Consider the following 57,671-nt stretch of genomic DNA (forward strand, 5'->3'; position numbering starts at 1 on the left):
ATCGACGGTGACGATTAAAAAATCGTATCTAGCGACACAAACGTTAGGAACGACTACGTTATCTTTTGAGTTTAGTGCAGGAGCTGCGCAATCCTTGGCGATCACCATTGCAGATACGACAGTAGCTCCTACAGCAGCACTGAAGGTACAGATGTATAACGGTACATTATCTGCTTCTGGAAATACACTGAATCCAAAGTTTAAACTGGTGAATACGAGTACAAGTGCAGTTACTCTCTCTGATGTGAAATTAAGATACTATTACACGATTGATGGGGAGAAGCCGCAAAGCTTCTTCTGCGATTGGTCACAGGTGGGAAGTGCGAATGTAACTGGAGCGTTTGTGAAGCTGCCAACCGCTAAAGCGGATGCGGATTATTATTTTGAGATCGGATTCACAAGTACAGCAGGTTCACTTGCTGCGGGTGGCAGCATCGATATCCAGGTGCGTGTGTCTAAAGAGGACTGGACGAATTACACGCAAACCGGAGATTATTCCTTCAATGCGGTGGATACCAATTATGTGGACTGGACCAAAGCACCCGTGTACGTCTCAGGTAATCTGATTTGGGGTAGTGAACCTAACTAAGAATCTTCACTAAGCATTACGTTGGAAAAGCCGTCCTAAAAGTAGAGATTTCTACTTTTGGGGCGGCTTCTTTTTTATAGAATAGGCCAAACCATGGCCAGGTGTAGGCTAGAGAATAATTAGGGAAAAACTCCCTGAAAATAGCCGTTATTCGCTATAAATGAGCAAAAATAGGGAATTCCTCCCTAAAAATCGAGGAGATTTCTTAATTTTCCACCAAATCAGCCAAATTACAGGGAGGTTTTCCCTAATTGTTAGTTGGATGATCGAAGATCTCAGAATTTCAGGGAGAAATTCCCTAATTATTCGATGCTTCACTTTGACATACGATTAGCTGTTTTTGTTGTTACAATGTTTGTCCACTGTCTACAGTAATGATCTGCCCGGTTATGGCTTCCTGTTCCAGAGTTGCGCAGACGAATTGAGCGATATCCTCAGTGGATGAAATACGCTGGAGCAGCAGATTAGGGGCTAATTGATGCATCTGTTCTTCTCGACCAGACCACCATCGAGTAGCAACAGCACCCGGTGCGACACAGTTCACTCTAATCGTTGGAGCTAGCGCATGAGCTAGAGATTTCGTAAGGCCATGAACAGCAGCTTTGGAGACGGCATAAGGAAGGGAGGAGCCTAATCCCGTGTTTCCGGCGATACTGCCGAGATTGACGATGGCTCCTGAGGCACTTTTATTCATATACGGTGCAACTGCTCTGGCGCAAAAAAACATTCCTTTCACATTTACAGCATATAGTTCATCCCAGACTTCCTCCGTTGCTTTTTCCAGATCACCCAGCGAAATATGTTTAGTAATACTGGCGTTATTCACCAGCAGATCAACCGTCCCAAAATGCTGAATAATCGAATGAACCATACTTCGCACTTCCTGATCCTTAGAAACATCGGCTTGTACTGCTATCGCTTGCCCACCTTGATTTATAATCGTATTCACGGTTTCATTAGCTTCTGCCTCGGATCTGGAATAGTTCACTGCAACAAAGGCTCCGCGTCGGGCTAATTCCAGACTTACAGCCATGCCAATTCCAGTACCACCACCAGTTACTAAGGTTACTTTATGGTTTAGATTCATCCTCATTCACTCCTTTGGTTGGCATATGTTGTTGATAGAGAGTATTCTATAATGATTATCGGATTTCGTATAATTGAATTAATTGAAGATTTGGTTCAATTTAATTGAACTAAGTAGTGGAGGGCTCAGGAATGGATCTAAAAACAATAAAAACCTTTCAAGCCATTGTGATTTCAGGAAGCTTTAACCGTGCAGCAGAGGCATTGAATTATGCTCAATCAACGGTCACGATGCAAATGCAGAGGCTTGAATCCGACTTAGGATGTCAATTGCTTGAGCGGGGAAAACAAATCAGCTTAACAGAAGCTGGTAGATTGTTTTATGAAGAGAGCTTACATATTGTTAAGGATATGGAGCGGCTACAGAGCCGTTTGGCCGATTTGAAGATAGGCGAGGCTGGCAGCGTCCGCATAGGGGTAACGGATCCGACGGCGAGCTATCGTTTGCCGCAGTTGTTAAGTAGTTTTATGACGCAGTTTCCGAAAGTGAGGGTCTCCGTGGAGATCGCGGGAACCGCTGCACTCAGTGAACTACTTTTGCGAGGCGAAATTGATATGGCTGTTTGTTCAGCGCCAGAGCTGGGGAAAGAGCTTTATTTTGAACCCTTATTTACGGAGGAATTTGTGTTACTTATGCCAGAAGAGCATCCGTTAGCTTCCAAAGAGAATATCACACCAGAGGATTTACGGGCTCATCGGTTACTTATAACGGCAGTGAACTGTCCTTATCGCAAAAAACTAGAAAATGTGCTGCAGGAATCAGGTGGAGCACCAGTAGATACTATGGAGATTGGAAGCATGACAGCTCTAAAATATTTTGTGGAAAGTGGTTTAGGTGTCGCTCTTGTCCCTGAGATTATGCTGAATCCAGCGCCTGCAGGAACGGTATTGCGGAAGCTGGAGGGAGAAATGATTGATATGACTTGCGGAATCCTATGCAAACTTTCGGATTATCCGTTCAAGCTAGCGAGCTCCAGATTGTATCATTTTTTAAAGCAGGAACTAATCTCAACAAGGATATTTTGAATTTTAAACGAATTGTTAAGAAATAGAAAAAATAGAGAGGGCGGTGTTTGATGTTTTTTAGGAGGGAATTCAGTTTCTGGCTTTCGATTATTAGTATCATCATCTGTCTGGGTGATTATTTGGGGATTGAGATTGCAAACATCATTCTTGTGCGACTTAATCCAATTATAGATACACTGATCTTTATGAAGCCCTTTGCATACTGGATGGTTGATGTTAATAATACGGAATGGGCTGCAAGCAGTATACTAATCAGCGTCAAATTCCCCACGTATGTAATTCATTTTGGGACGTTCCTAATTTTAGGACTTCTTATAGATTATCTTATACATATATTTAAACAGAGTGAAAAGCGAGCCTATTAGCCGAGATGAGGAAAGGTGAGATGAGATGAGCGGAGCAGAGGGAAAGCTTGAGTTAGAGAGGATTGTTTTTATTGGAAGGACCTTTGAAGAGTATTTGCAGATGTTCAAATTGCAAGAAGCGGATCTTGTAGGCCGGCGGATTTTAGATTGTCCTGCAGGTGCCTGCTCTTTTACAGCGATATCGAATCAGTTAGGGAGTGACGTGACTGCTGCGGATATCGCTTATTACTACTCGGCGGAAGAGCTTGGAGATAAAGGGGTTCAGGATATTGAGCATGCTATGTCTGAGTTGGATAAGGTACAGGGCAATTTTGTATGGGACTACTTCAAGTCTATAGAGGATTTAACACAAGCGAGAAGTAAGGCTTTAAACGATAACATCAAGGATCAGAGACAAACCCCGAAGCGATATGTTCCTGTGATTTTACCTAATCTGCCGTTCAATGATGAGGATTTTGATCTGACATTGTCCGCGCATTTCCTATTTACGTATAATGATCGGCTGGACTATGATTTTCATCTAAGGACTGTTAATGAACTTATGCGGGTGACTAGAGGAGAGCTTCGTATTTTCCCTTTAGTTGATTTGTCTTGCAAAAGATATGAGTATCTAGATCGCCTTATAGATGAGATGGTTCAACAAGGCTTTGCTGTGGCGGAGATGGAGGTTCCTTATGAATTTCAAAAAGGGGCAAATCAGATGCTAAGCATTAGAAGAATGAAGCCATAAGAAAGCAGATAGCTATAGTTTGTAAAATAAAAACGAGGGTCCCTAAGCTATTTTTATCGCTTTGGAGACACCCTCGTTTTGTTAAATATTGCTTTATAAAAAATTACGCTACTTTCTCTTTGCGTTCTGCTATATAACAAGCAATCCCAAGTACCAGACCGAGTCCTACCAGAACGGCACCGACCCATGGCAGCGAAGTAATCGCAAGATGAGAAATGACCCATCCACCGATGAAGGCACCCGTTGCATTCCCTAAATTCCCTGCGGAGTGGCTAGTCGTTGAAGCGAGTGCGGGAGCGGCCTGAGCCAGACTCATGATCCGTATTTGTAGTCCTGGCATAACCGCAAAGGACACCAAACCCCAGAAGAAGATTGTAATGACCGCAGCAATTGGACTGTGCATTGTAAAGGAAAAAATCGTAAGAATGACACTAACTGCAAAATAAAGTCCCACGATAGAAGGCATCAGCTTCCAATCCGCTAGCTTCCCACCAATGATATTTCCGATGGTTACACCACAGCCAAAGAGGACTAGAATCCATGTCACGCTATGCTCGGCAAATCCGGTCACCTGCTGAAGCAGGGGCGCAATATAAGTGAACACCGTGAACAAGCTGGCGTTACCAAGCGCACCGATCAGTAAGAATAGAAGCAATTTAGGATTAGCTAGCGCAGAAATTTGCTGGATTACACTAGCAGGTTTGTCTTGTTTAAGCTTTGGAATGAAAATAAGAATGCCGATTAGTGCAACGACTCCCATGACTGCTATCGCAGCAAATGAGGCGCGCCAGCCCATGCTTTGTCCAATAAATGTTCCTAAAGGAACGCCAACAATATTGGCTATCGTTAAACCCGCCATCATAATAGATACGGCTCCGGCCCTCCTATTGGGCTTGACCAGATTAGAAGCGATCACTGCGCCCACGCCAAAGAAAGTTCCGTGTGTTAAAGCTGTGATGATACGAGCTATCATAAGAACGGCATAGTTTGGAGCAAATACTGAGATTCCGTTACCTAGAATAAATAATACCATGAGCAGACATAACAGTTTCTTTTGCGGAATTCGTTGTGTAAGGATGGTTAGGATAGGAGCGCCGACGGCTACCCCAAGGGCATACATCGTAATGAGCTGGCCTGCCGTTGAAATACTAACCTGTAAATCCTTGGCTACATTTGGTAAAATACCCATGATGACAAATTCAGTCATTCCAATGGCAAAAGCGCCTACCGTAAGCGAAAGAATAGAGATGGGGAAAGGTTCTTTGCGTGTTTTTTCCACACGGGCTGGTTCCTTGTTGAGGCTTGGAATTGCGTTCATGGTGCCGATGTTCAACCTTTCTTCTGTCTGTAATGAAGCTCCACCCTTATTGAGATGATAGATCCGACATGTAGTACTGCTTTATATTATTTAGTTTTCTGAAATTATTTTCAAGAGAAATATTTATTTCAGATATTTTCATTTTAAGTAATCATAGAAGGGATGAATTATTCATGATGGATGAAGGTGTAGTTCAAGTGCTCGAATTACCGGAGATGAAGCTAATAGGCTTGAGTATTACTTCTTCTTTTGTAGGGGGCGAGACGGAAAGAGTAGAAGCGATGAAGCGAGAGCAGTATGTTCATGTAAAATCCCAAGGTGATTCCTATGAGGTTCTTCATAGTTATGTAAGGGAAAACGATTTGCAAAGTAATGATCGTGCACTGGCGATTGAAGTTTATCAGTTTGCTAATCCTACATGGCCTGATGAGGTTGATGTGTACATTCCATTGCGATGAGAAATAATTATAAGCAAGCAGCTTTAATGGCGCTCCAGCACTTTGACCTCGATTGGACACAGATTCGTTTCAACCAACGATCGGACACTTGCACTTTTGTAATAGAGACCAATAAAGAGGGGACTTTTTTGCTGCGTCTTCACTCGGGGAGATCTAAAGAGGAAATTAACTCCGAAATCGCTTGGCTGGAGCTTTTGACGAGCAAAATGGATGTCCCCCTGCCGAAAGGGGTTCATGATCGAACAGGTTCTGTTACGTTCAAAGTGGAGCAAGGTAATGGGGATGGTATATATGCATCGTTAATGCGCTGGGTTGAAGGTGAACATGCGAACGAAAGACTTACCGAAGAACAAATTTACAAAGAAGGCGTTTTATTAGCCGAGCTACATAAAGCGGCACAGGAGCTTGAGTTACCTCCAGGTTTTAATCGTCCCGTGTGGGATGAACATAGCTTTAGAAAAGCAATGCTCCGATTAAAGCTGCACTACCATAGTTTTCTTTCGGATGATGAGTTCGTTAGGTATCAGTCTGCGGCTGAGAAATTATACGGCTGGTTAAGCAAGCAGCACAAAAATAAGAACAGAAGGACATATGGGGTTATCCATGGTGATTTACATCAAGGGAACATCATATTTAAAGAGGGTGAACCTCGACCGATTGATTTCGGAAGATGTGGCTGGGGATATTATCTTTATGATGTGGCACATACCATTCTAGGGCTGTATCCTTTACAAAGAGAACTGGTCATTAGGGGTTACGAAAGTGTGGCCAAGCTTGATGGGGAGTGGTTTCAGACTTTAGAGAATTTTATGGTCATGGTTATGATCGAAAATTATTGCCATCACGCACCCGACCCTAGAGAAACCGAGGGACTGAAAGCAGAACAGCCTTATGCGCAAGCGATTCTAAGGAATTATCTTAGGGGAGCTCCCTTCCTTTTTAACACCATTGAGATTTAGCGTATAAAAATAGGGCCTCATTGGGGAATTTATTAAAAGTTCCCTAAGGAGGCTGTTTTGATGAAAAAAAACTGGATTGCTCCTCTTCTTATCGCAGTGATGTTCTTGCTGGGGCAACAACCTTGCTCCGCTAATGGGTTTGTTCAACCGCCAGCCGAGGCTCCGTCCAGATCTGATTCGGAACCGAAGCTTCCAGATCAGGATTCCCGCGAGCTCATGTATAAAGACACAATGATGCTCTTTCTTTTACCCTATATTGAGAAAAAAATGGCTGAGATTTATGCGCCACTTCTAACGATAACTCCGACTGTCTATCCTTATTTAGTGGACGTTACTGATATGAAGCGAGTGAATGGGTTTCGTCGGTTCGATTTCTTAATTACACTCAACATACACCCTACAGTGGGTCCACATCTTTCCGTCGGAGAGGATACTATGACTTTTAGAATCACTCCTGGTCCTAAGGTGAAGTTAGAATCATTCAAGCATTTGAGAGACCCGAGAAAGTCTGATCTTACACCAAATTACCAGAATATCTTGAGGTAGGGCGGTAATTAACTCTTACAATCACAATTTCGAACACTACCCAGCTAACCACACTCCGATCTATGGGGTGTTTTTTTGTGTCTAGAGCGGTGGTGGATTATTGCCATGTATGGTATTATGAAAATAGTAGTTATATTGATTTTAGTTACTAAATTCAAAGTGTGAGGTGTAAGGATTGAGTGATCATAAATTCGAAGACGAACACAGCGATGAAATTTTAAGTGAATTCAAATCTAAAATCACAAGCGATATCACAAGTAGCTCTAAGGATAAAGTTAAGGTAGGCGTAGCTACTAAAGACGGGCAGTTAGGGTTTCTTTTTACGAGGGGAGGTCTTCGGGAAGGGGCTGGAAGAAAAAGCACCGGTATAACTAAAAAGGTCTCTTTGACGCTTCCAGAAAACATCTGGCAGGAGATAGAGCAGGCTTGTGAGGAACAGAACGTATCTCGCTCCCAGGTATTTCGGAACATTATTGAGGCGCATTTTGCAAAGGAATCTAAGGAGAGTTAGGTGAAATCTTTGCTAATCCATGTGTCAAAAGATTCTCTCAGCACTGCACTACAAGCAGCCTTAAAAGCTATAACCGCGAATAGTTCCTCCCGTGCTCTTACCGGAATACATATTCAGGCGCAAGCGGAGGGTCTGACTTTAACAGCCAGCAATATAAGAATGACCATTGAATATAAGCTTCCTGTGAAGATGGATTCGATGATTGTACACAAATCAGGTGAGATCGTAGTGCCCGCACGTTATTTTTATGAGATCATCCGCAAGCTTGACCCTGGATTAATTAGCCTGGAAATCGCAGAGACATTGATTCTAAATATCCAATCGGGCAATACCCAGTTTCGTTTATGCGGGATGGACACTGCAGAATTTCCAAGAATCCATTACATGGATCATCCAAACATCCAAAAGATACGCATGAAGAACACACTTTTGAAGCGAATATTTAAACATGTGGTTTTTGCGGTTTCTTCGTTGGAAACTAGACCTGTACTCACAGGAGTTTCACTTCAAATAGATAATCACAATATTCGCGTAGTCGCCACTGATGGCATCCGCCTGGCTCAGCTTGTTGTGGAAAACGTAGAAGATTACGAAGCAAGTCCTTTAAATGTCATTATACCGGGCAGCACTCTTCAGGATCTTTTAAAAATGATAAACGATAATGAGGGCAGCAGCACCCAAATCGAGATAGGTCAGAAACAAATCAGATTTATTTCTGATGGCTTGAGGGTTCAGTCTGCGCTATTAGAGGGCACATATCCCTTTGTCGATCATTTAATTCCGCAGGTGTACCTCTCCGAAGTGATTGTTAATACAGAGCGTTTGTTGCTTGTCGTTGAACGTATTGCTATATTGGCTGGTGAAAGTGTAACGCTCGGTGTACTTCCCTCCGGTATACTTCATTTAATATCCTGGACCGCCGACGTAGGTGAGGCAAAAGAGGAGATTCCATTGGAGTATCTAGAAGGTGAATATTTTCGAGCAGCTTTTAACGGGAAATATTTCAGAGACATCCTTCGGGCGATTGATAGTGAGACGCTTATCATAAGGTTTGCTGGAAAAGAAAGACCACTGGTGATACAGCCTGTAGACATGACTTCATCCACACTTTTTTTAATTACACCAATGAGGACGCAGGATGGAGGATAGTCATATGAGCTTGCTAAGAAGAGTTCTTTTCGTTGAAAAATATTATATTAATTACTTGGAGGGATGATCTGTGAATCTGTTTCAGATGGGATCAAAGCCGCTTGGGACCGAAAGAATCACGACATTTTTAGAGGATAATTATGTGAGTATCGGATATCCCGGAATAGGGGATTTGGAGAACATCAGTAAAGTGGAGCTCCGCGATCGGATGATTCATACATACCGATACAGTGAGTTGGAGCTTACAGAACATTTACAAGCCATTCATCTGTTCGTACATACGATGCAGGATGGTGATTATGTGCTGGTGTGTGATGGAGATTGGGTACATCTAGGTGATCTTGGCGATTATTTTTACAATGAATTATTTGACGCGCCAGACCTCGGTACATGCCATCGACGTGGTGTAACTTGGCTGAAAAGTCTTCCTATAACCGATCTAAACGTAGAGGTAAAAGAATTTCTTAGCGATAGTGGGATAGTTAAACAGTATAAGGGGCCGATGCCTAGTGCTCGTGTGGATCTGTGGATTACAGGTTCTTCTGATTCAGAGCAAGCGGTGATTAATCGAGTGCATGTGGATGAAGAGACATTATCAATGGCGCTCGATATTTTGAAGGAAGCTCTTGTTAGTGAGAGCGCCGAACGACGGGAACGAGCAGCGATTGCAATTCTTCAGTATGCTAAGTAGTGGAGAAGAGGTTTAAGCTCCTCATCCTTAGTAAAAAAAGCGTTCCGTCCGAACTTCAATATCGGATGAAACGCTTTTGTTATATCTATCGATATCTTCCTGTAACCCTTAGATAAATTCAACGAATTCATTGACCGGCTTGCGATAGCCACGTGGTCTGATTTTATGTTTCTTGTCTTTGCCAATTGTAATCAGCATAACCGGTACCATATGATCGGGTAGATTTAAAGTGGATTGAATGGCTTCCGGATCAAAGCCGATCATCGGGCAGGTATCCCAGCCTTTATCTTTGGCAATCAGCATAAAGTGCATGGCAGACAGGGAGGCATTTCGTATCGCTTCATCTCTTTGAAAAGCATCCTTTCCTGCGTAAGTATTGTTAATCGTTTCAATCTCTGCATCATAATCCTCTGGACTCATCGCCCCTAAAGCTTTAAGTCCACCGTAGATTTCTGGAGCTTTCAAATAAGCTTGTTTATCTCCGAGTACTACAATTACCGCTGAGGCGGAATGTATTTTATATTGACCGTAAGCCGCCTTACGAATCTCCTCTTTTAAATTCTCATCAGAAACCACTTTGTAATTGGTATGTTGAAGATTATAAGCCGATGGTGCCAATCTAGCGTAAGAGAACATTTCCTCTAATTCATTCTGAGGGATCTTCACCCCTTCAACAAAATTCATAGCAGACCTGCGGGATTCAATTAAATCTGTAAAAGTGCTCATGAGTTATTCCTCCATATGTTATGTATTTGCTTGTTAATTATAAATAGGTGATATTTATAAATGAACTAACTATTAGTTACTAACTCAAAATAGCACAGTTAATTATATTCGTCAATGATTAAATTCACTTCATTTACATTCAGCTATCGAAGTACTTTGGAGTGTCGAAGAATAAATACTACGTTGTAAAATATTGGGATGTAAATTAGGATATTAGGATATGAAAAATTTAAATTGCTTTTATTAATGAAAGGGTGAGAATGTTGAACGATATTAGAGCGCAGTTGATAATAGACCTGCAAAGAATTGAAGAGAACGATTACGAGCTTAGAAGTGGGGAGCAATTAAGGGATTATGTGAAGTTGATGCTTGAGTATATAGGAGATCCACAGCCGGAACTACGTGATGACTTGATCTATTCCACCTTCTACAAATGGATTAACGAGAAACAATGGTTTAGTGATGCGGAGCTTCGTGAGCTGCTCCTGATTCTTCTTGATGAGCAGCATTTGTTCTATCACATTGGCAGTAAGGACGATCCGGCTGTGTTCACCAGAACATTTTCTGTACTGGTCGTTGCGCTTATTCTTCAGCGGCATAGGGAACAGGGGTTGTTAGATAGCGCTGCGTTTACAAATGTGAAGGAATCCTTAATTAGATATTATGAGGAAGAACAGGATTTACGAGGATTTACACCTGAAGCAGGCTGGGCACACGCTGCGGCCCATGGCGCAGATGCTTTGGATGAACTGGTACTGTGCTCAGAGAGTGATGCAACGATCCGGGAAGAGGTTCTGGCAGTCATCCAAAGGATGCTTTACAACGATCAGTACATATTTAGCGACGAAGAGGATGAACGGATCGCTACGATTGTAGCTACAATGATAGATCATCATTTACTTGCAGAGCTGTCTATAGTGGATTGGATCGGAAGTTTGGAGCAATGCGGAGGGTGGCCGCGAAGTCGTAACAAGTATGTGGCTCGTGTGAATACAAAGAATTTCCTTCGTTCACTTTATTTTAGGTTGCTTCCGAAGAAGAATCTGGATTTGGTATCCGTTATATTGAAGGCGGAAATGAATTTGAATGAATTTACTGAATAAGCATTTACTCAATAAGCATTTACTCAATCAAATGTGTATAAATGATATCAAGAATTTTAACTATCCCGTTTTAATGTAATAAAAATCACAAAACTTTAGAGAAATTCAAAAACTTTGTGACATTTATAACTTGATAAGTGCTATAATAGAAATATGGCGTCACAAGTTATTATTTTTTTATTACTACTAAGCAGCAAAGCTTATTTGCAGAGGAGATTCGGATATGTCAGAAACAATCACTCAAACAACCCCTGAACAAGAATCACCAAAATTAGCTGTCACTCAAGAACAAATGAATGTTCTGGAGCAGCTATTGAAACCTGAAGTTCAGGAATCGTTAACGGTTCTAGTGGAACAGTTGCCAAAATTAACAGAGCTTGCCGGCGTGCTCACAAAGTCATATGACTTTGTTCAAACTGTCGCTGCGGATGAAGTCTTGAAAAGTGATACGGTAAGTGCAATTAAAGAACTTGCTGAACCTGTGGTGCATTCGGCGAAGAATATGGCAGCTACAGTGATCGAAGCGCAAGATCGTGCGAATGAAAGCAAAGAAGTGATCGGTGTATTTGGTCTAATGAAGATGCTTAAAGATCCACAAGCACAGAAGCTTTTCCGTTTTGTAAATGCTTATCTTCAAGTCGCCGGCGAACGCAGTCAGCAGAAATAATATTTTTTATATCTCATTCGTAAGGACGGAGGAAACATCATGTCTAAACATATTGTCATTCTAGGAGCAGGTTATGGTGGTCTACTAAGCGCCTTAACTGTACGCAAGTACCTGAAGAAAGACGAAGCTAAAATTACAGTCGTTAACCAATATCCTACACATCAAATTATTACAGAATTACATCGTCTTGCAGCGGGTAGTGTTGCAGAGGGTGCTGTTGCTATGCCACTGGCTAAGCTTTTTGCCGGCAAAGATATCGACCTGAAAATCGCAAAGGTTAACTCTTTTTCTGTTGAGAACAAACAAATTACACTATCTGATGGTGTGACATTGTCCTATGATGCTCTAGTTGTGGGTCTTGGAAGCACTACGGCTTATTTCGGCATTCCAGGTCTTGAGCAATACAGTATGGTATTGAAATCGGCAGCGGATGCTAACAGAATTCATCGTCATATTGATGAGCGTATCCGTGAATATGCGAAGTCTAAGAATCCAGCAGATGCAAGCATCCTAATCGGCGGCGGTGGCTTAACAGGTGTTGAACTTGTTGGTGAAATCGCTGATGTGTTGCCAACACTCACTAAGAAATATGGCGTAGATCCTAAAGAAATTAAACTGATGCTCGTTGAAGCAGGTCCTAAGATTCTTCCAGTATTGCCAGATGCACTGATCGAACGTGCAGTGGCTAGCTTAGAAAAACGTGGTGTTCAATTCTTGACAGGTCTACCTGTTACGAATGTAGCGGATAATGTCATTGACTTGAAAGATGGTCAAAAAATTGTTGCTAACACCTTCGTATGGACTGGCGGCGTACAAGGAAATCCACTGATTGGTGAATCCGGTCTTGAAGTGAACCGTGGTCGTGCAACGGTAAATGAATTCTTGCAATCCACATCTCACAAGGATGTATTCGTTGCTGGCGACAGCGCTGTTGTCTTTGCCGAAGATGGTCGTCCATATCCACCAACTGCACAAATCGCTTGGCAAATGGGTGAATTGATCGGGTACAATCTTTATGCATACTTGAAGGATAAATCATTTGAATCCTTTAGTCCGATCAACTCAGGTACGCTTGCCAGCTTGGGTCGTAAAGACGGTGTAGCCATCGTTGGTGCTAGCTCAACACCGCTAAAAGGCTTGCCTGCAACCTTGATGAAGGAAGCAAGTAATATTCGTTACTTGTCTCACATTAAAGGATTGTTTAGCTTAGCTTATTAATTGTATTATTGGAAAACCTGCTCTAAATAGAGCAGGTTTTTTTGTTGATCTCTAGTGGTTTCTACCATGAATTGTTAATGATTGTCCTGGTACGTAGTAATCATTTTTGATATACTATATTGGCTAATATTAACAGTGGAAATAGGGGAGGATTACGTGATGTTATTCCGACAAAACGATGTCATTCTGTTTCAAGGCGACAGTATAACGGATTGGGGTCGCAATTATGAAGATGCGTCATCGCTTGGTGTAGGCTATGCATTGATGATCGCCGCTCGTCTGGGGCATTTATATCCTGAGAAGAATCTTACGTTTTATAATCGTGGAATTAGCGGAAACCGTGCAGTAGATTTGCAGGAACGCTGGGAGAAGGATTGCCTGAATCTGAAGCCGACTTGGGTATCCTTATATATTGGGATTAACGACACTTGGCGCCGCTTTGATTCTGGTCAGGAAACAACGCCTGAACAATTTGAAGCTGCCTATCGTGACCTGATCGAACGCACGCAGCATTCGCTGGCTGCTAAATTAGTCTTAATCGAGCCATTCGTGTTGCCTGTCCCAGAAGATCGTAAAACCTGGCGCCAGGATCTGGACCCTAAAATTCACATTGTTCGTGAACTGGCACGTGAATATGGTGCATTGCTTGTTCCGCTGGATGGCCTGTTTGCTGCGGCATCCGTGAAAGCAGAACCTACTTATTGGGCTCCGGATGGAGTACATCCATCACCTGCGGGTCATGCGCTTATTGCAGAGGCTTGGCTTAAGACGGTAGGCGCAATTCAAGCTTAATCGTCTGATCGTATCACTACATATTTACTTGATTCTATAAGACTAGAACCACTCATTAAAGGAGCAGGTTATAGTCTTTTTTTTAAAAATATAAGAATTTATATGTTCCATGTTATAAATTATCCTTATATTTCTCGCTTAAACACTTGTCGCCCCTATAGGGATGCGAAAGCGTTTATGCTTGTAACGGTTCGGAAAGCCGATTTCTTTATATTTATGGACGCTGTTATAATTGGATTATGTTTCTTTTCTTGGAGGCGGTCCGCATTAGGCATTTACTGTGTGTTGTATCATTGATAGTGGTTACGTTGTTAAGTGGATGTAAGAATGATGTGGGATTCATCAATGCCAGGTGGATCACCGGAGTGTCATTAACCTCAGTAACAACCAGTGATCAGAATCAAGCTGACCAATCAGAATATTCTGAGACCCTGATGCTGAAGGACTCCACTCTGATTAAGACACTTGCGGAAGCTATGAACAAGAGCAATAAATTGTTGGGAGAGCTGGATTGGGCTCCTGAATTTAAAATGAAGCTTGTTTACGGTGATGGCTACTCGAAGGAGTATTACATAGCAATAGGTGATGAACCCGGCTATAGAGGAGTATTTACTACAGCCGAGAATGGTGGTCAGGGCTACTCTATTCCGGTGAAGAATTCGGACCGATTAAGGAAACTCATTTTTGGGGCAGCAGATAAGGCGAACATTGAACAGACGGAGTCGTTGGAGTCTTCGGTCAAGGTTAAAGGGCCAGTAACAATATCACATAATGACCTCTCTTCGGTCACTACTAGAGCCGAATTCTTGGATCTGCAGCTTTTAGATGGAACCTACAGTGAGAATTGGACAACACCAGGTCCGTTGATGGGAAGGAATTGGAGTGGCCGATTTGGGCTTGCGCTTATCGATGATCAAGGAAGAACTTTGTATCGTTTTCCGCTCAGCGAACATTTTGAGGACCCCTTAATATTTAATGATTTTTTTCAAATTCAATTTGAGGATTATAATGGCGACGGCGATCCGGATTTTACGATTGGTCAGTACGGATCCAGTAACGGTTACTTCTATAAGCTGTTTACGCTTAGGGAAAATAACAGTATAGAGGAATTAGAGACCAAACCAGACTCTGATTTGTTTATCAGCACTTCTAAGGGGTATTCGATAAAGCTTGATAAAGTGGATGATCATAGCTTCAAGAGAAGTTATTACGATAATGTAGCGGGTAAACAGATGGAAGATATTTTTCAGTGGAATGGAAGTGCATTTCAGAAGTTAGACAAGTGATTCATACCAGAAGTGAGAGGAATGTGTGATAGATGACGAGTGATACCATACAAGATTTAGAAGGGCTAAAAGCCATAGGGAAAGTAGTAGGACATACCATCGCCGAGATGAAAAAGAAAGTAACTCCAGGTATGACAACAGCGGAGCTTGATAGCATTGGAGCTAAAATTCTAGCGGAATTCGGAGCATCTTCAGCCCCGATGAAAACGTATAATTTTCCAGGCAGCACCTGCATCAGTGTGAATGAAGAGGTTGCACATGGGATTCCTGGTCCTAGAGTGATTAATGCTGGTGATTTGATCAATATAGATGTATCTGCTGAGCTAAATGGATATTATGGGGATGCCGGAGTTTCGTTTCAATTACCACCTTATAATGATGACATTCTTCGTCTATGCCAGAGTGCAGAGGAAACTATGATGAGTGTGATCAATCATCTGAGAGCAGGGATGAAGGTCAATGAGATTGGCAGAATGATGGAACTCGAAGCTCGGAAACGCGGCTATAGAGTGGTACGTAATCTGTGCAGCCACGGGATTGGCAAATCACTCCATGAGAAGCCATTTGAAATCTTACCTTTCTACAATCCAAGAGTGACTACAGTGTTAAAAGAGGGACAGGTGATTACGGTTGAGCCCTTCCTTTCTACTGGAGCAGATTACGTGGAGCAGCAGTCGGATGGGTGGACACTGAGTGTCGTAGACAATGGCCGGGTAGCACAGTTTGAACATACGATTATTGTGACTAAAGGTGAGCCTATTATCCTAACCAATCCATAAAGAGGAGAGTGCGAAATTGAAAATCGCCTTTATACTTTTTGACGGGATTACGTTCTTAGATTTTGCGGGGTTCTATGATGTGATTTATCGATTGGGGCAATTTGAAATCGGCAAAAATTTGTCTTGGGATATATGTGCAGCGTCGGAGGAAGTGACGGATGAGTTAGGTTTCACAGTTAAAGCTGGAAAAGTGCTGCCAGTGCTTTCGGAGTATGACATGGTATTTGTACCTGGAGGAATGGGGACACGTAAACTCCAGTATGATGAAGCTTTTGTATCGTGGATTGCAGGTGCTCACAATGTTCCTTATAAGGTATCCGTCTGCACAGGCTCACTGCTGCTTGGGGCTGCGGGGCTGCTAAAAGGAAAAAAAGCTACTACCCATCCATCTGCCTATGAATTACTAAAACCTTACTGTGAAGAAGTTTTAGAGACCCGTATTGTGCATGATGGTAATGTGATTACAGGTGGTGGAGTTTCCACTTCCATTGATCTGGGGTTATATCTGATTTCACACTTGGCTGGAGAAGCAGCAAAGAATTCGGTAAAAAAGCAGATTGATTATCCTTACGAGATGCAGGGGATTGTTCGAATCTGAAGTTAAATACCGGAGGGATCAGAGATGGCTGGACAAAAAATGATGGTTATGCTGTTTCAGCAATGGGTAAGCGATACAGAACAGTGGGTACAACTTAGAGATTTGCTGATGAAGGAGAGCAATCTTCCCGGGCCGCGAGTGAATTTGGAGCTCTCTGGAAATTTTTCCGAATATTTCGCTCATCCTAAACTAACAGAAACAGACTGGGAGTTTCTTAATTCATGGGCTAATCTTACAGAGGCAGAAGCTGGGGTGAATGATCCCCGTGAGTTTCTGCCGTTTTGTGCGGTTAGAGCGCTGGGTGCTTATTACAGCTACGCTAAAGAAGATCAGCAAATTATGATTCAGAGCATCATTAAGACAGCTATGAACGACTCCAGGTGGAGGATGCGTGAAGCGTCTGCTATGGCGCTGCAAAGTATAGGGGAGGATGATTTTGCCCTTGTCAGGCAGCTGATCGACATGTGGGAGGAGGGTGCGAATGGGTTTGAACAACGAGCTTTTGTAGCAGCGTTAGCTCATCCTCCTCTTTTAAAAAAGAAAGAGAATACGCTTTATTGTCTTCAGTTGGCTACTCGAATCATCGAGAGTATGGGGAGTGGGGAAGTGCAATATGAGAAAGCTGAGCATTTTCGTGTATTATCTAAGGGACTTGAATACAGCTTAAGTGTATTTGTGGCGAGTGAACCTGAAGCGGGTTTTGCCATGCTGGAGAAATTCGCTAAGAGCCCTGATCACCGGATTATTAAGATTGTGAAGAGTAATCTTGGTAAGTCGCGTTTGAGTAAAAAGTATGCTCTACAAGTTGCTGAGATCCTCAAGAGTTTGACAATACAGGAGAGAACATGAGGATCGGCTCTCCATTGGAATTATGAAGTGTAGTTTTACATACATTTAACATGCCACATATGCTTAAGTGATATAACTGAAGGAACTAGGTGAAAAGGTGGCTGTTAGATGAAACTAAGTAAAGAGGAAAAATCATGGATTTTATATGACTGTGGAAATTCGGCTTATTCGATGGCAGTTACAACGGCTTTACTGCCCATTGTTTTTGGGATGTTTTCGAATGTTAACAGCAGTATGGATTTGGGGTATTTTAATTCCATAGCGAGTATTCTGGTGGCTATCCTTAGTCCGATTTTAGGGACGATGGCAGATTATAAGGATAAGAAAAAACGCTTCTTCATATTTTTCTCATTGATCGGCGTAATAGCTACTGCTTCGCTGGCTTTCGTTGCACCTGCGAGTGGGCAGTGGCAGTTATTGATTGTTTTTTATATTTTGTCAGTCATAGGTTTTGCCGGGGCCAATATTTTTTATGACTCTTTTCTGGTGGATGTAACCACGGATGAAAGGATGGATAAGGTATCCTCAAAAGGGTTTGCTTTTGGATATATCGCCAGCGTCATTCCATTCGGTATTAGCCTACTGCTGATTCTGTTTATGGGAATGGATAAATCGATTGGCTATCAGATTGGATTTATAATCACCGCCCTTTGGTGGGGACTGCTGACCATGCCTATGATCAAGGATGTGCAGCAAAGATATTACATAGAACCTGAACCAAAACCGATCATTAATAGCTTTAAAAGACTAGGAGACACGTTTAAAAATGTCAGACAGCATAAAGTAGTATTTGTATTCTTGATCGCCTACTTTCTCTATATTGATGGAGTAGATACCATTATTAAAATGGTAGTACCCTATGCGACATCGGTTCTGGGTGCGGATGCTTTTGATACCTTTACTCTACTGGGAATCTTATTAGTGATCCAGATTATCGCATTTCCATGTGCTATCCTGTACGGTAATCTCGCTAAAAAATACTCCGCTAGAACGATGATCATTGTGGGGATTTTTACATATATCATTTCCTGTATCGCGGCTTACTTTATTACTTCAGTGTGGCATATATTTATTTTGGGAGCGCTAATTGGTTCTGCCCAGGGAGGGATTCAAGCGCTCAGCAGATCTTATTATGCTAAGATTATTCCTAAGGAAAAATCCAATGAATTCTTTGGGTTTTACAATATCTTTGGCAAGTTTGCGGCGATTGTTGGTCCTGCTGTAATGTCTTTAACAACTACCCTGACAGGCAACGCTAAATTTAGTATTTTAGCGATTATTCCACTATTCATTATTGGATTCTTCGTATTTATAACTTTACCTAAAGAGCAGCTTGAACAAGATGAACCGAAGGGACTTATCCTATGAAGTCAAGCGTAGAACAAACGGCAATGGCCAAATATCTGATTGTCATCTCTTACGATGCCTTTTCAGAAGATCAATGGGAAATGGCCAGCCGTCTTCCAAACTTATCGAAATTGATAAAGAGCGGAGCACATAGTAATCAATTAAAAAGTGTATATCCTACGCTCACTTATGTGGTGCACACTACGATAGCAACCGGTGTATATCCAGATAAGCATGGTATCCATCATAACAATCCGTTTCAGCCGTTTGTGAAGGAAAAGGAGCAAAGCTGGTTCTGGTTTAGAAATGCGATAAAGGTGCCTACGATTTATGATGCTGCGCGCGAGCATAACTTGAGTACCTCTGGAATCCTCTGGCCGGTATCAGGGAAATCCTCCATCCAATACAATATCCCTGAAATCAGAGCCATCAATAACGAAAACCAGGCACTGAAGGTGTTGAAAAGCGGGAGCCCCTTATATTGTATCGAAATGGAGCTGAAATACGGCCGGCTTCGAAAAGGGATTGAGCAGCCCTATCTGGATGACTTCACGACAAAGTGTGCGATAGAAACGATTAAGCGCAAAAAGCCAAATCTTCTTATGATGCATTTGATTGATCTGGATGACGCCAAGCATGTCTACGGCACTGACAGCGATGAAGTGATGCAGGTAATCACACGTATGGATAAACGGTTAGGTGATATTATGCAAGCAGTGGATGATGCCGGAATAAAGGAGGATACGATTTTTTTGGTATTGGGTGACCATGGCCAGTTCAATGTTAGGTATAAAGTGCATCTGAACAACCTTTTGCAGGAAAAAGGGTTGATCTATGAAGATAACGGCGAAATGAAGTGGAGGGCTTACTTTCAGTGTGGGGGCGGAGCCGCTTATCTGCATATTAAAGAAGGTGATGAAGAAGCTGAACAATTAGCGTTAGCTGTTATTCAGGAATATATGAATGATGACGCTTCAGGTATAGAGGAAATGTATACTAGAGAGCAGCTGAATCAACTTCATGTGGGCCCATCTGCTAAATATATGCTTGAAGCTAGGAGAGGCTATTGTTTTGATGAGAGCATGGACGAACCTACGATTGTTGATTTGAACAAACAAGGGATTAAATATGCTACGCATGGCTACTCTCCCAATAAAGAGGATTATAGATGCAACTTGGTGATCTCAGGGAATAAGGTGAAAAGTGATTTTCCTATAGGGGATCTGGAAATGGTAGATATAGCTCCTACGATGGCAAAGATTTTAGGGATTGATTTTAAGCCTTGTGACGGAAGAGTTTTAGATGAAATTTTCTTGGTATAGATTGAATATATATAAAGTCGGAATATTTACTTGAGCCATATCCATCTACAATGGAATTAAATTGAATTTAGAGGTGGATTGGATATGGATGCTGGTATTAGACAAAAAATTTTAAATAAAAACGACAGACTTATTCATATGGTTATTGAACGTGCTAAGAGTGATTTTCCTGATGACATTGCAATCATTGGGCTTACAGGTTCTTTCAGTACCGGAGATTTTCATGAAAAAAGCGATCTTGATCTAATCATAATTAATAACACGGCCCAAGGCTGGGGGATATCTTCATGTTTTATTTTGGAGGATGTTGGCTACGACATATACTGTACGCCATGGGAAACAAGGATAGAAGAACAAGCGAATCTTGAGAGTCCGATGATTTCGTGTCTAATAGATCTAGAGCTGTTATATTGTGCGAAACCTGAATATCTGGAAAAGCTAAATTTATATAGACAAAGAGCACTCGATGCTTTGGCAAAGCCTATAGGGAGTGAATGTATTAGTAGAGCGAAAAAGAGTATAGACATAGCAAAGCAAGAATATACAAATACATTACTTTTTGAAGATATCGGAGCAGTGAGATATGCTTCAAGCGAAGTTGTATACAACTTGGTGAATGCGCTAACACATTTGAACAATACCTATTTTAAAAGGGGACTTAAGAGGTATCCGGAGGAAATAGCTACGTATCGGTATATTCCTGATGATTTTGAAAATAGATATTTAGCTGTGATTGATGCGAAGACAATCGTTGAAATCAGAAGTGCATCCTATAGATTTTTAGAAAGCGTTAATAATTTATATAATAAAATCTATAAGACTTTTGTGATTCAGCCTATTCCAACCTATGATAATCTTGGTGGCAGCTATGAGGAATTATGGTGTAACAGCCGTAATAAGGTTATAGCCAGTGTGGAATCAAATGATAAATCTTATGCTTATTATGCAGCCATGGGCACACAAAATTTTCTTGATGAAATGACAGAATCAAGGGGAACAAAAAAGTTTGATCTTATGCAGTATTTTGATTCAGATCATCTGCATTTATTTAAAGAGCAGTTCCTGCAGGTCATGGATGAGTATTTGGAAGAATACAATAAGGTAGGAAGGAAAGTTGAGCGATACGATAATTTTGAGGAATTATATAACGAATATATGAAGGTATGATAGATAAGAATACCAGATTACCAGATTACGAATTTTCGTAGTCTGGTTTTTCATTTTTTATGGAACGATAAAATTATTTTAAGTCATCTGGGTAAAATAATCGATAGTATACTAGCGGCGACTGATTTGCAAAAGTGGTGACATTTATTATAGACTATTTTTTATCGGCTTTTGTCCAGTGGATGTTATTCACTTGCAGTGATATAAAAAACTAATTTGAAGCGGGGAAATGGAATGCATGGTATAAGACAGCATCAAAAATCAAATAAACTGAAGATATTTTCAAAAGTCATATTAATTATTATAGGGGCACTTATTACTTCATATGGTCTGGAGTCCGTATTAATCCCTAACAATGTTTCAGATGGTGGTGTGACAGGCCTAAGTATCGTGGGCTCACAGCTGTTTGGATTACCGTTAGGGCTGCTAATTGTTATAATTAACATCCCTTTTGTTTGGCTGGGATATAAGCAAATTGGTAAAAGCTTTGCTATTTATTCCATTATTGGTATTGCTTCACTAGCTATTGGTACAAGCCTTATGCACCATGTGCCAACGATTATTGAAGGGGATACATTATTAATTACTGTTGTAGGCGGGATTATCATCGGTTTTGGTATGGGTTTAGCGTTACGTAATGGTGGGGCGTTAGATGGGATCGACATGTTGGCTGTATTGCTTTCACGAAAAATACCTTTTGGGACAAGTGATCTAATCTTATTCCTAAACATGTTTGTCTTTATTGTTGTTTCAACTGCATTTGGTCTACAAGGGGCGATTCTATCCGCACTTGCTTATTTTATTGCTTCTAAAGTGATTCATATTGTTGAAGAAGGACTGAGCGGTTCTAAAACGTTTAAAATCATCACCGTTCAGCCGGAAATCATGGTAGAAACGATTCGTGACCGATTGGGTCGCGGGGCAACCTATACAGATGCTTACGGTGGTTACTCGAATGAACAATTCAAAGAAATCACCTGTGTAATTAACCGTCTGGAAGAAAGCAAAATCAAAGAAATCATTCATGAAATTGACCCTAACGCTTTTGTCGTAGTATATGATGTTGCAGAAGTTAAGGGCGGTAATTTCAAAAAGCATAATATTCATTAATTACGATCCTGAAGTGACATCTCCTCCGTGTTTGACAAATGCATAAAATGTAACTATTATTGTTGCATCTGATTAATGCACTTGTTAATTGTACGACAGTAAGGCAGAAGGAGAGATTTATAGTGAACATTAGCACCCGATTTGCGGTAGCCATTCATATATTAACGTTAATCGACAGTAATAAAGAGGGCAAAAGTACCTCGGAGTGGATAGCTGGTAGTGTGAACACGAACCCTGTAGTTATCCGCCGGCTAACGAGTATGCTGCAAAAAGCAGGACTGGTAACAGCCCGCCCTGGAGTCGCAGGAGCCTCGCTGTCACGTAGTGCCGCTGAGATTACACTGCTTCAGATTTATAAGGCAGTAAACGCGGTGGAGGAGGATTCGTTGTTCTCAGTTCATGAGCACCCTAACCCTGAATGTCCAGTCGGCAAAAATATAGCCAGCGCCATTGTACCCGTATTCTCTCTCGCGCAAAAGGCAATGGAGAATGTCCTTCAAGAGGTTACTTTGGAGCAGATTGTGAATGAAATGCCTGAAATATAACCATCTCATATCGCAACTTAGAATGAAGACCACAACATGTGCTAACATGCTTGTGGTCTTTTTTTTTATTAGAAATATATCTTTCATGCCATTTCGGGGATTGAGAGTAGTGACTCAAAGAAGGGAAGTAGGGCGTAATCATAGAATCTGTATTTAGAAGGCAGAAAACAGATAATACTTCATATAGGGAAACTCTAAGATGGTGAAGTGGAAAAATGAACGGAGGATTTACAGTGGAACAAATCGCATTAATCTCAGATATTCATGGGAATGTCCCGGCTTTGACAGCCGTATTAGAGGATATTAAGCAGCGTGGAATTAGCAGGATATTGTGCCTAGGGGATATTGTTGGAAAAGGGCCGAATTCAGATCTAGCCGTTGATATCATTAAGAACAATTGTGAAATCAGTGTTATGGGAAACTGGGATGATCTAATGAATCAGGATGTTGATTTTGAGATGGCCCGGTGGTGCCGGGAATTGTTAGGGAAGGACCGTTTGGCTTATTTAGGCACATTACCGTTCTCGATTGAGTTTATGATGAGTGGTAAGTTTATCCGATTATTTCATGCTTCGCCAAGAAGTTACTATGAACGGATTCAGCCTTGGGATGATTACGAAAAGCGATTGTCTATGTTTGGTTATTCCGATTTCTGTCAGGAGAAACGACAAGCGGATATCGTAGGCTATGGGGATATTCACAATGCTTTTATTCAACATTTAGAAGGGAAGACTTTATTTAATGTGGGCAGTGTGGGGAATCCTCTTGATGTCACTCAGGCATCATATGTGATTTTGGAGGGGGAGTATGGGGGCCTGACAACAGCATCTTTGAATATACAATTTGTAAGAGTTCCTTATGATATTGAGTTAGCCATTCAACAAGCCATAGATGCGGTTATGCCAGCTACAGAGCCCTATATTCGAGAGCTTAGAACTGCGCAGTACAGAGGGAATGGTCAGGGATAATTTAAGGCAACCTTAATTCATGCCATCAAAAAGTAACGGAGGGAACGTATTGAAGCTTAGTCAGGTGTTTGAGCAATTCCCTATTTTAGAAGCAGAGCAACTGATCCTCAAAAAAATTGAAGTTAGTAACCTTGAAGAGGTATTTGGTATTTATAGCAATGATCAAGTGTTTGAGTACTGCGGAATCATTCCGAAACATAATAAAGATACAGTAAAGAATATGATCGGACATTTCGAACGTGATTTTAATAAAGGGTTAAGAGTGAAGTGGGGAATTTTCCGTAAAAATAATCCATACATACTGCTAGGTATTATCGAAGCTATGGATTTTAATCAAAAAGTGGATATGGTCACGATTGGTTATTTTTTGGCGGAGTCTTATTGGGGAAAAGGGATTGCAACTCAGGCCGTTGAAACGGTGAAAAAATATTTATTTGAGACGGCAGAGGTCAATCGAATTCAAGCTGAAGTCATGCCTTTTAATGAGCGGTCCAAGCGGGTCCTTTTGAAAAGTGGCTTTATGAAAGAGGGGACGTTAAGACAAGCCCATGTATGGTCAGGTAAAGGGCTCATTGATTTGGAGATTTACAGTATTTTAGCAGAGGAATACGGAAAGGGAAAAAACAGATCCTAGTGAAAGTAGGGGGAATTATGGGGACTATCGTGGTAATCGGCGGGGGGGAGCTAATCGATCTAGAAACGCTTGAAATGGATCGTGAAGTTGTGAAGTTAACCCAGAAAGCTAATCCGAAAGCGTTATTCATACCAACAGCTAGCAGTGATGCACCAGGTTATTGTGATACGTTCAACAAAGTGTATGGCAAGATTTTAGGATGTGAAACAAGTCATTTATTGCTTGTGAGCCAAACCAATACCCATGAAGAAATTGCAGAGTTAATTATATCCGCTGATCTGATTTATGTTGGTGGAGGCAATACCCGAAAGATGCTTGAAATTTGGAAAAATACCGGCGTGGATGTGCTTCTAAAAGAAGCGTACACCGCTGGGACCATATTAGCAGGGCTGAGTGCAGGTTCCATTTGCTGGTTTGAATATGGGCATAGTGACTCTGAAGCCTTTGATGATGAAGGGAACTGGCAGTATATTAAGCTTGAAGCGCTGGGGATTCTGCCAGGTATTCATTGTCCGCATTATAATGAGGATATTCGGGTTGAGGATTTTTCGCGTATGGTAAAAGACGGAGGTTTGCTCGGAATCGCAGTGGATAATAACTGTGCCATCATCTACAAGGATTATGAATATAAGGTGATGTCGTCCAGAGAAGAAGCTAAGGCCTACCGCGTGATGGACTCGGAGCAAGGTGTTGTCGTTACGCAAATCGAAGAACACCCAAGCTACAGACCACTTCAAGAAGTGTATGGTGGAGGTGATCAATGAAGTCTAATCAAATCTCAATGATCGTGGCGAGTCTTATTCTAGGAGTTTCATTTATTATTGGATGTTTAATAACTAATGGCGATAAAGAGTTGGAAGTTGATCAAGACCAGACGCCATCCATAGTAACGGCAGATAAGCTTTTGATCGATATTAAAGAGACGGCCTTATACTTAAATATGACTGAAGATCAAGTGATGAATATTATTAAAACGGAGCATGAGAATTTAAGCAGATCGGGCATTTTTCAAGGAACTATGTTTCCTTACATCAGAGTTGGTAATGAATATCTTTTTAACAAAGACTTATTAACAACCTGGGTTTCGGATGCCTCCTTAAATAGGAGGGTTTATCTAAACGGACAAACGAAATAAGGTTTTACTCGGATAAGGAAGGTGCTCTCAATTAAACTACTGTTTGTGTGCAGTCAGAATCGCTGGCAAGTCTAACTGCAGAGAAGATATTTCAAGGAATCGATGGTCATGATGTGAGATCTGCTGGAACAGAGGATCATGCAGAATCAAACTTTCTGAGGGGCATGTGGGCTGGGCGGATGTTATTTTTGTGATGGAGAAGAAGCATGTTCGAAGAATTCAATATAAATTCAGAGAGGGTGTAATCGGCAAAAGAATAATTTGTTTGAATATAACAGATGATTATTAGTAAATGGATGAAGTGTTCTTATGAATCATGTTTGGCTGTGAATCAGTCAGCATGATTTTTTTGTTGGTAATTGACAAACATATAGAAGGTAACTATACTAAAGATAGTTAATTTGTAACTGATTAAGTTACAGGAATAGTGGGAGGAAACATAATGACAACTAAAACAACACTTCATCCGGACGTAGAGATTGGTCTGGTGCAAATTAGAGTAAGTAATTTAGAGCGTTCGCTCACCTTTTATCAGAACGTAGTGGGGTTAAGTGTTCTGCGGCAATCTGGCCGTGAGGTGGAAATGACTGCTGATGGTCAGAATGTGTTATTGATTCTGCGGGAGATTGAGAATGCAAGGGTGCTTCGTCCAAACTCCGTAGCTGGACTGTATCATTTTGCTATTCTTGTTCCGGATCGTCCTAGCTTGGGACTCGTTGTGCGCAATTTGATCGCTTTGGGAATTGAAGTGGGCCAGGGAGATCATTTGGTGAGTGAAGCGCTGTATATTCAGGACCCGGATAACAACGGAATCGAAATTTATCGAGATCGTCCTAGGGATACATGGAAGTATGATGCGGAAGGGCATGTAATGATGACAACGGACCCAGTGGATGTAGATGGTTTGTTGGCGGCTTCTGAAGGGTTGAAATGGAACGGGCTTCCAGCTGGAACGGTGATCGGACATGTACACTTTCATGTGGGTAATTTAACTAAGGCGAAGGAGTTCTACGTTGGTTTGCTTGGTTTTGATCTAGTGGCTAATTATGGAAGTGCGGCAATGTTTATCTCTGCAGGTGGGTATCACCACCACATTGGATTGAATATATGGGCGGGGCAAGGCGCACCTGTGGCACCTGCAGATGCAGTAGGAATTGATTATTTCACCTTACTTCTTCCGAATGAAGCGGAGCGTACGTCTGTAGTGGAGCGTGTTAAGCAGGCGGGTTACACCGTTGTAGAAGAGAATGGAATCCCTACATTCAAAGATCCGTGGAATATTGGAATCAGACTTATAGTGAAAAGTCATACCAAATAACTAATCACCAATGGATAAGGGTTGTTGGAATCATTCAAAAGGGCCTATGAGAACACATTATGTGGAGATGAAATCTTCTTCCATACGATCATTTTGAATAGTGCGTTTAAGAATAATGTACGAACTGGGGAGAAAGTTAGATCTGGATATCGACCGAAGCATCGTTCAGGAGCTCCTTAATATAAATACTACAGTAAAAAAATCGTAAACATATACAGGAGGACAAGCTTATGAAGATCGCAGTTGTTGGAGCAAGTGGTAAAGCCGGAAGTCGAATCACTCAGGAAGCGTTAGATAGAGGCCATGAAGTTACAGCCTTTGTACGGGATGCATCGAAAGTTGCAACTCGTAAGGCAAAGGTCATCGAAAAGGATGTATTTGCACTTACCGCTGAAGATTTGAAGGGTTTTGATGTTGTTGTGAATGCTTTTGGAGCACCGTTCGGACAAGAGCATCTGCATGTGGATGCCGGAAATGTGCTTATTGAAGCATTAAAGGATGCCCCTAATATAAGATTAATTGTAGTTGGAGGTGCGGGAAGTCTATATGTAGATGAGGCTAAGACGCTTAAAGTGGTAGATACTCCTGATTTCCCTGACTTTATCAAGCCAACGGCTATGAATCAAGGGAAGAACCTGGAAATCCTGCAAGGTACAGATTCGCTGTCTTGGACTTTCGTTAGTCCATCCGCTAATTTTGCAATTGGGACTAGAACGGGTTCTTATGTGAAAGGCAAAGATCATCTGCTTGTGAATTCCAAGGGTGAGAGCTATGTCAGCTATGAAGATTATGCGATTGCTATTGTAGATGAAATTGAACAGCCGCAGCATATTCGTGAACGGTTTACAGTGGTTTCGGAATCATAAGTGAGTATCACGAGTAGGGACTATGTATAAAAAGAAAGCAGAGCCAGATCAGGGCTCTGCTTTCTTGTATCAGTTTATTCTCTTGCTTCCGCAATTTCAGCAATCCGTTTGTTTGCGTTTCCGCGATAAATTCCGCCATGATAGCAAATGACCGTTTCAATTTCATACTCGGCGAACTTCGTCAGAGAGGATAAAGCTTGCTTCATGTCAGGTGTTGCCGAAGGCGTTGGGCCGTGCAGCTCACCGCCTTGTACGGTAAGAGCATCCGCTGCAATTAGCGTACGGCTATCATGATGGTATAGACTCAGATGTCCAGGGCTATGTCCTGGTGTATGGATAATCGCAATTCCACCGGCAAGAGGTAGTATTTCCCCGTCTACTATGGTTCGATCTACTTTTCCTTTAGGGGGATGAGATAACACGGATAGGAATGCGCGGCGCCATTCTTCTGGTACATGAGGGGGGATCATGGCTTCTGCCGCAGCTAAAGCTTCAGGGGTGTGTTTAAGGAGCATTCGCTCTCCTTCAATATAAGGCTTCTCGATTTCGTGAGCCAGAACTGTCAGTTCAAGACATTCTTCTGACAGTAGATCAGGTAAGCTCCCGATGTGATCTAGATCTTGATGTGTGATGATTACGGTGCGTAGTTGTTCCCAAGATACATGATTTTTTTTTAGAGCTTCTTTGAATTTTGGGAGCAGGCCCGGAAATCCAGTGTCTACGAGTACAGTAGAATTGTGATCCCAGAGCAGTGTGGGGTAAATCGTGTCACTCCCGCCCATAACCTGTGCTGTAATCTCTAACATTTCTATTCCACTAGCAATATGCATAAGATCCCTCCGTGATTGATGATAAGAGCGATGCCGTTAGGCTAATGCATATAATACTTAAAATAAAATATAATTTCAATAGTGTAATTTATAATTATAACATAAATAAATATTTTTGTCAATATTCATCTGATGTATTTTTTGTGTAATTTCTAGGGGACATTATTATGAGAACTTCTATTTCTAAATTTTTCCCTTGCCCAAAGCTTTACGGTATAATAATCAAATAAAAAATGGGAGCTGATGTGGTTTGGAGACATTTCTAGTTGTACTCGTCCTACTGGGGCTTATCGCAATATCGAACATCATAAACCGATTCATTCCCTTTGTGCCAATACCGTTAATTCAAATTGGTCTGGGAGTAATGGTTGTGTTAATGCCTTTGGGAATACATATGACCTTGGAACCAGAGCTGTTTTTCGTATTATTCATTGCTCCGCTTTTGTTCAATGATGGGAAACGGACACCAAGAAATGAATTATGGAACTTACGGGGTCCGATCTTAATGCTAGCGCTGGGATTGGTTTTTGCTACGGTGCTTATTGCTGGATATTCGATAAACTGGATGATTCCAACGATACCGCTAGCAGCTGCATTTGCGCTGGCAGCGATCTTATCACCTACAGATGCGGTCGCGGTCAGCGCAATCGCTGGAAGGGTGCATCTTCCTAAGAGTATTCATCGCATTCTAGAGGGCGAATCATTAATGAATGATGCCTCCGGACTTGTTGCCTTTAACTTTGCCATTGCTGCAGCAGTTACGGGTTTGTTTTCTTTACCAAAAGCCTCCATTAGCTTTGTAGTTATAGCTGTAGGCGGGTTGATCGTTGGGGCATTATTGGCTTTTCTTCTGATTCGGCTAAGCGTAATTATTCGCAGATTGGGGATGGAGGATATCACAGTGCATGTGCTGCTGCAAATCCTAACTCCTTTTATTATTTATTTGATCAGTGAAGAGATAGGGGTATCTGGCATTTTGGCAGTGGTTGCAGGAGGGATTATTCATGCGGTTGAGAAGGACCGTGCCGTATCTCCGCAGTATAAGCTACAACTGGTATCTGCTAGTACATGGTCTGTTCTGCTCTATATATTGAATGGTCTGGTCTTCCTTATTCTTGGATTATCTATTCCAGACGTTATTGAAGTGATCTACCGTGATACGGCCGTGGATAATCTTATAGTTGTAGGTTATGTATTAGCCATTACTGTGCTGCTGTTTGTACTACGGTTTGTATGGGTGTACGTGTTCTCTTTAGTAGGATCTCGTATGCGAAAAATGGAGGAATCGTCTGTTAAGTCACTAGTAATCCTCACGATTTCAGGAGTACGTGGAGCGGTTACCTTAGCAGGTGCATTCTCGATTCCCTTTTTTCTTGGGGATGGATCGCCATTTCCTGAGCGTGACTTAATCATCTTTATCGCCGCAGGTGTTATTCTAATGTCGCTTCTGATCGCAAGTATCTTTTTGCCAATCCTAGCAGGTAAAGAAGAGCCAGTTGCCGAATCAGGTGAGACAGGAGCCGAGCAGGCGGCCAAGTCTAAAGTTATTGCTGCCGGTTTAACCATGCTGCAAAGTATGATGACAGAAGAAAGTAAGGAATCCGCACAACCGGCTTTGAGTGAATTTAGAGAAAAGGTTTATAGTCTAAACCGTGAGGACCAAGCGAATGATCCAGTACTTGAGGACTTCCGCCGACTGGGTGTTGAAGCGAGGATTGTAGGTCTGCAAGCTGAACGTAAAGAACTGAACCGATTGCTGGAGAACAATGAGATTCCCGCCTCAGTGGCTCAGAAGCTGGGAGAATTCTTGGATCATAGTGAGGTCTTTTTAGCCAGAAGTCTAAATTCACAAATTAGAATATCGATTACCGAGATTAGACGGCTGTTTGCGGGAATGTTCTCAGGACAGAATGAAGGGGAAGCTAGCCAACAAATGCTGGAACGGACTGAGTGTGCTAAAGAAGCGAAAATTGCCATGGCCCATGCTGCTATAGCTGCTATTGATGTCAGTAAGAACGAGAACAACCGAAGTGCGGCCGAGAAGGTTGCCAGCAGTTATGAGCAGCTAATTTCTCGTCTTGAGCAAGGGAAAGGCTGGACAAAGGATGGTCTGGTTGATGATCAAAAGCTTGAAATGAAGCTAAAAGCCATTCAAGAGCAGCGGGATAAGGTGCAGCAGATGTATCAGGATGGAACCATTAACCGCAAGCTAGCCGGTAAATTACGCAAGTTCGTAGATCATTTAGAGACATCGATTTGGGAGGATTAGCTGTGCTGAACAAAGTAGTGGGAGAAAGCTTGTTATTCACTGAAATTCGGGAAGAGCATTTGGCGGATGTCCTTGATATTTATAACTACTATGTGCTGAACACCACGGTATCGTTTCACACGGAGCCCTTAAGTTTGGACGAAATGCGTCAATCCGTAATGAATGATGATCCGCGATTCAAATCGTACGTGATATTATCCTGGGATAATATCATTCAGGGTTATGTGCTGATTGCTAGACATAAGAGTAAACCGGCTTATGATAGCTCTGGGGAGATCAGTGTGTATTTGAAACCAGCTTGTGTGGGTAAAAGAATAGGAGGGCATGCCTTACGCTTTATTGAAAAAAAGGCTGTCGAGATGGATTTTCATGTGTTAGTGGCTACTGTATGCTCAGAGAATGAGCGCAGTTGCCAACTTTTTCTGAAAAATGGATATGAACAATGTGCTTACTTTAAGGAGATTGGCTCTAAATTTGGCCGGAGGCTGGATATCGCCAGCTATCAAAAAATTTTAGGGGGAATCCAGATATGAAACTTGCGGAAGCGTTAGTGAATCGAAGTGATCTAACCCGTAAAATCGCGCAGCTAAAGCAGCGGCTGGAGCGAGTCGTTAAAGTTCAAGAGGGTGAGGAGCCGGCTGAACAACCTGAAGTTCTTTTGCAGGAGTTAGAAAGAGCTGTGAATGAACAGACAATTCTGATCCGAGCGATCAATCGAACGAATTCATCCGTAGCCTTCAATGAGATTTGGAGTATCGCCGATGCGCTAGCGGAACGGGACAAAATGTTACAGCTACGGAAGCTGTTTAGCGATTTGCTCGAACAGGCTTCTATTACTCAGGATCGTTACAGCCGCACGGAGGTTCGTTTTCAGAGAACGGTGGATGTCGCTCAAATTCAGAAGCAGATGGATGAGCTGTCCAAAGCTTACCGCGAGTTGGATTTTAAGATTCAGGAGAAGAACTGGACGGTATCCTTGACAACACCGTAAAAAGATTTACCACAGCAGAAGGTAACTAATCTTCATAAAGGTGAACGCAGCCCGCCAACAGGGAAAGTTGGACCATCGACAGATGCCGGGCCATATCTGACCAAATTATAATTTAGCCCCGTACTGTTACAAATGTAAAGTGTACCTATTAATGTAACTACCGCGCGTTGATTTATGGAAGAACGGTGAGGGTGGGGACGGGGATATTTTTGCTGTGGTTTAGCTTTTTCATAACATGAAGTGGCGCTATTAGGATAGGTATATTCGTCATATATAATGTGAAAAAATGTCGAATAATGTTGAATTAAATGAATTAAAATTTGCATGAACGGCCTGTTTTGCCTATATTCACACTTGTTATCCTGTATAATTTACGAATACGCGGAGTCCTTAACCGCTGTTCAATTCTTAAGTTGATTATTCAGGGTGAGCGTGTGATTCAATGGTCTGAAATTTTTGGCCCTTGTCTCCTCATTCATTCTACTATTCCTTTTTATGAGAGAGAGAAGTGACAAATGACCATGAAATCAATTGCCTGGGTAACCGACAGTACAAGTATCATAGATCCGGAGTTCGCTAAGAATAATCATGTATATATTATTCCGTTACGGATTATTATCAACAACGAATGTTATAAAGAAAATATAGATATTACGATTGATGACTTCTATGAGAAAATGCGCCAGCATGAAAAGGTAGGCAGCTCACAGCCTCCAATAGGTGAGTTTATTGAGCTATATGAACGGCTGAAGGAAGAATACGATGAAATTATCGCTGTACATCTATCGTCAGAGCTTAGCGGCACCTATAATGCTTCGATGCAAGGCGCCGAAATAGCGGAGGCCAATGTGATTGGAATTGATGCCAAGGTTGGCGCTTATCCGATCCGGGAAATGATCATGCGCGGTATACATTGGCAGAAGAAGGGCTTTACTGGATTAGAAATTAAAGCGAAGATTGAAAATATTATTGAGAATATGTCCTTTTACTTAATTCCTGCAAGCTTGACACAGCTTCATCGCAGTGGACGTGTTTCTGGAACACAATTTGTACTTAGCCAATTGCTGCGCATAAACTTGCTGCTTCGTTTTGACGAAGGAAAGGTCGTTGTTGTGGAGAAAATCCGTACAATGAAGAAGACGCAACAGGCGCTTTTGGAGATATTTAAACAGGATGTAGGGCTTGTTAGTGATGTATGTATCATGCATTCTAATAATTTAGAGATGGCACTCAAGCTAGAAGAGGACATAAAAGCAATGGCACCTGACTTACGAACTGAGATTATGACCTATATTCCTGCTGTGGCTGTTCATGCGGGTGAGGGTACTGTAGGGCTGTCCTGGATCAAGAACACTAGCATCAATAGTATTCATCCGAGTGCGCCTTTAGCCTTCCCTGAAGCAGTATTTGCATAGAGATGAACAAAGAAATCGCTCCTTGGGAGATGGATGGGTGACCACCATTGTACCAACAGGCGATTTCTTTTTTTTGAAGAAGTATGCTGTTATTTGATTGCACGACGACGGAACATTTGTCCAATTACATCACTTAGTACGAGTCCAGCTGCAATGGCTCCAGAGAGCATTAATGCCCGAACAGCGATTTCTACAGCCAGGGTATAGTCCTCTTCCACAAATTTACGCATAGCATCGTAAGCGAGACCACCCGGAACAAGCGGGATAATACCACCTACACTAAAAATAATAACCGGCATTTTGAAGGATCGCGCGAAAAATTGGCTGACGATGCCCACTATTACACTAGCTGCAAACGTAGCTACGACAGGCCCGAAATCTACATTAAGAAGCACATACACCATCCAGCCCACCATTCCGGCAAAACCACACTGTAGTAGTGAGCGCTTAGGCGCATTAAATAGAATACAGAAGGTTGCCGCGGCGATAAAACTGGTTATAAGTTGCAAAATCATGAAGGGCTAACCTCTTTCACATGGATATTAAAATAGTGATAGTACAAGCCCGATACCTGTACCGATCGCAAATGCAGTTAGAAAGGCATCGGCTCCCTTAGATATGCCTGAGACCAGATGGCCGGCCATCAGATCACGAACGGCATTGGTAATGAGTAGCCCGGGTACTAGAGGCATAACGGAGCCGATAATGATTTTGTCCATCTCTTGACCTATCCCCAGCTTTACAGAACAGAAGGCTAGAAGTCCGATCAGGAAGGAAGCAGAAAACTCTGCAAAGAATTTAGTCTGCACTAAACGATGCAAATAGATGACCGCAGCGAAGCCTAGTCCGGAAATCGGCAAGGCGGGGAGAGCATCCCACAAACTGCCTTTAAACATAACGGTGAAGCAAGCACCAGTAAGAGCGGCTGCTAAGATCTGCAGCCATACGGGATAGACAGGTGAGGCTTCATCGACTTCTCCTAATTTTGCACGAGCTTCCTCAGCTGTAATCTGACGTTCGCTTAGACGCCGAGAAATGTCATTGACCTCCGATACCTTCTGCAGATCTGTTGTCCGCTCCGCAATTCTGTATAACTTAACAGGTTCTATTCTATTTGTGGTGAACATAATAACGGTTGGCGTCACATAGCTATGTGCTCCTGGGAACCCGAGAGATCCTGCCATTCGTGTCATCGTATCTTCCACTCTGGATGTTTCTGCACCATTCTGCAGCATGATCTTGCCAGCAAGAAGACAGAGATCAACGATTTCATAATACGTAGTGTTAGTGTTGCTCGTGCTATCCAACTTCTCCGGTCCTCCTCAGGAATGTGATTATCTATGTTTACATATTTCGATTGTCGCTTCATCTACGTGAAAATAACAACCCCAATATAGCATTATAAACGATATGGTGTGTATTTTAATATAGTTTTTATTTATAGTGTCCGCCAATCTTTCCAGATCTGTCCTTAAGCTGCCCGGCATCTGTAAAAGAAGCTGCTCGCCCAATGATCGTCTCCCCGTATTTATTCTTGAGGGCATCGGTCGCACGTTCGAGTTCTCGATAGCGAGGGCGAGACTCAAATAGGGTTAGCTGGTACTGGCTTTCGTCAGATAGACTGGACAGGCTTAAGTGGATTCTACGCACAGGCTGACCGTCCCAGTGGAGTTTGAAGAGAGAAAGAGCTGCCTCATTTACCAGCAGGGTGGCATTTGTAGGATCGCTCATTGTAGTCTGTCTTGAGAAGCCTGTTGGGTCATCAAAGCTGGCACCTTGGCAGCCGATAGACACGACTGCACCATGCATTAACAATTTGCGGCAACGTCTACATACAAGCTCAGATAGCTCAAGAATGATGGTCTTAATATCTTGCAGCTTATTGTAATCCCGTGGAAGCGTCATTTGGTGCCCGACACTTTTGGGTGCGACTTCATAGGTGCTTGGGCTCACGGGGCTGTCATCGATGCCATTGGCTATCCGCCAATATAGCTCGGCGTCGATATCGCATTTTTTGTGGAATTTCTCCCGCATGCGCCATTTTAGCTCGCTTAGCGGCATCTGCGCTAAATGGCCAATTGTTGAAATACCCATACTCTGGAAGTGGGCGGACATACGGCGACCAACCATGAACAGCTCGCTAATAGGGAGGGGCCAGAGCATATTCGGAAGCTCCTCGTGAGCGAGGGTGAATATACCATCCGCGTTCTTCTTGGCCCACAGGTCGCAAGCCATTTTGGCGGTAACCTTGGAATATCCTATGCCGATGCGCGCACGCACACCTGTGTTTCTACGAATTAGATCCTGAATGGCGGCAGCGATTTCCCTTGGACTGCCAAATAAGCTGAGGCTACCGCTGACATCAATAAACTGTTCATCGATAGAATAGGGCTCTACCTGGTCGCTAAACTTACGTAGAATATCTGTGATTTGAGAGGAGACATCGATATATTGCTGCATATGTGGTCTGACCACGATGACTTCGGGGCATTTTGCCAGCGCTTCCTTCAACGTCTCGGCGGTAGTAATGCCATAGGATTTGGCTATAGGGCAGGCAGCCAGCACAATACCGCTCCGTCTAGCTGGGTCTCCAGCAACGATCAGCGGCTTATTGCTGTACAGCGGATTAGAGGCTTTTTCTACGGAGGCATAGAAGCTTTGACAATCAGATAGCATAACGACACGCTCTTTATTCATAGGTTCACACGCTCCAGGTGAGGTAGAGGTACCTTATATTTTATCTCATTATTATAATACGAACATATGATCGTGTATATTCATATTTTCTTCCATTTATTTTTAGTTTCAAGGGTGCACAGACCTGTAGCCACACCCCCAGAGATAATCGTGAGGATGGAGTGGAAGAAGGTTTCCTTGGAAATCAGAATACCTCCAGCCCCGATAATAATGAAGTCCGTCAAAAAAATGATGAGTCCAAGATTTAGCGGGACATACCTTTTTATAAATTGTGCGAGCAGATCGGTGCCACCCGTACTTGCTTTAAACCGCAGCATAATCCCAAGTCCCGTTCCCATCAAAAAACCGCCAATAATGGCGCTAGAAATGGAACCAAACTCAAAATAATACAGAAAGTGATATTGGAAAGGACCGAGAAGCTCGATCAGAAAGGATGAAATCAATAGGCCGAGTACACTGTTGTAAAAGATATCGCGTTCCTTTAACCAAGCGAGCAGAAAGATAGGGAAGCTGCAGAGAATTATAGCTACGCCAATTTTAGCGTCGGATAAATAATTAATAATGAGGGCTATCCCTATTATTCCCCCATCCAGGATTTTATATGGTACGAGAAAAAAATTAGTTCCCGCAGCAACGAGTAAGCTTCCTAAAAGAATGATAAGGTATCTTAATGGCCGCATATTTAACATCTCCACATTAAAGGCATGTCTATAAATATGCTTGTCACTTCCAAAAAATTGCAGTTGAACAAAAAAACCTGATTATGAATCCGGCTTCCAAACCATCAAACCAAACAAACCAAACAAACCAAACAAACAAACAACAACATCCTTCCTTACGTAGCGATTGTCCGTTTACGCTTAGCCAACTCATCGGACCACCGTAGTTAATTTCATTTTAATCAAGCTACTTATACATTCGGAGGATCGAGCAAAGTGATCTACATTGAGTTATAGGTAAGCGTGAGCAAGCGGAGTGTTGTCCAATCACATTAGCAAACGCATCTCATGAAACACAAGCCGCACATTTCCAATAATTTGAGACATGCGGCTGTGTTTTTAACGGGAGTAACGCTTACGGAAGCGAAGCGGAGAAATTCCAATCTGCTGAGCAAATCGACGCGAGAAGTAGGCGGCGCTCTCGAAGCCGGTACGTTCTGCGATTCCGGCTATAGAGAGCTCTGTCTTAAGAAGCAATAGCTTGGCTTGCTCCAAGCGGTAATCCGTCAAATATTCCATTGGAGTCAGCTCATATACTCGTTTCATGCAGCGGGTAAGGTAGTTATAGTGAAAATGCAGTGCGTCCGCGAGTGAGGCATTGGAGAGAGGCTCCGTATAATGATTACGGATATAAGTCTCTGTCTGCTCTGCGATTTCCACCGCATGACTTTCTGATGTATCATGCTGTGCTAGATCCATCATCCGCAGCATTTCTTCAAATATCCGTTGCTGCTGCCAAACTGCGCTGGAACGCCGACCCGTAGACAGCTGTAATAGCATCTCGGCTTGTCCGCTCCGTTCAAAAGGGTCAGGGAGGGGGCCGAACTGTGACACTCGAATGGTATACGGATGAGTAAGAAACTGCCGAAAATGTGTCTCACGGTTAATATACACGGGATCACCCTCAGAAATGGACCAAACTGCGAGGGTATGAAAATGAATCCATATGAATGAAGTGGTCTCTTCGCATGCCTTAACGGAATAATGATAGCGATCAGGTAGCAGAAGTAGAGTATGTCCCGCGGAAACCTCCCATTGATTATGTTCTTCACCGATAAATAGACAGCCTTGTTCTACAATAAGTAGATCAAATACCCCAATATGGCTTCTACTAGGATGCTGATCTCCTGGTTGATAAACCGTGCGATTGCATTCTAGAAAATAAGGAAATGGCGGCGCAGCGAAATGTATACATGAAGGGTCCATTTTGTAATTATCCCTCCTTTCTAAAGTGTGAAATAGTACAAAAAAGGGGTTGCTTCTGATTGTATTTTTAATCTATTCTACCCCCTATAATTACAATTAGCGAGTATGAAATAAGGCTGAGGGGAAGATGATGATGAACAAAAATATACAAGATCAAGAAGTTGTAAAAGATCAAACTGTTACCATTCAAGATGAATTCTGGGGCAGATACGTTAGGCTGGTCCAGGACGTTGTTATCCCCTATCAATATGAAGCATTGCATGATAGAGCACCAGGAGCTGAACCCAGTCATGCCATTGCTAATTTTGAGATTGCTGCTGGCCGGAAGACAGGCGAGTTTTACGGCTGGGTATTTCAAGATAGTGATGTGGCTAAGTGGCTGGAGGCTGTTGGTTATTCCTTAAGCATCACACGTGATCCTGAGCTAGAGTGTCAAGCGGATGAAGTGATTGACCTCATTGGCGAGGCCCAGCAGGAAGATGGATACTTAAATACTTATTTTACGATAAAAGAACCGGGTAAACGCTGGACCAATCTGAACGATTGTCATGAGCTGTACTGTGCTGGACATTTCATTGAGGCTGCCGTTTCTTACTATGAAGCTACTGGCAAAAGAAAACTGCTCGACATCATGTGCCGGATGGTCGATCATATCGATTCTATATTTGGACCAGAAGAAGGCAAATTGCGGGGATATGATGGCCATCAGGAGATTGAACTCGCGCTCGTTAAGCTGTATCAATTGACAGGTGAGGAACGATATTTGAAGCTCAGCAGCTTTTTTATTAATGAGCGGGGTCAACAACCCAATTTCTTAAAGGAACAATGGGATAATTTGGGTGGCATCAATTTTTTCACAGGTCGGAAGGAAGTTCTTGATTTGAAATATTACCAGAGTCATCTTCCAGTAAGAGAGCAGGAGGTGGCTGTAGGCCATGCTGTACGTGCGGTTTATATGTATACTGCTATGGCTGATCTTGCCGCTATTACGGGAGATGAATCACTCCGTGAAGCATGCGAGAGACTGTGGAATAACATTACGAACAAGCAAATGTACATTACAGGCGGGATCGGCTCTACACATAGAGGTGAGGCGTTCACCTTTGATTATGATCTGCCAAACGATTCGGTGTACGCAGAGACTTGTGCTTCTATTGGGCTGATCTTTTTTGCACAGCGTATGCTGAGAATGTCACCGGATGCACGTTATGCCGATGTCATGGAGCGGGCGCTTTACAACAATGTGCTGGGCTCGATGGCACAGGATGGCAAGCACTATTTTTATGTGAACCCACTGGAAGTGTGGCCTCAGGCATGCAGTTGCAACCCCGAGAAACATCATGTGAAGTCTGAGCGTCAAGGCTGGTTTGGCTGCGCCTGCTGCCCTCCGAATGTGGCACGTCTACTGACTTCGCTCAATCAATATATTTACACGGTTCATGGCGATACACTTTATACGAATTTGTATATTGGAAGTGAGCTAAACACTAAGCTGAGTGGAACGGATGTTACGATTCATCAAGAGAGCAACTATCCATGGGAAGGCACAGTGTCAATGAAGATTAATCCTGAAGTAGATGCGGAGTTCGGGATTGCTTTGCGGATTCCATCGTGGAGTCTGGGAATGGAGATCAGAGTCAATGGGGAAGCGCTGAATACTGCTGAGAACATGGAGCAGGGATACCTCGTTATTCGGAGAATGTGGAGAGCAGGAGACATAATCGAAGTGAATGACCCAATGGAGGCACATCGCATTTACGCTCATCCCAATTTGCGTGCAGATGCACAAAAAGTAACGATTCAACGCGGACCGCTTGTGTATTGCCTTGAAAGTATCGATAATGGTGAGCCTTTAAGCTCTATTTCTTTAATAGAAGACAGTAAACTCACTGCGGTTTTTGATGACACTTTGCTTGGTGGTACTGTTGTTGTCGAGGCAGATGGACTACGTGTAGATCAAGAGGGCTGGAGTGGTGGACTTTACAGCAGAAAGAAAGCACCCCTTCAACCTGTTAAGGTTAAGGCTATTCCATATTACTTATGGGGAAATCGTGGCAGTGGCGAAATGAAGGTATGGATTCCGGAAGATAATCTGTAAGAGATAGGTAGGCAAAGATAGCGAGACTGGTTACTGTTTAACAGTATTCACTGATCGGGGCGGCCGTATTTTACAGCCTGTCCCTTTTTTTGATGAAGAGGTAGGTAGACACGTTACGCCCTCTGCGCATGTTCATCCTAGAATAATGTACTTTTGCAGGTTTTTTCGCCATATCGGATGGTTTCGGATAGCTGGAATTTACGCTTTATTGTAAGCTTTATTGTATGCTATATTTGATCGGGACAAGGTAGTTGATTATTTTACAGAACATATTGGAGGCATCACAATGAGCAAACGTTATCGAATTACGAGAGCTATGCAGAATGATGGAGATTCGGCACAAACGATATCTTTAGAAGAGTGCAAGCAGTATTTCGCGTCCAAACCTGATTTCACCTATACATCCGTTTTTACAGTAGCAGGCGCCACTACGATGACCATTGAAGGAGATTTCTTTATGTGGAGCTTTGGTGATGCTACAATCCCATTTAGACATTATCAAGGGGATATTTACGTGTCTGGCAGCAATGAAGCTGTAATCCCGAGAATGCTTGAGGTTGCGAGTGAGTTAAGAGCAGATGTTGTTGAAGGGTAAAAAAAGATGACCCCTGAAGAGCTCAGGAGTCATCTAGTGTTTAGTTTAGATCCGCTTAATCGTTCAAACGAACGGTTGAGCGGATTTTTTAAATAAAAGCATTAACCCAGTTGTACAACTACTTGGTGAACAGCGCCATCTCCAACAGGAGCGATGATGTTACCTTCTACAGCTACGCCATCCAGGGTAAGACTAGCTACACCTTTGGAGACATGGTTCGGGTTCTGGATTTGAATCACGTAAGTATCTCCACGGAAGACACGTGTGATTTCAAAGCTGTCCCACTCTGTAGGAATACAAGGATCGATCTTCAGACCATTGAAATCGGCTTGAATACCAAGGATCGATTGAGTGATCGCTACATAGTTCCAAGCCGCAGTACCAGTCAACCAGGAGTTTTTAGCTTCCCCGTGACGAACGGCATCTTTCCCTGCGATCATTTGGGAGTAGACATAAGGCTCTGTGCGGTGAATTTCGCTGATATCCTCCAGGTAAGCAGGAGCAATTTTTGCGTAAATTTCAAACGCTCTGTCGCCATGTCCAAGGACAGTTTCAGCGATCATGATCCAAGGGTTATTATGGCAGAATATACCGGCATTTTCTTTGTAGCCCGGAGGGTACGTAGAAATTTCACCGAGGTTCAGATAGTACTTGGAATAGGGTGGCTGTTGCAATACGATACCGTATTTAGTATCCAAATGCTCTTGAACAGAAGACAGCGCTTTTTCGGCTTGGCCATCTTCCACACCGATACCAGCCATAACACAGATACCTTGTGGTTCGATGAAGATTTTACCTTCTTCGTTTTCTTTGGAACCAATCTTGTCGCCATAGTGATCATAAGCGCGCAGGAACCAATCGCCATCGAAGCCGTGCGTCAGTGTGATTTCACGCATGTTGTCAATCTTAGCTTCAGCATCCACAGCTACATCGTTAAGTCCACGCATCCGGCAGATTTCAGTATAGTCCGGTCCAACGAAGACGAACAAGCCTGCGATAAATACGGATTCCGCAACGCGGCCTTCGATGTTGGCAGTAGTTTGGAAGGATTCACCCGGCTCAGTAGAGAAGCAGTTGAGGTTCAAACAGTCGTTCCAGTCTGCGCGCCCGATCAGTGGCAAGCCGTGAGGTCCGAGATTGTTAGTTACATGCTCAAAGGAACGTTTCAAGTGCTCAAACAGAGTAGCGGTGTTATCCGGATCGCTGTCAAAAGGAACCTGCTCATCAAGAATCGAAGTGTCGCCAGTTTCTTTAATGTAAGCAGCCGTTCCTAGGATCAACCAAAGCGGATCATCGTTAAAGCCGGTGCCGACTTCGTTGTTACCTTTTTTAGTGAGCGGTTGGTATTGGTGATAGGCACTGCCATCTTCAAATTGAGTAGCTGCGATATCAAGAATACGTTCTTTAGCACGTTCAGGGATTTGGTGCACAAATCCGAGCAAGTCTTGGTTGGAGTCGCGGAAGCCCATACCACGGCCAATACCAGATTCAAAGTAGGAAGCCGAACGGGACATGTTGAAGGTAACCATACATTGATATGGATTCCAGATGTTAACCATGCGATCCAGTTTCTCGTCGCCGCATTGGATTTGATACTTAGACAGCAGATTATCCCAGTGAGCAGCAAGTGCAGCGAGTGCAGCGTCTACTTGAGCATCTGTAGCAAATTGCGCGATCATAGCTTCTGCTGGTTTTTTGTTGATTACGTTCAGGGATTCCCATTTATCTTCTTCAGGGTTCTCGATGTAGCCGAGCACAAAGATGAAGCTTTGTTCTTCGCCTGGTTCAAGCGTAATGTTCAGTGCATGTGATCCGATAGGGGACCAGCCGCTAGCTACGGAGTTAGTAGGTTCACCTGCAACTACAGCTTGCGGGCTTTCCAGACCGTTGTACATCCCTACGAAAGCTTCACGATCCGTATCGAAACCAGCGATTTCTTTATTTACGGAGTAAAAAGCATAGTGATTTCTGCGCTCACGATATTCTGTTTTGTGATAGATAACGGAATCCTTCACTTCAACCTCACCAGTGCTGAGATTGCGTTGGAAGTTGGTCATATCATCTTGTGCATTCCAGAGACAGAATTCGGCAAAAGAGAACAGTTTCACGGACTTTTTAGCGGAGCCAGTGTTCTTCACGATAAGACGATGAACTTCAGCATTATGACCCATAGGTACAAAAGCAAGCTGGTTCACAGAAATTCCGTTCCGTTCGCCAGTAATGGAAGTGTAACCAAGACCGTGACGGCATTCGTAGAAGTCGAGATCGCGTTTTACGGGCATCCAGCCTGGGGTCCAGAAATCACCATCGTCATAAAGATAGTAGTAGCGGCCGCCAGTATCCAGTGGGATATTGTTGTAACGGTAGCGGGTCAATCTTCTGAGACGAGCGTCTCTATAAAAGGTGTAACCACCAGCTGTATTAGAAATAAGTCCGAAAAATTGCTCATTACCAAGATAGTTAATCCAAGGGTAAGGGGTTTTAGGTGTGTTAATTACATACTCTTTACGAGTGTCGTCAAAGGTACCGAATTTCATGTGAGAAAGTCTCCTTTCGATTGTGAACGCGCGTTTATAAGTTTCAGAAAAAATTCCCTCGAGGGAAGGGAGTTTTTTTCATTGGCTTCAAGCAGGATAATTAAACAGTAACTTCAATCATCGATACCGAATCATAGCAGCTTCACGAAAAAATATGTAGATTTCTTCAGTGAAGAATTGATCCTAAGCTATTTCTTCGGCGGTTGACAGGAATCTCTCTCCACTAAACGAGCTGGAAAGCTGATCGTGCTGAACGTAGGTTGCTGTGAATCACACAGCTCGATTACTTTTTCAACTGCAGCCTTAGACATTTCATAGATCGGCAAGCGTACAGAGGTCAGCTTAGGCTGGATACGGGATGCTAGCTGAATGTCATCAAATCCGGCAATGGAGATATCCTCAGGGATAATGATTCCGTGCTCGGAGAACGCTTCCATCGCTGATATAGCCATATCATCGTTGGAGGAGAAGAAGGCCGTTGGCAAAGATCCTCCAGAAGCAAGAAGCTTCTTGACCTCTTCATAAGCAGTCTCTTTCAGAAAATCACCTTTCAGAATAAATCTCTCATTTACAGGCAGGCCATGTTTCTTCAGTGTATCTTCATAAGCCGTATAACGCTCTCGTCCAGAGTACGTATTCATTTGACCACAGATGATGCCAATCTCTTGATGACCCAGAGAGATCAAATATTCAATTGCTTCTGTGGTGCCCTCGTAATCTTTGGAGTTCACAATGGCCAGATGATTGCGGTCCAGATGCTCCGACATAATCTCAGAAATATCATAATCAATTAATACGAGAGGAGAGTCGAGCCCTACCATTTCTCGGACGATATTAATATCCTTTTGAGTGCCGACAATGATACCGCCGTCAATCCGTTTTTGGAGAAAAGCTTGCTTTACCTTGATGAAATCGTCGGGAGAGTACACCGTATGAATCAGTACATAACATCCGCGGGCATTCGAGGTGTCGACTACGGCATCAACGAATGGAGCAAAGTAATTGTTTTGATAAATTCGGGTAGTATTCTCCTTCTCGTTCATACTGATGGCGAAGAGTCCGATCGTATCGGTCTTCTTACCGGCTAAAGCCCTTGCAAAGCTGTTCGGTTCGTACTGATGTTGCTCAATCACCCGCAGCACTTTGGCCCGGGTCTCTTCAGGGACGTTAGAATAATTGTTGATCACGCGGGATACCGTACTTCGGGAAACCCCGGCCAACTTAGCTATGTCTTCGCTGCGCATGTTTCCCCTCTTTTCATAAACGCGCGTTTATGAGTTTATTGTAAGCGAAAGCATGGTATAAATCAATCGTAAATAAAAAGAAATTTGTGAGGAAGGGAAGAAACTAGTTAATAGTTTGTATAAGATTTTTGCGGAGAAAGTGCATTGAAAGCTATAAAAGTCATGCTACTATTGTGATAATGATTATTGAGAATGATAATCAATGAAAATATAGCATTGGAGTGAAGGGATAATGGTAAGATGGGGTCGGAAGTTTTTATGGTCAGCAGTACTTATTATGGCATTGACCGCGCTGGCGGCATGCGGAACGAATAGCAATACTACGAAAGATAATGTTGCTAAAACAGAGAATGCAGAGGAATCAACCTCAGCTAGCAGCACACCGAGCGAAGGAAGTGGAAATGCTTCGGAAGAGGTTGCAACTCGGACGATTACAGGGGAATTCGGAGATGTTGAGATTCCAGTCAACCCTAAACGGGTGGCCGGGATTTACCTTGAAGATTATTTGAAGGCATTGGGGATTACCCCGGTGGTTCAGTGGTATCATCCAAGCTGGGGCAAACAGGATTACTTAAATCTTGATGTGCCAGAATTTGATATTACCGGAAGCTTGGAAGCGTTATTGGAGAAAGACCCTGACTTGATTATTGCGGACGGAGGCGCGGATGCGGCGAGGTATGAACAATATTCCAAGATAGCACCAACGTATCGTCTCCCTGAGGCGGCGCTGCAGGACTCAAGACAAGTGCTTACAGCGATTGCAGATGCGCTCGGTATTCCGGAGAAGGCTGAGGCTGTACTCGCCGAGTATGATCAGAAAGTGGCAGATGGAAAAGCTAAACTGCAACAAGCTCTGGGGCAAGAAAAAGTAGCAGTGATCCGGCTCAACGTAGCGGATAAGACCTTTGCTTTGTTCGGTGTTAAAAACCGTTTTATCGGTGTGATTTATTCTCAATTTGGCCTGACACCCGTGCCTATGGCTGCAGAAATGACCGAATATCAATCTATTATTTCCGAAGAGCTTATTCCTCAGCTCGAAGCGGATCATATCATCGTATTCCCTGACAACGGGGGCTGGGATACTGAAGGGAATCAGGAAGCGATCCAAATTCTTGATGGGCCGCTGTGGAAGAGCCTGCCCGCAGTGAAGAACGGGAATGTTTATAGAATGGAACGTTCCCATTGGCAGACTGGTGCCATCACAGCCAATTCGATGAAGCTTGATGACCTGCTGGAAGCTATGGTGAAATAAACGGCAGCCGCCTTGAAGGAATAGCAAAAAGAAGGTCTATCAGCACCCTTGATAGACCTTCTTTTTTGTTTTACACTGAAGTGAATGAAAATGATTCTCAATTGGGGGCGGGAGAATGGCAAAAGATTTGCAAGACAGCAATAGAAGGAAGCTATTCTATAGCTTGATAAATATAGAGACCCAATCCCTGTCAGTAAGCGGACAGAGTGAAGTATTTCAGGATCATACGCTACTCATTGTATCGGAAGGACAGGGGTACGTTGAGGCTGAGTCGAGGCAGTTTCCACTGGAAAAAGGTACTGGGTTCTTGTTCGAACCTGGGTTATTAAGCAAAATCAATGCCGAGGAGCGGGGGCTTAGCTTTTATCGGCTTACTTTTGAAATCATCGAAACCGGGGAAAACAGGCAGAGTGAAATAGAAAGAAGGACTAAAGAGGACATCCTTCGATCTGGGTTGTTAAGCTGTAGACCCTTTTCACAATGTAAATTATTGCTAGAGGCTATCTACAATAGCCGTAGAAGCACAGATGAGATCGAATGGTTCGCAGGCCATACGCGCTTTCAGGAGCTGCTGCTGTTAATCATGCGTGCAAATTCCTCTGTCGTTCAGATCACAGGTGATCATGAGGCAATCCAGCGTTCCATTCACTATATGGAGGAACATTATAATCAAGCTGTAACCGTCGATCAACTGGCTGAAGTTGCAGGCATTACACGTGCGCGCTACACACAAACCTTTAAAGAAGTGACAGGGCGGATTCCCTTGGAGCATTTGAACGGGCTTCGTATCGAAAGGGCGCAGCAGCAGTTGCTGCTCACGAATGACCGCTTACATGAAATCGCGTTATCCGTCGGGTACAGCAATGAGTATTATTTTAATCGGCGTTTTAAAAGATCGGTTGGTGTTACGCCCGGCCAATACAGAAGCTTCCATCAGGATGGAATGAGGGTGTTCGCTCCTTTTTTGGAAGATTATCTGCTGGCTCTAGATATTACTCCTGTGGCGCAATATTCTCACGCTGAGTGGGGGAAGCAAGAGTACCTGGCTCTCCATGATGTGCCTGCGGTAGATATTTCGACTCGTAATTGGCAGGAGCTCTCCCGGTATACGCCCGAATTGATCTTGCTGGATAATGGCTTTCATCGCTGGCATCTGGAGGAGTGCAGCCGGATCGCTCCGTTGTTCAAGCTGCCTGTTCATCAAGAGGATTGGCGTGCCACATTATATTCTGCAGCAGCGGTCTTTGGCAGAACGGAGCGTGTCCAGGAAGTGATCGGCAATTATGAGCATCGGGCACAGCAAGCCAAGCAGCTGCTTACCCGTTCCGTCCATAGTCAGACCATAGCTTGTTTAAGAATATCAGCCTATGGAATCACTCTTTATGGATGTGAGCATTTGGGATATACAGGAAGTGTGCTTCATCATGATTTGGGCTTGCAGCCCCATAGCTTGGTTCGGAAGTTGACCCGTGGAAAGAATCGGGTGAACCTGACAAAAGAAGAGCTTGCCAATCTGACTGCGGACCATTTGTTTATTACCTTTGATCAGCTTGAAGGGGGAGGACGGGAACTGCTGGATACACAACTCTGGTGCAGCTTGCCTGCTGTGCGTAACGGTTGCGTATATGAGGTGGATTTTATGGCCTGGATGAATTACGGCGTATTGTCGCATCAGCGCAAGATTGAGGATGTATTAAGAGCGTTAGGATAAGTCAGAAGCTAGACCAGATAAAAAAGAGGACAATAAGTGCCACTATACTGCTGACGCGGGTCATTAATAAATAAGCCTCACTCGGCTCAACGTCGCCTTTGATCATCCAACCGTATCTCATGTACCATCCGAATCGTGGGAAAAAGATGTTAAGTAGCGCTAACAGAACAAAGAGGAAAATAAAAAAGCCCATGATTTATCACTCCTTTATGTAATGTATACGCGAAACTGTGTGGAGGGTGTCCCGATTCATGTGTGAGTTTCCATATATTTATTTAATCTTATGTAATATAGACTGATAAAAAATGGAATTTCCTAAGGAGCGGATAAATCGTATGGAACACACAGGTCTTTTTTTCGGAGGGGGAGTAGGTGTTTTGTTCTTTTTAATTTGGATGATATCCATTGGCTTGGGAATCTACTTTTTCGTCCTGCTTGTAAAATTGACACGTAGAGGAATAGTGGCTTTAGATTTATATATCTACGCTAAAAATCATGAAATACGTACTCGTTATGAGTCGGTTCCAGACAGGTCTGAGGAAATTTAAGGCCATTAAATGATCAATGATACTTAGAGTATGAGATACCCTAGCACCTTATCAGGTTGTTGGGGTATTTTTGTGGAAATATTCAGAACTGTGCTATCGATGAGGTATGTTTAGCGGTGTACTGTTGTGTTTACATAACAAAGAGTTCGTTAAATAAAAATGGTTTTCTAAAAATAAAGGAGGAATTGATCGATGTCTAACCAATATACGATGCAAGATCCTACCACTCAGTACATCAAGGCAGGACCTGAATTTCAACAGCAGCAACAAGAGCCGGGGCTCCAGAAGAAGATGAATCCCGTACCTGATACAGGTGAAGATACCTATCAAGGCACCGGACGACTGACAGGTCGAAAAGCGATTGTTACAGGGGCGGACAGCGGGATAGGTCGTGCCGTTGCGATTGCTTTTGCTCGTGAAGGCGCAGATATTGTTTTATCCTACATGCCGGAGGAAGAAGAAGATGCTAAAGAGGTTCTCAAGCTGGTGCAGGAAGCAGGACGTACCGCAATCGCCATTCCAGGTGATCTAAAAGATGAGGAATACTGTGAACAGCTCGTCGATACTGCGGTTAAGCAGCTAGGAGGAATTGATATTTTAGCCAATATCGCGGGCAAGCAGCAATTCGTCCCCGATATTGCTGATCTTACTACCAAGCATTTTGACGATACCTTTAAGACGAATGTGTATGCCATGTTCTGGCTGTGCAAAGCGGCAGTGAAGCATATGCAACCAGGCAGCACCATCATCAACACTTCTTCCATCCAAGCCTATAACCCCTCGCCGATTCTATTGGACTACGCGACGACCAAGGCTGCTATCAATACATTCAGTAAATCTCTCGCCCAGCAAGTCGCTGATAAGGGGATTCGAGTTAATGTAGTGGCTCCAGGTCCTGTATGGACACCTCTTCAAGTGGTGGGTGGACAACCGGAAGAGGTGCTGAAGGAGTTCGGTGCGAACACACCACTAGGTCGTCCGGGACAGCCTGCAGAGATGGCTCCGGCATATGTATTTCTTGCTAGCCAGGAATCAAGCTATATCAGTGGCGAAACGCTAAATGCCAACGGAGGAACTCCAACCCCATAAAAATACTCTGCCGAATATGGATATAGTAAAATATCAGCGAATCATACAAATACAAAGTACCCTACTAATTTTAGCTGTGGGGTGCTTTTGTTTTTATATGGAGTAAGGTGTATTATAGATTTTGAACCTATTTATTCCATTTAATGCATAGAATATTATCTACATATGATCAAGATTGTCGAATACATAGATTTCCTGCGATTACCCGAGAAATATTTGAGTTGGTATAAGGTTTAGAGTTTAGTATAGAACATAGAAAGAATTAGGAGCTGTATTATGCGTAAAAAGAAACTAGCAATACTCATCATTTCCTTTGTAATGATCATGGCGTGTTTTTCATCAGGAGCAGTTTTTGCGGATAAAGAAAACGGAGCTGTAATGGATAGTGGAACAAAGGAAAGGCTGATGGAAAAGTATGATCTTGTTGAGCCTGAACTTATAAATCCAAAATCACTTTGGAGCCAAAGTGATTTTGGAGTCAGTAACCCTATTGCTATATTTGTAAGTATCAGTAGGTTATATCTGAACCCATATGTTTTTGCTGCGCAAGAAATGATTAATCATTTGATGGACCGAAGCCGTCAACATTAATGACCCATGAGAGGGTCATTTTTTAATAAGAGATAAATTAATCGCTCGTTACTTGTATATCTTTCAAAATATAATCCCAGCTAGCATAATCGTTCATATCATCAGGAAATTCTAACACACAAATATGATTAATATTCCAATGGATTTCTCGTACTGATGTTAATTCACGAACGGGATAAAGGATAAGGACAGTGAATTCGTTCGGCTTTAATATATCAGACAAAATCGCTTGTAGCTCTACAGCCTGTTCGTATGTGGCGAACCATCTAATGAATAGAATTTTTTTACTGCATAGTAATTTGTCCCAAAATCTCTTAATTCGTAGATCCAGCTTTGCTTTATAAGATGGATAGGTCGTAGACCAATGCTTACCCAAGGTGATTGGAAAATCATGTACCGAGATAATGTTATAAAAGGTATCCTGAATAAAATATGATTTCACTAAAGCATTTTTGTTCCCATTAGGATAAGCAGGTACGCCATCCTCTAGAAAAAAATGTGTCTCCTCGAGCATTTGCAGATTTGTTAACTCCATGAAATTCTGAAATCTATTTTTATAAAGTCTGTTTACATCAGTTAATGAATAAGAAATCATCCAGTCGAGAGGCATGGAGAATGTTCTCAGGTTATTTCTTTGCATATTTATAGCAGGAGCACAAGACATACCTAAGCTTACAATTAAATCATAGCTCTTTTTTACATCTTGTAAGTTCATGGACTCACCTAATTTCAATCAGATTCAGATTCTATTTAACGCTAAAAAAAGAGCAGCAACTTAACTGCCCCTTAAAAATATTAATGGCGTTGTAGCAGCAAATAGCCGCTAATCCTTGAAGTTTTTTTACGAAATACCACTTTAAAACCAACGTCATTATCTAATAAACAAGCTAAGGCGGTGTCAAGTAGCCCGTTGGGTCTTAAGCTAGGTCGACAAGGCTCAGCATTTCCAATGATGCGGACAGAAATAATCCTACGCGCAGAGCCACGAACCAAAGGATTTTTGCTCCAAGTGATCAACACTAAATCAGGTTGACGAGTTGCCATTCTGAGTCACCCCTTTCTATTAAGCTTCTCTATATAAAATGCACAATAGATTGTAATGTGCTAAACAGAAGCGGAGTGAGTGTGAGGAAGTATTCTGTCAAGTGTATGGACTAAAAACAAGAGTTACTCTTGTTTAATTTAGGTTTTCAGAATACAATAAAGTAAATTTATGGTATGTTCGACTAGTATAACTTGATGACCTCAAGGGAGTATATATTTCATAATACCGTACGCGAGGAGTATTTGATCAATGATCAAATACTTTTTTATTATCGTTAATAAGAAGCTAAATAGGGGGACACGATGAATGAAGATAGGGAAACCGATTAGAAAGAAGGTATACGGTTTTATTTTGCAAGTCAATGAAGTTGGAGAAAAAACCTTATTAGTTTATCTGAATGTACCAGAAGTACCCTTTAGATTAGTAGGTGGTAATGTCGATGCCGGGGAAACAGAAGAAGAAGCCTTATTCAGGGAAATTCAAGAAGAAAGTGGACTTAAACAATTTAAATTAGTAAAGAAAATAGGAACACAATATTATTATAAGGATTATATAGAAGCAAATGTTGAAAGACATGACTATCTTCTGATTCCAGAAACAAGATTACCTGAAAAGTGGAGATTCACTGGAGAGGGTGAAGGAGATGACTGTGGAACTGTTTTTAACTACCAGTGGATAAAACAAGATGAAATATACTTATTAGATAAAGAGTTTAGAGAATATATGTCGGAAAAATATATACAAGAATTGTTCGGGAATGGATAGGAGGTAACTATCATGTCTATTATATGATCCTTACTCTGAGGTGATAGATATGAATAATCGTAAAATCTTCTCTTTTCTTCCTTTGATCATATTTTTATTTATAATATGGTACCTTTTGATGGCAGGTACATCTGCTGTTGTTAATGTAGTGTCAGTAGATAAAAGAGAAATAGTAGTACAAAATATGAGCGGTGATCAAACTACAGTCACAATCCCAAAAGGAATATTTAAGTTGATTAATATAAATGAGGAGTACTTTGTTTCCTATAATAGTAGAATAGGGCAAAAACCTTTTTTAACTTCAATAGAACCAAGTGCTAGATGATTATTGGAAGCAGATTTAACAATAGAACTTATGAATGAAACGGCTGATATATAAAGCTTGAAATTGGTGGGATTACTTTGCGTGTAGTTAAGCATATCATGTTATGGTTTGTTTCGACGATTTTATTCACCTTGGCCACTTTTGGATTAGAGCTATGGAAAGGAAATAAAATCAGCACGGCTGAATACTATGGGGTTCAAAATATAGGGTTTGTTTTTATTTTCTTAGCATTTCTTTTTTCAGCCGTTCTTTACCCAATTATAATTTTTCCTTTCTCTTGGGTTGTTCACAAATCCTTTGGTATTGCCGGTACCGTTTATGTCTTGGTGGATTATTATCTTGATCAGAGGAGTTGAATATATGAGTTATTTTGAAAGAGTTAATAAAATATCAAATATTTTATTTTGTGTTTTTGGATTGTTTTTTATTTTGATTATAATTTTCTTTTCTACTAGCAGCTTCTCAGAAATCTTGCGTTATAATTTCACAAATGACTTAAGAGGAGCACTGATTACAGTCATTTGTTTTATGATCTCTTTATTTTCACTTGTACTGGGCATTACTTTGAAATGTCTTGTAAAAGACTCTGATGAAACGATCCAGCTTATCGCCACAAGAATAAAGTAGTTGTTGAAATTTCAGCATGTATAACAAATCCCTGCAACCTGAGGGGTTGGCAGGGATTTATTTTTATCTAAGAATTGGATAATTTATCTACCTCATCACTAAAAGCATCCTGGTACTGATTGAATATTCCTGTATCTAATTTAGTGGTAGCATCATTTGCTATAGGAGGAGTATCTTGGATTTGCTTGTACATACGATCAATCTCACCAGAGAGCTTAGACCAGATGTTTTTAATTGAATCGTATTTTGCATCCAGGTTGTTGATGTAATTATCGTATTCTAATTTTGTACTCATCGCTTTTCCTAATTGTTCAATTGTAAAATCTATATCTATGGCTTCACCTGTAGAGCTAGTTCCTGAACTTGCATACCAACTGATATCAACAAATCCAACATTCCAAATATCTGAAATGACAAAATTACTAATTTCTTTAAGTGTCGCTTCAGGAGACTGTTCAGTTGTACCTGAATCAGATGTGTTATTTACAGGCTCTTTGAAGAATTTTCTCATTTCGTTAAAGGGTTCTTTATTCTTGTCATTAGACGAATATCCCCAACCAATTTTATCATCCTTAATAAAAATTATAAGTTCACTACTGGAGGACGACTTTTCACCTTGAATTAGGACGATTTTATCTTTTCCACCATCTTTGTCTGTATAATCAGCTGATTCTATTATAGGAATGGTAATCTATGTATGATGAAACCATTATATTGGATATTCGTATTCCTATAAAATGATGTTGAAAGGTCGTGTGCGTGATGGATAACGGGTATTTTGTGGGTTGGGGCACGTTAGCATTAATAAATGCCGGGTTAGCGCAAGGTAAAAATAGAAGTGGTTTAAACTGGTTTTTAATTTCTTTGCTTTGTGGCCCATTGGCTACATTTTTTCTTGTAATATCGAGTAAGCTGCAAATTCATTAGCCCATAATATTTCGGGAGGGGATTTTTTGCTGAAAGCACTAAGGCTGTTCGGTATTCTATTTAGTGCAGCAACAATCATTCTGGCAATATTTTTTTTCCGTGATCAGGATCAAGTGATTATGTCTTGGACAATGATGGGGATGTGCGGAGCTCTGATTTTTAATGGCGGAGCTACCTATTTTAAAACTAAAGATAAAATGGCTGCTCTGTCTTCGATTGTTGGGATAGTACTCTTAATATTCTCGCTTACTCAATTTCCTTTTTAATAAAATACCCCATCAACCTATAAAGGTCGGTGGGGCTTTTTTACGTTTTATTTCTTTTTCAATCAAGTTATAGTAGGTTGCTGCAGGCTAAGCTTATTTCTTTTTCTTCTTTGTGGGTCCGATCTGGCGCCTTACTTTATTGTTCTCATCAACCTCGATAATATAAATGTCTTTCACTGTACCGGAAAGAGTAAACCATTCACGTAGAGCATCAGCTTCAGTCATTGGTCCCAATATTCGTTTCCCCCTATAACATATAAAAAACACTCCTACTCCTTAGTGAGTTTGCGAAAATGCAATAGTCCTCAATACGACACTCATTAACTATTTTCAGTAAGTCTCATTATTTTATATTAATGCTAAATTATAGGGGATGCAATATTGAGAGATTGTTCCTGTTTAGTTCAAATACATTTATAAAAGAAATCACTAAACAGCGATTGACAAAATAGAAGAGCTGCCTAATACTAATTGATAATCATTATCAATGTTTAAGATGTAATTAATTTAAATAGATTGTGTAACGGATCGGAGTGAAATGCAAGATGAAGTTGGAAGATCATATTGCCGCATGGAATTATGCAGCCGTTAAAGTGCTGGATATTCGACATGCTGTGATGGAGCCTGGAGACAAGCTGCAAGGCTATATATTACCTGCATGTGGATTTATCTACTGTGTGCGGGGTGCGGCCAGCTTGAATCTCAACGGTATAGATTACGAAGCAGACCGTCATTTTATTGTGCATGGTGGCAAGGGTATGAGACTAAGCATAGAGGCAGGGAAGATTTTTGAATACTATTTATTATTCTATAGAGCCTCCTTACCAGGAAGAAAGGATTTAGCAAGACTTTTGGAACGAAGCAACCCATTTCGGATGCAGTATGGCTTCGAGTCTTTGGAGCCATTGCCACTGCACTATCAACTAATGGCAATGGAACAACTTTGGGCACAAGGAAGCTTATTGGAAAGAATTCAAGTTAAAGGCTTGTTCTATCAGTTTATACATGAATTATTAAAGCAGTTTACAAAGGATGGAATTAACCTCAGGCAACCGGATGTCATTGGGCAGGTTGTCCGTTATATTGAGGTGCATTATCGTCACAATTTATCACTAGAATCTATAGCGGAGCAATTTAATTATAGCCCTCGTCATTTATCAACGCGTTTTAAAGGAGAGACGGGGTTCAGCTTGATCGAATATTTGATACGATACCGGCTTGAACATGCAGAAGAGCTATTACGATGTACCGATGCTCCACTTCGCGATATTGCAGAAGAAGTTGGATATAGCGATGTGTATTATTTCAGTCGTATGTTTAGTAAATACAATGGTCAATCTCCCATCCGATTCCGCAAGGAAAGCAGGCAGGTGAGCTTATCGGAGAATCGTCCATTTACCACCGCCAGATTCTCCATTGGCGAGAACATATCCTCCCGATATAATGTTGTTGAATATGATAATCATTATCACTACTGTTATCATAATAAAATAACCGGAGGGTCTTCACCTATGCGAATAACAAAGACATCAAGTTTTATTGTAGCGATGCTGCTTAGCTTTACCTTGCTTTTAAGTGCATGCGGATCTGCAAACGTTGGTTCTAATGCCACGAATTCTAAGGGATCCAAAGCTTCTGAAGTTACATCATCATCAGCTAATAATTCAATTGCAACTGACAATAACAATAAAGAGGCTCAGACAAGAACTATCTCTACGGTAAAGGGAGATATTGTCGTTCCAGCTAATCCAGAGAGAGTTGTCGTGTTATACCTTCAAGGGGATCTTGTTGCCCTCGGCATTAAGCCAGTAGGTACTTCGAGTGTCTTTGAAGGAGCGGCCTTTGCAGAAGAGCTGGGGGGTATTGAAGATCTTGGTTCATGGTATGAACCTAATCCAGAGGCTATTATGGCAGTAAAGCCTGACTTGATCATAGCTGCTTCTGAAGAAACTTACGAAATCCTTAAGGATATTGCACCGACCATTCCAATTCCTTATGAAAAAATGGCGACAGACGAACGTATAATGAAGATTGGTGAGGTATTTGGCAAGGAGCAGGAGGCACAAGCTTTATTAGATAATTTCCACGAGAAGTTGGAGAAAAGTAAGCAGAAGCTTGATGAACTTGGAATTTTAGATAAGACAGTAACCATTATCGAGGGCGGCAAAAAAGAGATGGCGGTAATCGATAGCAAGCTTTACGGAAGAGGTTCTCAGATTATTTACGAATACTTAGGACTAAAAGCACCAGAGATTCTTCAGAAGAAGATTGATGGCAGGGAGAAGGCTACTGGAGGGTTTGTTTCCTTAGAAGTGTTACCTGAGTATATAGGAGACTTCGTGTTCCGTTCTGTATGGGATGGGGCTGATGATTTGTCGGACAACCCCATTTGGAACAGCATTCCAGCAATCAAAGAAGGTAGATTGATCGAAATTGGGTTTGATTTTTCATATTATTCAGATATCTACTCTCTTGATAAGCAGCTAGATTTTGTAGTTGAGAAGCTAGTATCAGCGTATGAAAAAAAATAGAAAGCTAGATGATAGAACAGCTGTTATTCCTAATTTAAGAGGGAAATCGTATTTCGGTCTGTTTTTACTCCTAGGGATATTGCTGCTGCTACTTTCAGTAGCGGCTTCTATCTCTTTTGGCTCTGCTTCCATGAGCCTGAAGATGGCATGGACAGCGATTTTTAATTTTGATCCTGAACTGACCGAGCATCAGATTATCCATGCCCTTCGTATTCCACGTACGGCGGCTGATATTATTGCGGGCATGTGTCTCGCGGTAGCAGGAGCAGTTATGCAAGGCTATACGCGAAATCCCTTAGCCGATTCGGGATTAATGGGAGTAAATGCTGGAGCTGCTCTTGCAATGGCCGTTACATTAGTTTTCCTTCCAGGGCAATTGCAGACGACAACCTTGCTAGTTAGCTTTATTGGCGCAGGACTTGGTGCAGGATTAACGTATCTTGCTGCTTCAATGAATCGTTCAGGAATGACACCTCAACGATTGGTGTTAGCTGGAATATCCATTACAATGCTATTTGGAGCTGTGGGATCATTTATCTCATTAAACTATGGAATTGGTCGTGCCCTTGCTTATTGGACCTCGGGAAGTGTGGCTGGAGCAACATGGATGGAAATTAAGCTAGTTATTCCTTGGTTCTTAGGTGGGCTGGCTTTATCATTATTCAGTGCACGCTCTATCACTGTTTTAAACTTGGGGGAAGAGATCGCGAAAGGATTCGGGCAACGGATCGTTCTCGTTAAGATGATAGCTACGCTTGCGGTCCTTTTACTAGCGGGTGTAGCTGTTGCACTTGTTGGGCCAATCGGCTTTGTAGGGTTGATTATACCGCATATCATGCGTTTTTTTGTAGGTGTAGATTATCGTTATATTATTCCGGCATCAGCCATTTACGGCGGCGCACTTATGGTTGTAGCGGATATCGCAGGAAGGCTGATTAATCGTCCGGCAGAGACAGCACTCGGCATTATTTTTGCAATGATTGGTGTTCCTTTCTTCTTGTTAATTGCGAGCAAAGAGAGGAGAGCCTTCAAATGAATGTTGTTAAATCGCATAAGGCTACAATATGGATTCTATCTCTCATAATACTGCTCATTGCAGGAGCTATTCTTAGTCTTAATATGGGAAAGGTGTCTCTTAATCCACTTGAAGTATTTCAAGTATTGCTTGGACAAGGTCCAGAAGAGCATAATCTCGTTGTTTATAAGTTTCGTCTTCCTCGGATCGTATTAGCGATACTTGTTGGATTTGGGATGGCACTGGCAGGTGCTGTTATGCAGGCGTTGCTGCGCAATGATTTGGCTGATCCCGGCATGCTTGGTATTAGCTCAGGTTCAGGTCTTATGGTGTTGCTGATTATCTCAACAGTAGGTATTCAAGGCACCGCTATAACATTATTACTACCAGCTATGGCATTCTTGGGTGATTTGCTGGCAGCAGCTCTGATATATGTTCTAGCCTATAGAAAACGTCGTTTGATTTCTTCTACACGACTTGTCTTGACTGGTGTTGCGATTAATATGGGGTTAAGTGCCCT

General features: G+C 42.2%; 62 protein-coding genes (1 of these 62 running past the window's edge). 46 read left to right on the plus strand and 16 right to left on the minus strand.

Going from position 1 to position 57,671, the window contains the following annotated elements; genetic code table 11:
• Nucleotides 1-589, plus strand: a 589-nt coding sequence (locus tag CA600_RS15775; RefSeq protein WP_306440401.1) for a cellulose binding domain-containing protein, incomplete at its 5' end; no start/stop codon positions are given.
• 346 nt (nucleotides 590-935) lie between these two features.
• Here the strand turns inward: CA600_RS15775 and CA600_RS15780 are convergent.
• On the minus strand, nucleotides 936-1,676 hold the full coding sequence (locus tag CA600_RS15780; RefSeq protein ID WP_094871289.1) for an SDR family NAD(P)-dependent oxidoreductase: 741 nt from the start codon (nucleotides 1,674-1,676) through the stop codon (nucleotides 936-938).
• A gap of 131 nt (nucleotides 1,677-1,807) precedes the next feature.
• Between CA600_RS15780 and CA600_RS15785 the strand changes: the two genes are divergently transcribed.
• Complete coding sequence (locus CA600_RS15785; RefSeq protein ID WP_094871291.1) at nucleotides 1,808-2,701, plus strand: LysR family transcriptional regulator; 894 nt, start codon at nucleotides 1,808-1,810, stop codon at nucleotides 2,699-2,701.
• A 390-nt stretch (nucleotides 2,702-3,091) separates the two neighbouring features.
• The gene (locus CA600_RS15795; RefSeq protein WP_094871295.1) at nucleotides 3,092-3,796 is read left to right on the plus strand and encodes an SAM-dependent methyltransferase; all 705 of its coding nucleotides are present in this window, start codon (nucleotides 3,092-3,094) and stop codon (nucleotides 3,794-3,796) included.
• Between the two features lie 103 nt (nucleotides 3,797-3,899).
• Here the strand turns inward: CA600_RS15795 and CA600_RS15800 are convergent, their stop codons facing one another.
• The gene (locus CA600_RS15800; RefSeq protein WP_094871297.1) at nucleotides 3,900-5,114 is read right to left on the minus strand and encodes an MFS transporter; all 1,215 of its coding nucleotides are present in this window, start codon (nucleotides 5,112-5,114) and stop codon (nucleotides 3,900-3,902) included.
• 173 nt (nucleotides 5,115-5,287) lie between these two features.
• Here CA600_RS15800 and CA600_RS15805 point away from each other — a divergent pair, with 173 nt between their 5' ends.
• The 6 genes from CA600_RS15805 (at nucleotide 5,288) to CA600_RS15830 (ending at nucleotide 9,428) form a co-directional block, all read left to right on the plus strand.
• On the plus strand, nucleotides 5,288-5,572 hold the full coding sequence (locus CA600_RS15805) for a hypothetical protein (protein WP_094871299.1): 285 nt from the start codon (nucleotides 5,288-5,290) through the stop codon (nucleotides 5,570-5,572).
• Nucleotides 5,569-6,531 (plus strand): phosphotransferase enzyme family protein, encoded by a 963-nt coding sequence (locus CA600_RS15810; RefSeq protein ID WP_094871301.1) that lies wholly within the window; start codon nucleotides 5,569-5,571, stop codon nucleotides 6,529-6,531. The genes CA600_RS15805 and CA600_RS15810 overlap by 4 nt, the downstream gene beginning before the upstream one ends.
• A 60-nt stretch (nucleotides 6,532-6,591) precedes the next feature.
• Nucleotides 6,592-7,077, plus strand: a complete 486-nt coding sequence (locus tag CA600_RS15815; RefSeq protein WP_094871303.1) for a DUF3888 domain-containing protein — start codon at nucleotides 6,592-6,594, stop codon at nucleotides 7,075-7,077.
• A 175-nt stretch (nucleotides 7,078-7,252) separates the two neighbouring features.
• Entirely contained in the window at nucleotides 7,253-7,588 is a 336-nt protein-coding gene (locus CA600_RS15820; RefSeq protein WP_256989873.1) for a hypothetical protein, read from the plus strand.
• Nucleotides 7,589-8,737, plus strand: a complete 1,149-nt coding sequence (gene dnaN / locus CA600_RS15825; RefSeq protein WP_094871305.1) for a DNA polymerase III subunit beta — start codon at nucleotides 7,589-7,591, stop codon at nucleotides 8,735-8,737.
• Between the two features lie 70 nt (nucleotides 8,738-8,807).
• A complete protein-coding gene (locus tag CA600_RS15830; RefSeq protein ID WP_094871307.1) occupies nucleotides 8,808-9,428 on the plus strand; it encodes a hypothetical protein in 621 nt (206 codons plus the stop codon).
• Nucleotides 9,429-9,536: 108 nt separating this feature from the next.
• On the opposite strand, the gene CA600_RS15835 is transcribed toward CA600_RS15830, so the two are convergent.
• Nucleotides 9,537-10,154 (minus strand): nitroreductase family protein, encoded by a 618-nt coding sequence (locus tag CA600_RS15835; RefSeq protein WP_094871309.1) that lies wholly within the window; start codon nucleotides 10,152-10,154, stop codon nucleotides 9,537-9,539.
• 263 nt (nucleotides 10,155-10,417) lie between these two features.
• Here CA600_RS15835 and CA600_RS15840 point away from each other — a divergent pair, with 263 nt between their 5' ends.
• The 19 genes from CA600_RS15840 to CA600_RS15935 all read left to right on the plus strand — a co-directional run bounded on the left by CA600_RS15840 (nucleotide 10,418) and on the right by CA600_RS15935 (nucleotide 27,858).
• Nucleotides 10,418-11,257, plus strand: coding sequence for a DUF2785 domain-containing protein (locus tag CA600_RS15840; protein ID WP_094871409.1), 840 nt, complete (start codon nucleotides 10,418-10,420; stop codon nucleotides 11,255-11,257).
• A 223-nt stretch (nucleotides 11,258-11,480) separates the two neighbouring features.
• Nucleotides 11,481-11,924: a DUF1641 domain-containing protein gene (locus CA600_RS15845; protein ID WP_094871310.1), complete on the plus strand. Its 444-nt coding sequence runs from the start codon at nucleotides 11,481-11,483 to the stop codon at nucleotides 11,922-11,924.
• A 39-nt stretch (nucleotides 11,925-11,963) separates the two neighbouring features.
• Entirely contained in the window at nucleotides 11,964-13,142 is a 1,179-nt protein-coding gene (locus tag CA600_RS15850) for an NAD(P)/FAD-dependent oxidoreductase (RefSeq protein WP_042126690.1), read from the plus strand.
• A 159-nt stretch (nucleotides 13,143-13,301) separates the two neighbouring features.
• Complete coding sequence (locus tag CA600_RS15855; protein WP_094871312.1) at nucleotides 13,302-13,934, plus strand: SGNH/GDSL hydrolase family protein; 633 nt, start codon at nucleotides 13,302-13,304, stop codon at nucleotides 13,932-13,934.
• Nucleotides 13,935-14,299: 365 nt separating this feature from the next.
• Nucleotides 14,300-15,220, plus strand: coding sequence for a hypothetical protein (locus tag CA600_RS15860; protein WP_094871313.1), 921 nt, complete (start codon nucleotides 14,300-14,302; stop codon nucleotides 15,218-15,220).
• A gap of 32 nt (nucleotides 15,221-15,252) precedes the next feature.
• Nucleotides 15,253-15,999 (plus strand): type I methionyl aminopeptidase, encoded by a 747-nt coding sequence (gene map / locus CA600_RS15865; RefSeq protein ID WP_094871315.1) that lies wholly within the window; start codon nucleotides 15,253-15,255, stop codon nucleotides 15,997-15,999.
• 16 nt (nucleotides 16,000-16,015) lie between these two features.
• The gene (locus CA600_RS15870) at nucleotides 16,016-16,597 is read left to right on the plus strand and encodes a DJ-1/PfpI family protein (RefSeq protein ID WP_094871317.1); all 582 of its coding nucleotides are present in this window, start codon (nucleotides 16,016-16,018) and stop codon (nucleotides 16,595-16,597) included.
• Between the two features lie 24 nt (nucleotides 16,598-16,621).
• On the plus strand, nucleotides 16,622-17,446 hold the full coding sequence (locus tag CA600_RS15875) for a hypothetical protein (protein WP_094871318.1): 825 nt from the start codon (nucleotides 16,622-16,624) through the stop codon (nucleotides 17,444-17,446).
• Between the two features lie 108 nt (nucleotides 17,447-17,554).
• Entirely contained in the window at nucleotides 17,555-18,814 is a 1,260-nt protein-coding gene (locus CA600_RS15880; protein ID WP_094871320.1) for an MFS transporter, read from the plus strand.
• On the plus strand, nucleotides 18,811-20,115 hold the full coding sequence (locus CA600_RS15885) for an alkaline phosphatase family protein (protein WP_094871322.1): 1,305 nt from the start codon (nucleotides 18,811-18,813) through the stop codon (nucleotides 20,113-20,115). The genes CA600_RS15880 and CA600_RS15885 overlap by 4 nt, the downstream gene beginning before the upstream one ends.
• Before the next feature lie 84 nt (nucleotides 20,116-20,199).
• Entirely contained in the window at nucleotides 20,200-21,282 is a 1,083-nt protein-coding gene (locus CA600_RS15890; protein WP_094871323.1) for a nucleotidyltransferase domain-containing protein, read from the plus strand.
• Between the two features lie 234 nt (nucleotides 21,283-21,516).
• The gene (locus CA600_RS15895) at nucleotides 21,517-22,392 is read left to right on the plus strand and encodes a YitT family protein (protein WP_179085712.1); all 876 of its coding nucleotides are present in this window, start codon (nucleotides 21,517-21,519) and stop codon (nucleotides 22,390-22,392) included.
• Between the two features lie 122 nt (nucleotides 22,393-22,514).
• Complete coding sequence (locus tag CA600_RS15900) at nucleotides 22,515-22,937, plus strand: Rrf2 family transcriptional regulator (protein WP_094871326.1); 423 nt, start codon at nucleotides 22,515-22,517, stop codon at nucleotides 22,935-22,937.
• A gap of 233 nt (nucleotides 22,938-23,170) precedes the next feature.
• A complete protein-coding gene (locus tag CA600_RS15905; RefSeq protein WP_094871328.1) occupies nucleotides 23,171-23,905 on the plus strand; it encodes a metallophosphoesterase family protein in 735 nt (244 codons plus the stop codon).
• A gap of 49 nt (nucleotides 23,906-23,954) precedes the next feature.
• Nucleotides 23,955-24,539 carry a GNAT family N-acetyltransferase gene (locus CA600_RS15910; protein ID WP_094871329.1) on the plus strand — a complete coding sequence of 195 codons (585 nt, stop codon included), beginning with the start codon at nucleotides 23,955-23,957 and terminating at the stop codon, nucleotides 24,537-24,539.
• A 17-nt stretch (nucleotides 24,540-24,556) separates the two neighbouring features.
• Entirely contained in the window at nucleotides 24,557-25,303 is a 747-nt protein-coding gene (locus CA600_RS15915; protein ID WP_094871331.1) for a peptidase E, read from the plus strand.
• Nucleotides 25,300-25,674, plus strand: coding sequence for a hypothetical protein (locus CA600_RS15920; protein ID WP_094871333.1), 375 nt, complete (start codon nucleotides 25,300-25,302; stop codon nucleotides 25,672-25,674). The genes CA600_RS15915 and CA600_RS15920 overlap by 4 nt, the downstream gene beginning before the upstream one ends.
• Before the next feature lie 442 nt (nucleotides 25,675-26,116).
• The gene (locus tag CA600_RS15930; RefSeq protein WP_094871335.1) at nucleotides 26,117-26,992 is read left to right on the plus strand and encodes a VOC family protein; all 876 of its coding nucleotides are present in this window, start codon (nucleotides 26,117-26,119) and stop codon (nucleotides 26,990-26,992) included.
• 230 nt (nucleotides 26,993-27,222) lie between these two features.
• Nucleotides 27,223-27,858, plus strand: a complete 636-nt coding sequence (locus tag CA600_RS15935) for an NAD(P)-dependent oxidoreductase (protein WP_094871337.1) — start codon at nucleotides 27,223-27,225, stop codon at nucleotides 27,856-27,858.
• A gap of 74 nt (nucleotides 27,859-27,932) precedes the next feature.
• On the opposite strand, the gene CA600_RS15940 is transcribed toward CA600_RS15935, so the two are convergent.
• Nucleotides 27,933-28,688, minus strand: a complete 756-nt coding sequence (locus CA600_RS15940; RefSeq protein ID WP_094871338.1) for an MBL fold metallo-hydrolase — start codon at nucleotides 28,686-28,688, stop codon at nucleotides 27,933-27,935.
• 250 nt (nucleotides 28,689-28,938) lie between these two features.
• Here CA600_RS15940 and CA600_RS15945 point away from each other — a divergent pair, with 250 nt between their 5' ends.
• From CA600_RS15945 to CA600_RS15960, 4 genes are all read left to right on the plus strand, one after another.
• Nucleotides 28,939-30,957, plus strand: coding sequence for a Na+/H+ antiporter (locus CA600_RS15945; protein WP_094871340.1), 2,019 nt, complete (start codon nucleotides 28,939-28,941; stop codon nucleotides 30,955-30,957).
• Nucleotides 30,958-30,959: 2 nt separating this feature from the next.
• Complete coding sequence (locus CA600_RS15950) at nucleotides 30,960-31,490, plus strand: GNAT family N-acetyltransferase (protein WP_256989874.1); 531 nt, start codon at nucleotides 30,960-30,962, stop codon at nucleotides 31,488-31,490.
• A complete protein-coding gene (locus tag CA600_RS15955) occupies nucleotides 31,487-31,948 on the plus strand; it encodes a DIP1984 family protein (protein ID WP_094871342.1) in 462 nt (153 codons plus the stop codon). Before CA600_RS15950 ends, CA600_RS15955 begins: the two co-directional genes overlap by 4 nt.
• Before the next feature lie 515 nt (nucleotides 31,949-32,463).
• Nucleotides 32,464-33,363, plus strand: a complete 900-nt coding sequence (locus tag CA600_RS15960) for a DegV family protein (RefSeq protein WP_306440402.1) — start codon at nucleotides 32,464-32,466, stop codon at nucleotides 33,361-33,363.
• 89 nt (nucleotides 33,364-33,452) lie between these two features.
• On the opposite strand, the gene CA600_RS15965 is transcribed toward CA600_RS15960, so the two are convergent.
• From CA600_RS15965 to CA600_RS15985, 5 genes are all read right to left on the minus strand, one after another.
• Nucleotides 33,453-33,878, minus strand: coding sequence for a threonine/serine exporter family protein (locus tag CA600_RS15965; RefSeq protein WP_094871344.1), 426 nt, complete (start codon nucleotides 33,876-33,878; stop codon nucleotides 33,453-33,455).
• A 27-nt stretch (nucleotides 33,879-33,905) separates the two neighbouring features.
• Entirely contained in the window at nucleotides 33,906-34,670 is a 765-nt protein-coding gene (locus CA600_RS15970; RefSeq protein WP_042187254.1) for a threonine/serine exporter family protein, read from the minus strand.
• Between the two features lie 127 nt (nucleotides 34,671-34,797).
• Nucleotides 34,798-36,060, minus strand: a complete 1,263-nt coding sequence (locus CA600_RS15975; RefSeq protein WP_094871345.1) for a DNA polymerase IV — start codon at nucleotides 36,058-36,060, stop codon at nucleotides 34,798-34,800.
• Nucleotides 36,061-36,140: 80 nt separating this feature from the next.
• Complete coding sequence (locus CA600_RS15980; RefSeq protein ID WP_094871412.1) at nucleotides 36,141-36,749, minus strand: YitT family protein; 609 nt, start codon at nucleotides 36,747-36,749, stop codon at nucleotides 36,141-36,143.
• Nucleotides 36,750-37,118: 369 nt separating this feature from the next.
• The gene (locus tag CA600_RS15985; RefSeq protein WP_094871347.1) at nucleotides 37,119-37,985 is read right to left on the minus strand and encodes a helix-turn-helix transcriptional regulator; all 867 of its coding nucleotides are present in this window, start codon (nucleotides 37,983-37,985) and stop codon (nucleotides 37,119-37,121) included.
• A 133-nt stretch (nucleotides 37,986-38,118) separates the two neighbouring features.
• On the opposite strand from CA600_RS15985, the gene CA600_RS15990 reads away from it, so the two are divergent.
• Together CA600_RS15990 and CA600_RS15995 are read left to right on the plus strand one after the other, a co-directional pair.
• The gene (locus tag CA600_RS15990) at nucleotides 38,119-40,083 is read left to right on the plus strand and encodes a glycoside hydrolase family 127 protein (protein WP_094871348.1); all 1,965 of its coding nucleotides are present in this window, start codon (nucleotides 38,119-38,121) and stop codon (nucleotides 40,081-40,083) included.
• Between the two features lie 286 nt (nucleotides 40,084-40,369).
• Entirely contained in the window at nucleotides 40,370-40,678 is a 309-nt protein-coding gene (locus CA600_RS15995; RefSeq protein ID WP_094871350.1) for a hypothetical protein, read from the plus strand.
• A gap of 101 nt (nucleotides 40,679-40,779) precedes the next feature.
• Here the strand turns inward: CA600_RS15995 and CA600_RS16000 are convergent, their stop codons facing one another.
• Together CA600_RS16000 and CA600_RS16005 are read right to left on the minus strand one after the other, a co-directional pair.
• Nucleotides 40,780-43,215, minus strand: a complete 2,436-nt coding sequence (locus CA600_RS16000; RefSeq protein WP_094871352.1) for a GH36-type glycosyl hydrolase domain-containing protein — start codon at nucleotides 43,213-43,215, stop codon at nucleotides 40,780-40,782.
• A 188-nt stretch (nucleotides 43,216-43,403) separates the two neighbouring features.
• The gene (locus CA600_RS16005; RefSeq protein ID WP_094871353.1) at nucleotides 43,404-44,459 is read right to left on the minus strand and encodes a LacI family DNA-binding transcriptional regulator; all 1,056 of its coding nucleotides are present in this window, start codon (nucleotides 44,457-44,459) and stop codon (nucleotides 43,404-43,406) included.
• Nucleotides 44,460-44,691: 232 nt separating this feature from the next.
• On the opposite strand from CA600_RS16005, the gene CA600_RS16010 reads away from it, so the two are divergent.
• Complete coding sequence (locus tag CA600_RS16010; RefSeq protein WP_256989875.1) at nucleotides 44,692-45,711, plus strand: ABC transporter substrate-binding protein; 1,020 nt, start codon at nucleotides 44,692-44,694, stop codon at nucleotides 45,709-45,711.
• Nucleotides 45,712-45,826: 115 nt separating this feature from the next.
• Nucleotides 45,827-47,422 carry a helix-turn-helix domain-containing protein gene (locus CA600_RS16015; protein ID WP_094871355.1) on the plus strand — a complete coding sequence of 532 codons (1,596 nt, stop codon included), beginning with the start codon at nucleotides 45,827-45,829 and terminating at the stop codon, nucleotides 47,420-47,422.
• 1 nt (nucleotide 47,423) lies between these two features.
• On the opposite strand, the gene CA600_RS16020 is transcribed toward CA600_RS16015, so the two are convergent.
• Nucleotides 47,424-47,615 carry a DUF6199 family natural product biosynthesis protein gene (locus CA600_RS16020; protein WP_094871357.1) on the minus strand — a complete coding sequence of 64 codons (192 nt, stop codon included), beginning with the start codon at nucleotides 47,613-47,615 and terminating at the stop codon, nucleotides 47,424-47,426.
• A 547-nt stretch (nucleotides 47,616-48,162) separates the two neighbouring features.
• On the opposite strand from CA600_RS16020, the gene CA600_RS16030 reads away from it, so the two are divergent.
• Both CA600_RS16030 and CA600_RS16035 read left to right on the plus strand, forming a co-directional pair.
• Nucleotides 48,163-49,059: an SDR family oxidoreductase gene (locus CA600_RS16030; protein ID WP_094871361.1), complete on the plus strand. Its 897-nt coding sequence runs from the start codon at nucleotides 48,163-48,165 to the stop codon at nucleotides 49,057-49,059.
• 276 nt (nucleotides 49,060-49,335) lie between these two features.
• Complete coding sequence (locus CA600_RS16035) at nucleotides 49,336-49,650, plus strand: hypothetical protein (RefSeq protein WP_094871362.1); 315 nt, start codon at nucleotides 49,336-49,338, stop codon at nucleotides 49,648-49,650.
• A 37-nt stretch (nucleotides 49,651-49,687) separates the two neighbouring features.
• Here the strand turns inward: CA600_RS16035 and CA600_RS16040 are convergent, their stop codons facing one another.
• Together CA600_RS16040 and CA600_RS16045 are read right to left on the minus strand one after the other, a co-directional pair.
• Nucleotides 49,688-50,365, minus strand: coding sequence for a DUF1796 family putative cysteine peptidase (locus CA600_RS16040; RefSeq protein WP_094871364.1), 678 nt, complete (start codon nucleotides 50,363-50,365; stop codon nucleotides 49,688-49,690).
• 80 nt (nucleotides 50,366-50,445) lie between these two features.
• A complete protein-coding gene (locus tag CA600_RS16045; protein ID WP_094871366.1) occupies nucleotides 50,446-50,694 on the minus strand; it encodes a hypothetical protein in 249 nt (82 codons plus the stop codon).
• 307 nt (nucleotides 50,695-51,001) lie between these two features.
• Here CA600_RS16045 and CA600_RS16050 point away from each other — a divergent pair, with 307 nt between their 5' ends.
• The 4 genes from CA600_RS16050 (at nucleotide 51,002) to CA600_RS16065 (ending at nucleotide 52,412) form a co-directional block, all read left to right on the plus strand.
• The gene (locus tag CA600_RS16050) at nucleotides 51,002-51,460 is read left to right on the plus strand and encodes an NUDIX domain-containing protein (protein WP_094871368.1); all 459 of its coding nucleotides are present in this window, start codon (nucleotides 51,002-51,004) and stop codon (nucleotides 51,458-51,460) included.
• 49 nt (nucleotides 51,461-51,509) lie between these two features.
• A complete protein-coding gene (locus tag CA600_RS16055; protein ID WP_094871370.1) occupies nucleotides 51,510-51,785 on the plus strand; it encodes a hypothetical protein in 276 nt (91 codons plus the stop codon).
• A gap of 77 nt (nucleotides 51,786-51,862) precedes the next feature.
• Nucleotides 51,863-52,141, plus strand: coding sequence for a hypothetical protein (locus CA600_RS16060; RefSeq protein ID WP_094871373.1), 279 nt, complete (start codon nucleotides 51,863-51,865; stop codon nucleotides 52,139-52,141).
• Between the two features lie 4 nt (nucleotides 52,142-52,145).
• The gene (locus CA600_RS16065) at nucleotides 52,146-52,412 is read left to right on the plus strand and encodes a hypothetical protein (RefSeq protein ID WP_094871375.1); all 267 of its coding nucleotides are present in this window, start codon (nucleotides 52,146-52,148) and stop codon (nucleotides 52,410-52,412) included.
• Between the two features lie 67 nt (nucleotides 52,413-52,479).
• Here CA600_RS16065 and CA600_RS16070 read toward each other — a convergent pair whose 3' ends face one another.
• Nucleotides 52,480-52,923 carry a hypothetical protein gene (locus CA600_RS16070; protein WP_094871376.1) on the minus strand — a complete coding sequence of 148 codons (444 nt, stop codon included), beginning with the start codon at nucleotides 52,921-52,923 and terminating at the stop codon, nucleotides 52,480-52,482.
• Nucleotides 52,924-53,365: 442 nt separating this feature from the next.
• On the opposite strand from CA600_RS16070, the gene CA600_RS16075 reads away from it, so the two are divergent.
• Entirely contained in the window at nucleotides 53,366-53,605 is a 240-nt protein-coding gene (locus CA600_RS16075; RefSeq protein WP_094871378.1) for a hypothetical protein, read from the plus strand.
• A gap of 93 nt (nucleotides 53,606-53,698) precedes the next feature.
• Here CA600_RS16075 and CA600_RS31270 read toward each other — a convergent pair whose 3' ends face one another.
• Nucleotides 53,699-53,839 carry a hypothetical protein gene (locus CA600_RS31270; RefSeq protein WP_156113100.1) on the minus strand — a complete coding sequence of 47 codons (141 nt, stop codon included), beginning with the start codon at nucleotides 53,837-53,839 and terminating at the stop codon, nucleotides 53,699-53,701.
• Between the two features lie 311 nt (nucleotides 53,840-54,150).
• On the opposite strand from CA600_RS31270, the gene CA600_RS16080 reads away from it, so the two are divergent.
• The 3 genes in view from CA600_RS16080 to CA600_RS16090 are tightly spaced (each overlapping or abutting the next) and all read left to right on the plus strand, a layout consistent with a single transcriptional unit that may run on beyond the window.
• Entirely contained in the window at nucleotides 54,151-56,136 is a 1,986-nt protein-coding gene (locus CA600_RS16080; RefSeq protein ID WP_094871380.1) for an AraC family transcriptional regulator, read from the plus strand.
• Nucleotides 56,123-57,172 carry a FecCD family ABC transporter permease gene (locus CA600_RS16085; protein WP_094871382.1) on the plus strand — a complete coding sequence of 350 codons (1,050 nt, stop codon included), beginning with the start codon at nucleotides 56,123-56,125 and terminating at the stop codon, nucleotides 57,170-57,172. The genes CA600_RS16080 and CA600_RS16085 overlap by 14 nt, the downstream gene beginning before the upstream one ends.
• Nucleotides 57,169-57,671, plus strand: partial view of a FecCD family ABC transporter permease gene (locus CA600_RS16090; RefSeq protein WP_094871384.1) — the 5' end (the start) only. 505 nt of this gene lie beyond the right edge of the window; only the first 503 of its 1,008 coding nucleotides appear in the window; it begins with the start codon at nucleotides 57,169-57,171; the stop codon falls past the right edge of the window. Before CA600_RS16085 ends, CA600_RS16090 begins: the two co-directional genes overlap by 4 nt.

This window comes from Paenibacillus sp. VTT E-133280 (assembly GCF_002264385.1).
GTDB lineage: Bacteria > Bacillota > Bacilli > Paenibacillales > Paenibacillaceae > Paenibacillus_AQ > Paenibacillus_AQ nitricinens.

Bases quoted from the DNA above. Each gene is read 5' to 3' on its own strand.
- CA600_RS15780 (WP_094871289.1), bottom strand. From the start codon at position 1,676: ATGAATCTAAACCATAAAGTAACCTTAGTAACTGGTGGTGGTACTGGA.
- CA600_RS15785 (WP_094871291.1), top strand. From the start codon at position 1,808: ATGGATCTAAAAACAATAAAAACCTTTCAAGCCATTGTGATTTCAGGA.
- CA600_RS15795 (WP_094871295.1), top strand. From the start codon at position 3,092: ATGAGCGGAGCAGAGGGAAAGCTTGAGTTAGAGAGGATTGTTTTTATT.
- CA600_RS15800 (WP_094871297.1), bottom strand. From the start codon at position 5,114: ATGAACGCAATTCCAAGCCTCAACAAGGAACCAGCCCGTGTGGAAAAA.
- CA600_RS15805 (WP_094871299.1), top strand. From the start codon at position 5,288: ATGATGGATGAAGGTGTAGTTCAAGTGCTCGAATTACCGGAGATGAAG.
- CA600_RS15810 (WP_094871301.1), top strand. From the start codon at position 5,569: ATGAGAAATAATTATAAGCAAGCAGCTTTAATGGCGCTCCAGCACTTT.
- CA600_RS15815 (WP_094871303.1), top strand. From the start codon at position 6,592: ATGAAAAAAAACTGGATTGCTCCTCTTCTTATCGCAGTGATGTTCTTG.
- CA600_RS15835 (WP_094871309.1), bottom strand. From the start codon at position 10,154: ATGAGCACTTTTACAGATTTAATTGAATCCCGCAGGTCTGCTATGAAT.
- CA600_RS15845 (WP_094871310.1), top strand. From the start codon at position 11,481: ATGTCAGAAACAATCACTCAAACAACCCCTGAACAAGAATCACCAAAA.
- CA600_RS15850 (WP_042126690.1), top strand. From the start codon at position 11,964: ATGTCTAAACATATTGTCATTCTAGGAGCAGGTTATGGTGGTCTACTA.
- CA600_RS15855 (WP_094871312.1), top strand. From the start codon at position 13,302: ATGTTATTCCGACAAAACGATGTCATTCTGTTTCAAGGCGACAGTATA.
- map (WP_094871315.1), top strand. From the start codon at position 15,253: ATGACGAGTGATACCATACAAGATTTAGAAGGGCTAAAAGCCATAGGG.
- CA600_RS15875 (WP_094871318.1), top strand. From the start codon at position 16,622: ATGGCTGGACAAAAAATGATGGTTATGCTGTTTCAGCAATGGGTAAGC.
- CA600_RS15880 (WP_094871320.1), top strand. From the start codon at position 17,555: ATGAAACTAAGTAAAGAGGAAAAATCATGGATTTTATATGACTGTGGA.
- CA600_RS15885 (WP_094871322.1), top strand. From the start codon at position 18,811: ATGAAGTCAAGCGTAGAACAAACGGCAATGGCCAAATATCTGATTGTC.
- CA600_RS15890 (WP_094871323.1), top strand. From the start codon at position 20,200: ATGGATGCTGGTATTAGACAAAAAATTTTAAATAAAAACGACAGACTT.
- CA600_RS15895 (WP_179085712.1), top strand. From the start codon at position 21,517: ATGCATGGTATAAGACAGCATCAAAAATCAAATAAACTGAAGATATTT.
- CA600_RS15915 (WP_094871331.1), top strand. From the start codon at position 24,557: ATGGGGACTATCGTGGTAATCGGCGGGGGGGAGCTAATCGATCTAGAA.
- CA600_RS15920 (WP_094871333.1), top strand. From the start codon at position 25,300: ATGAAGTCTAATCAAATCTCAATGATCGTGGCGAGTCTTATTCTAGGA.
- CA600_RS15930 (WP_094871335.1), top strand. From the start codon at position 26,117: ATGACAACTAAAACAACACTTCATCCGGACGTAGAGATTGGTCTGGTG.
- CA600_RS15935 (WP_094871337.1), top strand. From the start codon at position 27,223: ATGAAGATCGCAGTTGTTGGAGCAAGTGGTAAAGCCGGAAGTCGAATC.
- CA600_RS15940 (WP_094871338.1), bottom strand. From the start codon at position 28,688: ATGCATATTGCTAGTGGAATAGAAATGTTAGAGATTACAGCACAGGTT.
- CA600_RS15955 (WP_094871342.1), top strand. From the start codon at position 31,487: ATGAAACTTGCGGAAGCGTTAGTGAATCGAAGTGATCTAACCCGTAAA.
- CA600_RS15960 (WP_306440402.1), top strand. From the start codon at position 32,464: ATGACCATGAAATCAATTGCCTGGGTAACCGACAGTACAAGTATCATA.
- CA600_RS15965 (WP_094871344.1), bottom strand. From the start codon at position 33,878: ATGATTTTGCAACTTATAACCAGTTTTATCGCCGCGGCAACCTTCTGT.
- CA600_RS15975 (WP_094871345.1), bottom strand. From the start codon at position 36,060: ATGAATAAAGAGCGTGTCGTTATGCTATCTGATTGTCAAAGCTTCTAT.
- CA600_RS15980 (WP_094871412.1), bottom strand. From the start codon at position 36,749: ATGTTAAATATGCGGCCATTAAGATACCTTATCATTCTTTTAGGAAGC.
- CA600_RS15985 (WP_094871347.1), bottom strand. From the start codon at position 37,985: ATGGACCCTTCATGTATACATTTCGCTGCGCCGCCATTTCCTTATTTT.
- CA600_RS15990 (WP_094871348.1), top strand. From the start codon at position 38,119: ATGAACAAAAATATACAAGATCAAGAAGTTGTAAAAGATCAAACTGTT.
- CA600_RS15995 (WP_094871350.1), top strand. From the start codon at position 40,370: ATGAGCAAACGTTATCGAATTACGAGAGCTATGCAGAATGATGGAGAT.
- CA600_RS16000 (WP_094871352.1), bottom strand. From the start codon at position 43,215: ATGAAATTCGGTACCTTTGACGACACTCGTAAAGAGTATGTAATTAAC.
- CA600_RS16005 (WP_094871353.1), bottom strand. From the start codon at position 44,459: ATGCGCAGCGAAGACATAGCTAAGTTGGCCGGGGTTTCCCGAAGTACG.
- CA600_RS16010 (WP_256989875.1), top strand. From the start codon at position 44,692: ATGGTAAGATGGGGTCGGAAGTTTTTATGGTCAGCAGTACTTATTATG.
- CA600_RS16015 (WP_094871355.1), top strand. From the start codon at position 45,827: ATGGCAAAAGATTTGCAAGACAGCAATAGAAGGAAGCTATTCTATAGC.
- CA600_RS16020 (WP_094871357.1), bottom strand. From the start codon at position 47,615: ATGGGCTTTTTTATTTTCCTCTTTGTTCTGTTAGCGCTACTTAACATC.
- CA600_RS16030 (WP_094871361.1), top strand. From the start codon at position 48,163: ATGTCTAACCAATATACGATGCAAGATCCTACCACTCAGTACATCAAG.
- CA600_RS16035 (WP_094871362.1), top strand. From the start codon at position 49,336: ATGCGTAAAAAGAAACTAGCAATACTCATCATTTCCTTTGTAATGATC.
- CA600_RS16040 (WP_094871364.1), bottom strand. From the start codon at position 50,365: ATGAACTTACAAGATGTAAAAAAGAGCTATGATTTAATTGTAAGCTTA.
- CA600_RS16045 (WP_094871366.1), bottom strand. From the start codon at position 50,694: ATGGCAACTCGTCAACCTGATTTAGTGTTGATCACTTGGAGCAAAAAT.
- CA600_RS16050 (WP_094871368.1), top strand. From the start codon at position 51,002: ATGAAGATAGGGAAACCGATTAGAAAGAAGGTATACGGTTTTATTTTG.
- CA600_RS16055 (WP_094871370.1), top strand. From the start codon at position 51,510: ATGAATAATCGTAAAATCTTCTCTTTTCTTCCTTTGATCATATTTTTA.
- CA600_RS16065 (WP_094871375.1), top strand. From the start codon at position 52,146: ATGAGTTATTTTGAAAGAGTTAATAAAATATCAAATATTTTATTTTGT.
- CA600_RS16070 (WP_094871376.1), bottom strand. From the start codon at position 52,923: ATGAGAAAATTCTTCAAAGAGCCTGTAAATAACACATCTGATTCAGGT.
- CA600_RS16080 (WP_094871380.1), top strand. From the start codon at position 54,151: ATGAAGTTGGAAGATCATATTGCCGCATGGAATTATGCAGCCGTTAAA.
- CA600_RS16085 (WP_094871382.1), top strand. From the start codon at position 56,123: ATGAAAAAAAATAGAAAGCTAGATGATAGAACAGCTGTTATTCCTAAT.